This is a genomic window from Paenibacillus sp. FSL W8-0439 (assembly GCF_038008995.1).
GTDB classification, from domain to species: domain Bacteria; phylum Bacillota; class Bacilli; order Paenibacillales; family Paenibacillaceae; genus Paenibacillus; species Paenibacillus polymyxa.
On sequence record NZ_JBBPAK010000001.1, the window covers coordinates 2,400,001 to 2,457,671 of the forward strand.

Annotated in this window: 47 protein-coding genes and 2 rRNA genes (2 of these 49 only partly in view); 37 read left to right on the forward strand and 12 right to left on the reverse strand. The window is 47.0% G+C overall.

Going from position 1 to position 57,671, the window contains the following annotated elements; genetic code table 11:
- A 23S ribosomal RNA gene (locus MKX36_RS10625) occupies window positions 1–1,461 on the forward strand; it begins 1,467 nt to the left of the window's first position.
- A 150-nt stretch (window positions 1,462–1,611) separates the two neighbouring features.
- Window positions 1,612–1,728: ribosomal RNA gene (gene rrf, locus MKX36_RS10630) — 5S ribosomal RNA — on the forward strand.
- A gap of 240 nt (window positions 1,729–1,968) precedes the next feature.
- Here rrf and MKX36_RS10635 read toward each other — a convergent pair.
- The 3 genes from MKX36_RS10635 to MKX36_RS10645 are packed head-to-tail and all read right to left on the reverse strand — an operon-like array spanning window position 1,969 to window position 5,084.
- The gene (locus MKX36_RS10635; RefSeq protein ID WP_107735278.1) at window positions 1,969–3,078 is read right to left on the reverse strand and encodes a CobW family GTP-binding protein; all 1,110 of its coding nucleotides are present in this window, start codon (window positions 3,076–3,078) and stop codon (window positions 1,969–1,971) included.
- 18 nt (window positions 3,079–3,096) lie between these two features.
- Window positions 3,097–4,074, reverse strand: coding sequence for a TIGR03943 family putative permease subunit (locus MKX36_RS10640; RefSeq protein WP_340864632.1), 978 nt, complete (start codon window positions 4,072–4,074; stop codon window positions 3,097–3,099).
- An 8-nt stretch (window positions 4,075–4,082) separates the two neighbouring features.
- Window positions 4,083–5,084, reverse strand: coding sequence for a permease (locus tag MKX36_RS10645; RefSeq protein WP_340864633.1), 1,002 nt, complete (start codon window positions 5,082–5,084; stop codon window positions 4,083–4,085).
- Window positions 5,085–5,315: 231 nt separating this feature from the next.
- Between MKX36_RS10645 and MKX36_RS10650 the strand changes: the two genes are divergently transcribed.
- The 12 genes from MKX36_RS10650 (at window position 5,316) to MKX36_RS10705 (ending at window position 14,534) form a co-directional block, all read left to right on the forward strand.
- On the forward strand, window positions 5,316–6,404 hold the full coding sequence (locus tag MKX36_RS10650; protein ID WP_340864634.1) for a CobW family GTP-binding protein: 1,089 nt from the start codon (window positions 5,316–5,318) through the stop codon (window positions 6,402–6,404).
- On the forward strand, window positions 6,401–7,513 hold the full coding sequence (locus MKX36_RS10655) for a FecCD family ABC transporter permease (protein ID WP_340864635.1): 1,113 nt from the start codon (window positions 6,401–6,403) through the stop codon (window positions 7,511–7,513). The genes MKX36_RS10650 and MKX36_RS10655 overlap by 4 nt, the downstream gene beginning before the upstream one ends.
- Complete coding sequence (locus tag MKX36_RS10660; RefSeq protein WP_031463431.1) at window positions 7,510–8,298, forward strand: ABC transporter ATP-binding protein; 789 nt, start codon at window positions 7,510–7,512, stop codon at window positions 8,296–8,298. The genes MKX36_RS10655 and MKX36_RS10660 overlap by 4 nt, the downstream gene beginning before the upstream one ends.
- Before the next feature lie 68 nt (window positions 8,299–8,366).
- Complete coding sequence (locus MKX36_RS10665; protein ID WP_340864636.1) at window positions 8,367–9,386, forward strand: ABC transporter substrate-binding protein; 1,020 nt, start codon at window positions 8,367–8,369, stop codon at window positions 9,384–9,386.
- 216 nt (window positions 9,387–9,602) lie between these two features.
- Window positions 9,603–10,310 (forward strand): metal ABC transporter ATP-binding protein, encoded by a 708-nt coding sequence (locus tag MKX36_RS10670; protein WP_170973163.1) that lies wholly within the window; start codon window positions 9,603–9,605, stop codon window positions 10,308–10,310.
- Window positions 10,256–11,104: a metal ABC transporter permease gene (locus MKX36_RS10675; protein ID WP_153794958.1), complete on the forward strand. Its 849-nt coding sequence runs from the start codon at window positions 10,256–10,258 to the stop codon at window positions 11,102–11,104. The genes MKX36_RS10670 and MKX36_RS10675 overlap by 55 nt, the downstream gene beginning before the upstream one ends.
- A gap of 35 nt (window positions 11,105–11,139) precedes the next feature.
- Entirely contained in the window at window positions 11,140–12,138 is a 999-nt protein-coding gene (locus MKX36_RS10680; protein ID WP_016818448.1) for a metal ABC transporter substrate-binding protein, read from the forward strand.
- 354 nt (window positions 12,139–12,492) lie between these two features.
- Window positions 12,493–12,855, forward strand: a complete 363-nt coding sequence (locus MKX36_RS10685; RefSeq protein ID WP_014599711.1) for a response regulator — start codon at window positions 12,493–12,495, stop codon at window positions 12,853–12,855.
- Window positions 12,856–12,939: 84 nt separating this feature from the next.
- A complete protein-coding gene (locus MKX36_RS10690; protein ID WP_016818449.1) occupies window positions 12,940–13,428 on the forward strand; it encodes a hypothetical protein in 489 nt (162 codons plus the stop codon).
- 104 nt (window positions 13,429–13,532) lie between these two features.
- Entirely contained in the window at window positions 13,533–13,727 is a 195-nt protein-coding gene (locus MKX36_RS10695; RefSeq protein WP_017428465.1) for a hypothetical protein, read from the forward strand.
- Window positions 13,728–13,739: 12 nt separating this feature from the next.
- The gene (locus MKX36_RS10700; RefSeq protein WP_016818450.1) at window positions 13,740–14,075 is read left to right on the forward strand and encodes a YolD-like family protein; all 336 of its coding nucleotides are present in this window, start codon (window positions 13,740–13,742) and stop codon (window positions 14,073–14,075) included.
- A 114-nt stretch (window positions 14,076–14,189) separates the two neighbouring features.
- Window positions 14,190–14,534: a cupin domain-containing protein gene (locus MKX36_RS10705; protein WP_016818451.1), complete on the forward strand. Its 345-nt coding sequence runs from the start codon at window positions 14,190–14,192 to the stop codon at window positions 14,532–14,534.
- A 103-nt stretch (window positions 14,535–14,637) separates the two neighbouring features.
- Here the strand turns inward: MKX36_RS10705 and MKX36_RS10710 are convergent, their stop codons facing one another.
- A complete protein-coding gene (locus MKX36_RS10710; protein WP_031463435.1) occupies window positions 14,638–15,507 on the reverse strand; it encodes an aminoglycoside 6-adenylyltransferase in 870 nt (289 codons plus the stop codon).
- A 314-nt stretch (window positions 15,508–15,821) separates the two neighbouring features.
- On the opposite strand from MKX36_RS10710, the gene MKX36_RS10715 reads away from it, so the two are divergent.
- Complete coding sequence (locus MKX36_RS10715) at window positions 15,822–19,139, forward strand: S-layer homology domain-containing protein (protein ID WP_340864637.1); 3,318 nt, start codon at window positions 15,822–15,824, stop codon at window positions 19,137–19,139.
- A 1-nt stretch (window position 19,140) separates the two neighbouring features.
- Here MKX36_RS10715 and MKX36_RS10720 read toward each other — a convergent pair whose 3' ends face one another.
- From MKX36_RS10720 to MKX36_RS10730, 3 genes are all read right to left on the reverse strand, one after another.
- Window positions 19,141–20,010 (reverse strand): class I SAM-dependent methyltransferase, encoded by an 870-nt coding sequence (locus MKX36_RS10720; protein ID WP_017428468.1) that lies wholly within the window; start codon window positions 20,008–20,010, stop codon window positions 19,141–19,143.
- Between the two features lie 158 nt (window positions 20,011–20,168).
- Window positions 20,169–21,050: an Hsp33 family molecular chaperone HslO gene (hslO, locus tag MKX36_RS10725; RefSeq protein WP_340864638.1), complete on the reverse strand. Its 882-nt coding sequence runs from the start codon at window positions 21,048–21,050 to the stop codon at window positions 20,169–20,171.
- A 30-nt stretch (window positions 21,051–21,080) separates the two neighbouring features.
- Window positions 21,081–21,557, reverse strand: coding sequence for an RrF2 family transcriptional regulator (locus MKX36_RS10730; protein ID WP_016818455.1), 477 nt, complete (start codon window positions 21,555–21,557; stop codon window positions 21,081–21,083).
- A 245-nt stretch (window positions 21,558–21,802) separates the two neighbouring features.
- Here MKX36_RS10730 and MKX36_RS10735 point away from each other — a divergent pair, with 245 nt between their 5' ends.
- The 8 genes from MKX36_RS10735 to MKX36_RS10770 all read left to right on the forward strand — a co-directional run bounded on the left by MKX36_RS10735 (window position 21,803) and on the right by MKX36_RS10770 (window position 32,055).
- On the forward strand, window positions 21,803–22,816 hold the full coding sequence (locus MKX36_RS10735; RefSeq protein WP_090891571.1) for an LLM class flavin-dependent oxidoreductase: 1,014 nt from the start codon (window positions 21,803–21,805) through the stop codon (window positions 22,814–22,816).
- A 273-nt stretch (window positions 22,817–23,089) separates the two neighbouring features.
- On the forward strand, window positions 23,090–25,159 hold the full coding sequence (locus MKX36_RS10740; protein WP_340864639.1) for a bifunctional aldolase/short-chain dehydrogenase: 2,070 nt from the start codon (window positions 23,090–23,092) through the stop codon (window positions 25,157–25,159).
- Between the two features lie 264 nt (window positions 25,160–25,423).
- Window positions 25,424–26,644, forward strand: coding sequence for an L-rhamnose isomerase (gene rhaI, locus MKX36_RS10745; protein ID WP_340864640.1), 1,221 nt, complete (start codon window positions 25,424–25,426; stop codon window positions 26,642–26,644).
- Window positions 26,641–28,116, forward strand: a complete 1,476-nt coding sequence (locus MKX36_RS10750) for a rhamnulokinase (protein ID WP_340864641.1) — start codon at window positions 26,641–26,643, stop codon at window positions 28,114–28,116. Before rhaI ends, MKX36_RS10750 begins: the two co-directional genes overlap by 4 nt.
- A 20-nt stretch (window positions 28,117–28,136) precedes the next feature.
- Window positions 28,137–28,895: a DeoR/GlpR family DNA-binding transcription regulator gene (locus MKX36_RS10755; protein ID WP_013370978.1), complete on the forward strand. Its 759-nt coding sequence runs from the start codon at window positions 28,137–28,139 to the stop codon at window positions 28,893–28,895.
- Between the two features lie 166 nt (window positions 28,896–29,061).
- Window positions 29,062–29,790 carry a (Fe-S)-binding protein gene (locus MKX36_RS10760; protein ID WP_019687129.1) on the forward strand — a complete coding sequence of 243 codons (729 nt, stop codon included), beginning with the start codon at window positions 29,062–29,064 and terminating at the stop codon, window positions 29,788–29,790.
- Window positions 29,787–31,307 (forward strand): LutB/LldF family L-lactate oxidation iron-sulfur protein, encoded by a 1,521-nt coding sequence (locus MKX36_RS10765; protein WP_340864642.1) that lies wholly within the window; start codon window positions 29,787–29,789, stop codon window positions 31,305–31,307. The genes MKX36_RS10760 and MKX36_RS10765 overlap by 4 nt, the downstream gene beginning before the upstream one ends.
- Window positions 31,300–32,055 carry a LutC/YkgG family protein gene (locus tag MKX36_RS10770; RefSeq protein WP_340864643.1) on the forward strand — a complete coding sequence of 252 codons (756 nt, stop codon included), beginning with the start codon at window positions 31,300–31,302 and terminating at the stop codon, window positions 32,053–32,055. Before MKX36_RS10765 ends, MKX36_RS10770 begins: the two co-directional genes overlap by 8 nt.
- A 15-nt stretch (window positions 32,056–32,070) precedes the next feature.
- On the opposite strand, the gene MKX36_RS10775 is transcribed toward MKX36_RS10770, so the two are convergent.
- The 4 genes from MKX36_RS10775 to MKX36_RS10790 form a co-directional block, all read right to left on the reverse strand.
- The gene (locus tag MKX36_RS10775) at window positions 32,071–33,177 is read right to left on the reverse strand and encodes a sensor histidine kinase (protein ID WP_257127027.1); all 1,107 of its coding nucleotides are present in this window, start codon (window positions 33,175–33,177) and stop codon (window positions 32,071–32,073) included.
- Window positions 33,178–33,192: 15 nt separating this feature from the next.
- Window positions 33,193–33,894, reverse strand: a complete 702-nt coding sequence (locus MKX36_RS10780) for a response regulator transcription factor (RefSeq protein ID WP_026065508.1) — start codon at window positions 33,892–33,894, stop codon at window positions 33,193–33,195.
- A 119-nt stretch (window positions 33,895–34,013) separates the two neighbouring features.
- Window positions 34,014–35,204, reverse strand: coding sequence for an acyltransferase (locus MKX36_RS10785; protein WP_340864644.1), 1,191 nt, complete (start codon window positions 35,202–35,204; stop codon window positions 34,014–34,016).
- A 200-nt stretch (window positions 35,205–35,404) separates the two neighbouring features.
- Window positions 35,405–35,830 (reverse strand): CHRD domain-containing protein, encoded by a 426-nt coding sequence (locus MKX36_RS10790; RefSeq protein WP_016818467.1) that lies wholly within the window; start codon window positions 35,828–35,830, stop codon window positions 35,405–35,407.
- Window positions 35,831–35,998: 168 nt separating this feature from the next.
- On the opposite strand from MKX36_RS10790, the gene MKX36_RS10795 reads away from it, so the two are divergent.
- From MKX36_RS10795 to MKX36_RS10805, 3 genes are all read left to right on the forward strand, one after another.
- Window positions 35,999–36,421, forward strand: coding sequence for a hypothetical protein (locus MKX36_RS10795; protein WP_016818468.1), 423 nt, complete (start codon window positions 35,999–36,001; stop codon window positions 36,419–36,421).
- 267 nt (window positions 36,422–36,688) lie between these two features.
- Window positions 36,689–37,849: a rhamnogalacturonan acetylesterase gene (locus MKX36_RS10800; RefSeq protein ID WP_044786595.1), complete on the forward strand. Its 1,161-nt coding sequence runs from the start codon at window positions 36,689–36,691 to the stop codon at window positions 37,847–37,849.
- Between the two features lie 116 nt (window positions 37,850–37,965).
- Entirely contained in the window at window positions 37,966–38,289 is a 324-nt protein-coding gene (locus MKX36_RS10805) for an MGMT family protein (RefSeq protein WP_016818470.1), read from the forward strand.
- 181 nt (window positions 38,290–38,470) lie between these two features.
- Here MKX36_RS10805 and MKX36_RS10810 read toward each other — a convergent pair whose 3' ends face one another.
- Entirely contained in the window at window positions 38,471–38,659 is a 189-nt protein-coding gene (locus tag MKX36_RS10810) for a hypothetical protein (RefSeq protein WP_013370989.1), read from the reverse strand.
- Window positions 38,660–38,977: 318 nt separating this feature from the next.
- Between MKX36_RS10810 and MKX36_RS10815 the strand changes: the two genes are divergently transcribed.
- The 11 genes from MKX36_RS10815 to MKX36_RS10865 all read left to right on the forward strand — a co-directional run.
- Window positions 38,978–40,141, forward strand: coding sequence for a TolC family protein (locus MKX36_RS10815; protein WP_243537636.1), 1,164 nt, complete (start codon window positions 38,978–38,980; stop codon window positions 40,139–40,141).
- A gap of 13 nt (window positions 40,142–40,154) precedes the next feature.
- Entirely contained in the window at window positions 40,155–41,612 is a 1,458-nt protein-coding gene (locus tag MKX36_RS10820) for an efflux RND transporter periplasmic adaptor subunit (RefSeq protein ID WP_340864645.1), read from the forward strand.
- 6 nt (window positions 41,613–41,618) lie between these two features.
- On the forward strand, window positions 41,619–42,338 hold the full coding sequence (locus MKX36_RS10825; RefSeq protein ID WP_016818473.1) for an ABC transporter ATP-binding protein: 720 nt from the start codon (window positions 41,619–41,621) through the stop codon (window positions 42,336–42,338).
- Window positions 42,335–43,546, forward strand: a complete 1,212-nt coding sequence (locus tag MKX36_RS10830; RefSeq protein ID WP_017428484.1) for an ABC transporter permease — start codon at window positions 42,335–42,337, stop codon at window positions 43,544–43,546. Before MKX36_RS10825 ends, MKX36_RS10830 begins: the two co-directional genes overlap by 4 nt.
- A gap of 239 nt (window positions 43,547–43,785) precedes the next feature.
- Window positions 43,786–44,400, forward strand: a complete 615-nt coding sequence (locus MKX36_RS10835) for a helix-turn-helix transcriptional regulator (protein WP_223822107.1) — start codon at window positions 43,786–43,788, stop codon at window positions 44,398–44,400.
- A 13-nt stretch (window positions 44,401–44,413) separates the two neighbouring features.
- Window positions 44,414–45,217: a pyruvate, water dikinase regulatory protein gene (locus MKX36_RS10840; RefSeq protein ID WP_016818475.1), complete on the forward strand. Its 804-nt coding sequence runs from the start codon at window positions 44,414–44,416 to the stop codon at window positions 45,215–45,217.
- Window positions 45,218–45,434: 217 nt separating this feature from the next.
- Window positions 45,435–46,412 carry a class II fructose-bisphosphatase gene (gene glpX, locus MKX36_RS10845; RefSeq protein WP_016818476.1) on the forward strand — a complete coding sequence of 326 codons (978 nt, stop codon included), beginning with the start codon at window positions 45,435–45,437 and terminating at the stop codon, window positions 46,410–46,412.
- Between the two features lie 813 nt (window positions 46,413–47,225).
- On the forward strand, window positions 47,226–48,050 hold the full coding sequence (locus tag MKX36_RS10850) for a thioesterase II family protein (RefSeq protein WP_340864646.1): 825 nt from the start codon (window positions 47,226–47,228) through the stop codon (window positions 48,048–48,050).
- A gap of 211 nt (window positions 48,051–48,261) precedes the next feature.
- Window positions 48,262–50,091: an ABC transporter ATP-binding protein gene (locus MKX36_RS10855; protein WP_340864647.1), complete on the forward strand. Its 1,830-nt coding sequence runs from the start codon at window positions 48,262–48,264 to the stop codon at window positions 50,089–50,091.
- On the forward strand, window positions 50,066–51,931 hold the full coding sequence (locus MKX36_RS10860) for an ABC transporter ATP-binding protein (protein WP_340864648.1): 1,866 nt from the start codon (window positions 50,066–50,068) through the stop codon (window positions 51,929–51,931). The genes MKX36_RS10855 and MKX36_RS10860 overlap by 26 nt, the downstream gene beginning before the upstream one ends.
- Window positions 51,932–51,982: 51 nt before the next feature.
- Window positions 51,983–57,671 carry the start of a non-ribosomal peptide synthase/polyketide synthase gene (locus tag MKX36_RS10865; RefSeq protein ID WP_340864649.1) on the forward strand. Its footprint extends 36,692 nt past the window's final position, so the window shows 5,689 of its 42,381 coding nt (coding positions 1–5,689); it begins with the start codon at window positions 51,983–51,985; the stop codon falls past the right edge of the window.

Consider the following 57,671-nt stretch of genomic DNA (forward strand, 5'->3'; position numbering starts at 1 on the left):
GCGATGGGGTGACGCAGTAGGGTAGTGACGCGGACTGATGGATGTCCGTCTAAGCAGTGAGGCTGATGTGTAGGCAAATCCGCACATCGTGAAGGCTGGGCTGTGATGGGGAGCGAAAATTATAGTAGCGAAGGTCATGATCTCAGACTGCCAAGAAAAGCCTCTAGCCAGGAGAAGGTGCCCGTACCGCAAACCGACACAGGTAGGCGAGAAGAGAATTCTAAGGCGCGCGGAAGAACTCTCGTTAAGGAACTCGGCAAAATGACCCCGTAACTTCGGGAGAAGGGGTGCCTCGGTAGGGTGAATAGCCCGAGGGGGCCGCAGTGAAAAGGCCCAAGCGACTGTTTAGCAAAAACACAGGTCTGTGCGAAGCCGCAAGGCGAAGTATACGGGCTGACGCCTGCCCGGTGCTGGAAGGTTAAGGGGAGTGGTAAGCCTTCGGGCGAAGCTATGAACCGAAGCCCCAGTAAACGGCGGCCGTAACTATAACGGTCCTAAGGTAGCGAAATTCCTTGTCAGGTAAATTCTGACCCGCACGAATGGCGTAACGACTTGGGCGCTGTCTCAACGAGAGATCCGGTGAAATTTTAATACCTGTGAAGATGCAGGTTACCCGCGACAAGACGGAAAGACCCCATGGAGCTTTACTGCAGCTTGATATTGAATTTGGGTACGATCTGTACAGGATAGGTGGGAGCCGTTGAACCTTGAGCGCCAGCTTGAGGGGAGGCATCCTTGGGATACCACCCTGATCGTATCTAGGTTCTAACTTGGTACCGTAATCCGGTACGAGGACAGTGTCAGGTGGGCAGTTTGACTGGGGCGGTCGCCTCCTAAAGAGTAACGGAGGCGCCCCAAGGTTCCCTCAGAATGGTTGGAAATCATTCGAAGAGTGCAAAGGCAGAAGGGAGCTTGACTGCGAGACCTACAAGTCGAGCAGGGACGAAAGTCGGGCTTAGTGATCCGGTGGTACCGCATGGAAGGGCCATCGCTCAACGGATAAAAGCTACCCTGGGGATAACAGGCTTATCTCCCCCAAGAGTCCACATCGACGGGGAGGTTTGGCACCTCGATGTCGGCTCATCGCATCCTGGGGCTGAAGTAGGTCCCAAGGGTTGGGCTGTTCGCCCATTAAAGCGGTACGCGAGCTGGGTTCAGAACGTCGTGAGACAGTTCGGTCCCTATCTGTCGTGGGCGTAGGAAATTTGAGAGGAGCTGTCCTTAGTACGAGAGGACCGGGATGGACGTACCGCTGGTGTACCAGTTGTTCCGCCAGGAGCACCGCTGGGTAGCTATGTACGGAAGGGATAAGCGCTGAAAGCATCTAAGCGTGAAGCCCCCCTCAAGATGAGATTTCCCAATTAGTAAGACCCCTTGAAGACGACGAGGTAGATAGGTTGGGGGTGGAAGTGCAGTAATGCATGGAGCTGACCAATACTAATCGGTCGAGGGCTTATCCTAAGATAAGACGCAATGAAGTTTCGGATCCAGTTTTCAGGGTGTAACCTTGAAGGTATGTAGAAGTACATACAACAAGCGTATGGCGATTCATTCACAGAATCTGTGATGAACCGAATAACCTTACGAAGGAATTTGCGAGGCAAATTCATGTTTGGTGGCGATAGCGGAGGGGTTCCACACGTACCCATCCCGAACACGACCGTTAAGCCCTCCAGCGCCGATGGTACTTGGACCGCAGGGTCCTGGGAGAGTAGGACGCCGCCAAGCAAATAATAGTATGACTCTGCATAGTCGTACTCAGGTCGTCGAGAATGCCTCGACGGCTTTTTTTTGTTTTCCCATCATTCAACATAACATCCTATAAGGTATATACTGCGTATATGCAAATTTATGATAGTTACAAAAAAAGGCTGTTCCATGACTTTTAAAGGTCAAAGGAACAGCCTTTTATAATTTAATTTCGTAGACATTTTGGAGGGGAATTTCATTTCGAGCCGAATCTGTCGACTACAGCGAAACGAAGCACTGTTCCCATTGCTCGGTAATGGATGCTTTGTCAAGCTGCTCTCCAATGAGTGTGACATATCCCTGGCTCACCGGAAGTGCGGTGGGCTGCCATTCCAAGTGACTTCCTGAGAATTGCAAAAGCATTGTACCCTCATGCGGAAGCACACAATAACCTTTCGCACGAAGCAGCGAGGAACCTAGCCTAGTCAGGAAGTCTTCTAATCGTTGCTTTTCCAATGGCTGAGGAGAATATTGATGCAGTGTTAAGCTCTCCAGACGGGAAAAGGAATGGGGGAGGTCGTGATCGTGACTGTGGTTTTGACGGTGTGCAGAAATTACTTTGAATGCGGTACTTCTGGAGGCACTGCTAGGTCTTTCGTTATCTTTAGCGGGAATTGGTATAGGTGATGCTTCTGCATCGTTGGGCTGCATCTGTGCCGATGTATGTTGAAATACTTGTACAGGTTTCGGGTCAACCCATACGGAGTTCAGGACAGGTTCCAGCAGTGGTTCAAGGTCAATGCGGCTATACTCAGTAGTTTGCAACTTGGCCGTATCGTTGAGCTTGCGGATGTTCTTGACGACCTTAGCCACTTCACGGCTATTTGCGACATCCGTTTTGTTCACAACAATAAAGTCGGCGGAGCGAAGCTGTCCGTGCAGAGTCCGAACCAGCTCCTTGTCTGCAGTGAAGCGGCTGTTGTATTCATGGAACAGCTCAGCATCCACCACACTGATGCCGTGAACCAGATACAGCCGATCTGCCAGCAGTGGGGAGCGAAGTTCCTCCAGCACCTGCTCGGGGTTGGCTACTCCGGTGGTCTCCATGAAGATCACATCCGGCTCTTGGCTGAGCAGGGTGTGCAGTGCGCCAGCCAGCTCATTTCTTTTGCTGCAACAAATGCACCCCTCTAGCAGTCCTTCCACTGTTACGTCAGGCATTTCCTCTGAAATAATAGCGCTGTCTACATCATATTCGCCCATTTCGTTCATTAAAACAGCAGCACGAAGAGGAATCTGACGAGTATAGGCTAACAGCCGCAAAAGTAGTGTCGTTTTGCCGCTTCCAAGAAAACCACTGATTAATATAACAGGAACTTTGTTCATCATTTTTCCTCCTTGGCGGGTTTAGTGTGCCGTATTCAAGCGATCATAGGTTGCTACCGAGTCTGCTTGGGTATAGACATAAGGGGATTCTGGCTGCTTGACAGTCGTTATTTTATCGGATCGAATTTCAAGTACGGGTGCATTATCCTTTTGCGTTGCATGCAGAGTTCCTTCAATAGTCACCCAGGTATCCTTGTCAAAGGACGGAGGGTTCTGGGATTGGACGATAATCCCGAATGGCATGGCATCGGCAGTACAGCACATAACGAGGAACCTTCCTACTGCAAATAGACCTTTACCCGGTAGATTGTCGTCTTTATAGACAAAGCCGGTCACCTGTACTTTTTTTCCTTGAAAAGCGTGTTTATACAGTTCGATCGCTCCTATAGTTTCGGAAAAAATCTCCGGATGGATCTGTATAATGGGTTGCTGATACAGACGTTTCGCCAGCTCGGCGAATTCTACATTGTACTCATCGGGCGGAACGAACAGCTTATCCAGCGCTTCCTGACTCCATTTTCCCTTTAGAGGGAGCGAAGTTGGTGTGAAAGATGGAGTGGATAAAAGGGAGGCTGCGGGTGTATTCGTGGTTTGTATGTCTGTTTTTCGTCGTATATCCGGGTTGGGATAGGTGAAGGACATACCTTTTTTGGCTGCCATATCACTGCCAAGCGCCTGATTGGGCAGCAGTGATCCGAACAGCAACGGAATGAGCAGCATTCCATATACGAGAGTTTTTTTGAACCAGCTTTGCGGTAAAGGATGTTCGCAATCGCATACATCTTCACCATCCCGGCTTCCCACGATTACGTGCCATGCCATCGCCAAAGCGATGAATATGAGTGGCACAGGACAGAGTAAAAGCAGCTTTTGCATGTGCGGAGCCAAGTAGTAATGAAGTGCACTTGTGCGATGTAATGTGATGATGTATACAGCTAATCCGATCATGAGCAAGGAGCGCATGCCATATTGACAGCGGATGCTAAAGGTTGAATTCACGTTTGTATTTACCTCCCCAATAACCATTCAGCAGCTATAGATCCCATCAGGACGAGTAAAATAATGAGTAAGCCCAAGATCACGACAAATTTGGTGCGAAAGGTGCTGAGCAGCATGAGTGTGCCTTTGAAATCAAGCATCGGGCCGAGTACAAGAAAGGCTGCCAGCGGACCCAGTGTAAAGGTATGCGAAAAAGCAGTAGCTACAAAGGCATCAGAGGTGGAACATAGCGATAGCACGTAGGCAAAGCCCATCATAAAGGCGTATGAGCCAGCCGTACCATTACTTAACGAAAGCATTTCATCACGTGGGATAAAGGTTTGGATGCAAGCTGTCAATAATGCGCCGATAACGAGATATTTACTCATGTCCAAAAACTCGTCGCCAGCATGTACAAAAAATCCCCGCCATGTGCGGTTATGCCGATGAGTCTGATTGTTCTGCTTTTGTTGGTTAAAAGAGAGCAAAGACCGTTTGAGCGGATGCACACGCACAAAGGCATATATGATCAATCCGATGGTCGCGGAAACGACAAAGGCCAAACCCATTCGAACGACAGTGACCTCAGGATGGGAAGGGAAAGCCATCATTGTCGCAGCCAGTACTACGGGATTGATAATAGGTCCGCTTAAGATAAAAGTGATACCCATATAGGCAGGCATTCCCTTGAGCATTAATTGGCGAACGACAGGGATCATGCCACACTCACAGATGGGAAACAGCATACCTAGCAAGGAGGCGAGCAGGACACCCGGCACAGGATGGGCAGGCGCTATTTTACGAATCCATGTCTCCGGTACAAGCCACTGTAAAAGGGATGAAACAAGCACACCGATCAGGAGAAACGGAACAGCCTCCAGAAAAATACCCATAAATACCGTCTTTAATGACTGCAGCTGCCCTATGTCTAACAAACGAAGCCACTGAGGAGATAGCGTAATAAGCACAGGGATGAGAAAGGCAAACGGAATCATAAAAGGCAGCATCTTCAACAGCGTACGGTTTTTCATTCCACATCTCCTTGGGAATAAGGGTTCTTATCTACATCCTATGCCTGTGTTGGGACAATCATGCCGCAGGATTATGCTTGAATCACCTCCTATATTGACAATTCAAAGCGTGGTCATATATATTTATGTTCGGTAATAGTAATTATTACGATTAAAATCCGATAAATGATTGCAAGAAGAAAACTTTTACGGTACGATCCATATTAGTGCTGTAAAGACAAGGAGGATTATATGATACCGATTGTTGTTTTATCCGGATTTTTGGGCAGCGGGAAAACAACTCTTCTTCAGCATGCGCTGGCTTACTACAAGGAGCAGGGTCTCAAGCCAGCTATTTTGATGAATGAGTTGGGTGATGTTAATCTGGATGGCAGTTTGGTGAACGACCAAGCCCCCATGAAGGAAATGCTCAGTGGCTGTATATGCTGTACCATTCGCGGAGATTTGGGCGTCGAGCTCGTGAATCTTGCCGAGGAATATAAGCCGGATGTAATTATTGTAGAATGTACCGGAGTGGCTAATCCAATGGAGATTGTAGATGCAGTGACAGATGCTTCCATATATTCTTCTATGGTTTTACAATCTGTTATCACGGTCGTGGATGCGCGTCAATTTCTGGATTTCTCCTTGGGTAGTGAGAGAAGCAAGTCGTTTCGTTTGATGCAGGATCAGCTGCGGTGTGCTTCCAAACTGATTATTAACAAGACTGATTTATTGGCTGCGGGAGAATTGCAAAAAGTACAGGCCCTTGTAAAAGAATTAAATCCTTATGCTTTGACTGTAAGCACGGAGCGTAGTGACGTAGATTTGGGTGCCTTTTTCTCCATTCAAGGAGAGAAACAGATGGATGTTTCGCGGCAAAAGGAGTCCACAGTCGATATCGCGAATGATCATCAGCATGCGGAAGCTCATTTTCACACGTATGGTCATGATGATCATACAGGCCATCATCCTCATGACTATCATGAGCCCGAGCATCACGACCATAAACATGAACACGGAGAGCATTATCATTCCTACGACCATGTAGTTGTTCATACGCATTTTTTTGGACAACCTGTGTCACGCTCCGAGTTTGAACAGTTGTTCCGCAGTTTGCCTGCTGAAATTTACCGGGCCAAAGGAATCGCGCGATTTTTGGAATCGGAGGGCCAGATGATGTTTCAATTTGCCTATCGTGAGCTGGAAATCATCCCGATCCGACCGCAAAAGCCAGTGAACGATGTAGTGGTGATCATGGGCGAGAATTTCTCTGCTTCTGAGATCGGGGAACGATTGAAAAAGCTTGAAGCGGCTGCAAAGCCACTGGCTAGTTCATGATTTCGAGAACAAATAGCGTTTATTCATCCAAGCCTCATTCTCGAGCTGATCTAGCAGGGAAGCCTCCATGGAGATTTACAACAATTCTGCTGCTATTAACTGCGGGACTGGTGCTGTCAGTTACACTTGCGGTCATGCTGGGTCCTGTGGCTGTCGCTCCAGGGACAGTATGGCGAATTGCGCTGTCCCATCTGCCCTGGCTGGATCAGTGGATACCCGTGACATGGACCAAACCGGAGCAATATATCGTGTGGGAAATTCGCTTTCCGCGTGTGCTGCTAGGTGTTGTCGTGGGAGCAGGACTTGCTGTTACCGGAGCGGCTATACAGGCATTAATTCGCAATTCGTTAGCGGACCCCTATATTCTAGGAGTCTCGTCGGGTGCTTCAGTGACTGCGACGTTAGTTATTGTGTTTGGAGCTTTTGGATTTTTGGGACGACTTACACTGCCCATATCTGCTTTTATAGGCTCTCTAGCTGCGATGTTTATGGTGTTTGCGTTAGCTCGTGTGGCCGGACGGATATCGACGACCCGCTTGCTGTTGGCAGGGGTGGCGGTATCTATGATGCTGTCGGCTGTGACTAGCTTTATCGTTACGATGGCCCCGAATGAAAAAGGCATCCGTGACGCGATGTATTGGATGATGGGAAGTCTGGCAGGCGCTCAATGGGATACGCTTTTCATTCCAAGCCTTATTATAGCCGTGGGAACGGCTGTCCTTATGACCCGATGCCGTTCATTGAATGCTTTGCTGACAGGAGAAGAAGCCGCCGTAACGCTCGGTGTGAACGTGCAGGCGTTCCGTATATTATTGGTTGTTGTCGCTTCCCTTTTAACCGGGGCAGTCGTATCCGTGAGTGGCTCGATTGGTTTTGTCGGGCTTATGATTCCACACATCGTTAGGCTAATAGTGGGATCGGATCATCGTCGTGTCCTGCCTGTCAGCCTGCTTTCGGGAGCTATCTTTGTCGTGTGGGCAGACGTATGTGCCCGGCTCGTGCTGGCTCCACAAGAGCTGCCGATTGGTATTGTAACGGCTGTGTGCGGCGGACCCTTTTTTGTGTGGTTACTGCGGCGCAGTTCCTACTCGTTTGGAGGCGGAAAATGAATATAGAAGTCGAATGCGTGACCTTCAGTATTCACGATAAACGATTGATCGACGGTATCAGTCTCCAGGTAAAAACGGGAGAGCTGGTCGGGCTGATCGGTCCGAATGGCAGCGGCAAATCAACGTTGCTTAAGAATATGTATCGGGTGTTAAGGCCTGACAGTGGTTTGGTGACGCTGGATGGCCGGGATTTACTACGGATGAAGTACAAAGAAACAGCACGACAAATGGCAGTGGTAAGTCAGGATGCGCCCCAAACGTTTGATTTTTCAGTACGGGACATCGTCCTGATGGGCCGCCATCCTCATAAGAAACTGCTGGAAGCAGATACTGTCTTCGATCATGAGCTGGTTGAGCAGGCGCTGGAGCGGGTAGGCATGAATGCTCAAGCGGATCAGGGGTTTGCTACCCTGTCGGGCGGTGAAAAGCAACGGGTATTGATCGCCAGGGCTTTGGCCGGACAAGCGAAATTTCTCATTTTGGACGAGCCGACGAATCATCTCGATATCCGGTATCAGCTGCAAATTCTCGATTTGGTCAAAACACTTCAGATCACTGCTTTAGCTGCACTGCATGATTTAAATTTGGCAGCATGTTATTGTGACCGATTGTATGTATTAAAAGAAGGCAAGGTGGTAGCCTCCGGCATAACAGAGAATGTGCTTCAGCCTGACCTGCTACGCAGTGTATTCGGGGTGGAAACAGAAATTCGCATTCATCCGAAAACCGGGAAACCGAGTATTACCTTTTTACCGGATTCTCTTAGAGGTGGAGACCATCTATGACATTAACAGGCAGAATGGTGATTCGATAAGGTAAGATAAAACTGTGAATGAAAGAGGAGACGTTACATATGAATAAATGTAGCAAACCCGCATTACCGCTGGTTATGCTAGCTTTGGCGATGCTGTTATTATCGGCCTGCGCAGCAGGAAACACGGCTCAAACCACAAATTCATCTGCAAACGGGCAGCAATCTGATGCATCGCAATCAACAACCCAAGAGAAGGCAGTAGAGATTGAGAACATGGGTGTAAAAATGGTATTTCCCGAAGCGCCCAAACGTGCGGTTACATTGAACCAGCATGCGACAGAAGTTATGCTGGCCCTTGGACTGGAATCTTCCATGGTAGGAACCGCCTATTTGGATGATCAGATTTTACCGAAATATAAGACTCAATATGATAAAATCCCGGTTCTAGCCAAACAATATCCGTCCAAAGAGGTGTTTATGGCAGCTGCACCGGATTTTGCCTATGCGGGCTGGAAGAGTGCCTTTAATGATAAAAATCTGGGTTCCCGTGAGGAGCTTGCCCAACAGGGCGTGCAAACCTATATACAGGAATCCTCCAATAAGCCGGGTCCTATATTAGAAGATGTATATCGGGATATACTAAATATTGGACGTATTTTCCGGGTTGAGGAGCGTGCAGAAAAACTGGTAAATGACATTCGTGCACAAGTGCAGTCCATTCAGACTCAAATTGGCACGTTTGAACGGGCACCCAAGGTTTTTGTTTATGACAGCGGCGAAGACAAGCCATTTACGGCTGCCAACAATTATCTGACGTCTTTGATTAAAAGTGTGAAGGCGAAAAATATTTTTGATGATATCGATAAAAGTTTTACGGAAGTAAGCTGGGAAGAGGTCGTGAACCGCAACCCTGATGTTATTATTATTCTCGACTACGGAGATACTTCACTGGCGGATAAAGAAAAGCTTCTGTTGAGCAAGCCCGCGCTGGCTGGTGTTGAAGCGATCAAAAACAAACGATTTGTGGTGCTGCCTCTATCCGCAGCGGCTGAAGGTGTGCGAGCACCGATTGCACTGAAAACCTTGGCAGCAGGCTTGTACCCGGGCAAAGTGAAATAAACAAACAAAAGAGTTGCCAAAACATTGACGAACCTTGCCTAAACTGTTAAACTTGCTAATGCGTAAAGGTTACGTTTATCAAGCGCTTATTTTTTTATTACCAAATCGTAATAATTACGGTAGATGGTTTAATGATCATAAACGACCTGGAGAATCTGCGCTATGATGACCGCTCAGATGGCTCCAGGCTTTTTAAAGGAAAAGGAGATTTGCGTCATGTTATTGGCCTCATTGGAACAGGTCACATTTGGCTACGGAGATGTTCCTAACTTGGTGGATGCCAATGTTGAAATTTTTTCCGGAGAATTTGTGGCGATCACTGGACCCAACGGTGCTTCCAAATCGACGATGCTCAAGTTGCTGCTCGGTTTACTTCAGCCTTGGAAGGGCAAAGTGTTTATGTCCGACCGTACAGGTGAAGGTAAAAAGCTCGTTGTCGGATTTGTATCACAACAAATTGCTGCCTTCAATGGAGGATTTCCAAGTACCATCCTGGAATTTGTCCGTTCGGGTAGATATACTCATGGCTCTTGGCTGCGCCGGATGCGGGCTGAGGATCATGATCTGACAGAGCAGGCGCTTCGTCAAGTAGGGATGTGGGATTTACGGCACCGCAAAATCGGCGAATTGTCTGGTGGACAGAAGCAGCGTATTTGTGTGGCAAGGGCACTTGCTCAGGAATCGGATTTGCTCATTTTGGATGAGCCCACGACCGGAATGGATCAGGAAAGCCGACATCACTTCTACGATCTGATGAATCAGCAGGTTAAGGAATATGGAAGAACTGTAGTCATGGTTACCCATGGACTATCGGAAGTACAACATTATCTGGATCGTATTATTGAGCTTGAAAGGAAGGAAGATGGCGGATGGAAATGCTGCACTACGACTTCATGCAGCGGGCATTTTGTGCCGGTGGGGTAATTGCACTGCTGGCCTCGGTGCTTGGAGTATACCTGATGCTACGGCGTCAGGCTCTCATGGCGGACATGCTATCGCATGTATCGCTGGCAGGGGTGGCAGCAGGTGCCTATTTAGGGATTAACCCGACGATAACTGGATTTATTGTTGCGGTGATCGGTGCGATTATTGTTGAATACGTCCGCAGATCTTATAAAACGTATAGTGAGATTTCTGTGGCTATTATTATGGTAGGTGGCCTCTCAACGGCTGTTATTTTAATGAATCTGAATCAGAGCATTAACAAAGGATTTTCCGCTTATTTGTTTGGGTCGGTAGTAGCCGTCAATCAGACAGAGCTGATGTTGATGATCGCTGTGGCTGTCATCGGAGGTATTTTCTTTTTCGTGTTCCGACGGCCTTTGTACCAGATTACCTTTGATGAAGAAACGGCAAAGACCAATGGTCTTCCTGTCAAGTCTATCTCGTTTGCGTTTAGTATTTTGACTGGGATGATTGTAGCCGCAGCCATGCCGATTGTCGGTGTACTGCTTGTCTCCTCACTAATCGTGTTGCCTGCTGCGCTGGCGATTCGAATTGCACCGAGCTTCGCGGCAGCTATCTGGATATCCATGATCACCGCATTAATCGGCGTATTTATGGGATTAACCGCATCATATGAACTCAGTACACCCCCAGGTGGGACGATTGCTATGGTGCTATTATTATTCCTGATCGTAGGAGCTAGTATTCAAAAGCTGGTCCGTAAGCTTGGCAAGCAACAGGCTTCCCGACGTAAGAATGCGGCAGGTCAGTGAGTTTATAAAAAACTAACACATAAGGAGTTATGAATATGAATACATGGTTCAAAAAATCATTTGTATTATCCGCGGGGCTAGCACTTATTTTGGCCGGTTGCGGAGCTAAATCTGATCATGCAGCCACGAATGCATCTCAAACTGAACCTAATCCGGCACAAACAGCGGACAGTGGTAAAAAGCTGAATGTAGTCACCACTTTTTATCCGATGTATGAATTCACCAAGCAAGTTGCCGGAGATCATGCTAACGTAACCGCGTTGATTCCTGCTGGTGCTGAGCCGCATGATTGGGAGCCAAGCGCCAAAGATATGGCACAGGTTAAGGATGCTGACGTATTTGTATATAACGGGATCGTCGAAGGTTGGGCAGAACAGGCTTTGAGCAGCGCATCGAATGATAAGCGTGTAGTAGTTGAAGCAAGCAAAGGGTTGAACCTGATGGAAGGATCTGCCGAGGAGGAAGAAGGAGAAGAAGCACACGCAGAGGAAGGCCATGATCACGATCATGTGCTGGACCCTCATGTATGGCTTGATCCAGTCTTAGCTCAGAAAGAAGTAGAAGCTATAGAAGCAGGGCTTGTAAAAGCCGATCCTACAAACAAAGCGGACTATGAGAAAAACGCTGATGCTTATATTGCTAAGCTGAAAGAGCTGGATACTGAATTCAAAACGGGTCTGAAGAATGTAAAACGTAAAGACTTTATTACGCAGCATGCTGCTTTTAGCTATTTGGCTAAGCAATATGGTCTGACCCAAGTGCCAATTGCCGGATTATCTCCAGAGCAGGAGCCTACGCCGGACAAGTTGGCAGGTATTATCAAGTTTGCTAAAGAAAATAATGTGAAGACGATTTTCTTTGAAACATTGGTTGATCCGAAGGTTGCTGAAACCGTAGCTACTGAAATTGGTTCGAAAACGGATGTGCTGAATCCTCTTGAAGGACTGACGGATGAAGACAAGCAGAAAAACCTGGATTACCTTGGTGTGATGAAAAACAATCTGGAGGCTTTGAAAAAAGCTCTGAATGAATAAGCAAACTTTAAACGAATAGTTTAAAAAAAGATGTCGGTATGATACCGATGTCTTTTTTTATGTCTGTTTAAGGAGTTGACCCAATGATTCTTCTCACTTTAAATTCTCCTGCATAGTGCTAAGGGTTCATTGAATACCTAGTACTTTGTAATCTTCATACTACAGGAATGATTTACGTCATTGCGAAACGTTTTTATTGAAATTAATGCTGTAGTAGCTAGTTTCAAATTTCTTTTATAATTCAATGGTAGCGTTTTTCTTTTTACAGATTCTTTCTATTAATATAACTAGTTTTTTCACCGATATTGAAGTTTGGGCGTGCATATCATATGACAACGGATTGGAGAGGTTAACTTGGCAACAGTTATAATAGTGGATGATTCTTTATTTATGCGTTCTGTGCTTAAGGATATTCTGTTGGATTTAGGTCACTCTGTTATTGCAGAAGCGGAAAATGGATATGATGCAGTTTTGAAATATGCACACTTTCGACCAGATTTAATTACCATGGATATTAATATGCCTAAAATGGATGGGCTTGAGGCTGTTAAAAAGATTGTAGAGCTTGATCCTAAAGCCAACATCTTAATGTGTTCCGCTTTGGGTCAGCAGGAAGCAATTATACAAGCATTTAAGGCAGGGGCAAAAGATTTTATTGTGAAGCCATTTGAGATGGAAAGGGTCGTGAATGCCGTCACAAAAATGCTGGATAATTAATGAATCAAGCTTTTAATACATAATATTGAACATATTGAAGCGGGAGTTTCATGCTTATTTTTCACGAATATGGAGATGAATAGGATGAGCAATCGAGTATTGTCTCAAAAAGTATTTATAGATGAACTGATCGCTACGATCAAGAGTGGGGGGCTTGTTCCTGTAAATTATGAACACCTCATCAGTGAACAAAGGGGAAAAATGGATGCTCTAAACAATGAACTCACCGTTCGTATAGAGGCATTAGAGACAGATTTAATCTCTGCTTCGACATTTTCCATTCCGTTTGCCAATGGTGAAATTATGTTTCTTGCTCGTTATATTGTACTCATTGGGGATTATACCGAGGGTTACTTTGTATTTTATCGAGCAGAAGACTGCGAAAGTCCAGAAGAATATCAATTTTTAACAAGCTCTTATCAACTTCCACATGTATTGCTCGAATTATCTCACACTTTAAAGGAGCATGGTACTAATGAGCCACTTAATATTTTGACTTATTGGAATGGCCCTGTGTATCCGCTGAAAGATTTGAATAAAGAGGATATTAAGCTGTCCACCTATGAGTTTTAAATCCCTTGAGAGAGGCAACTCCCTCAGGGGATTTTTTTACATTGATAATCAAACGCATGTTCGCATATAATACAAACAAACGTTCTGATGAGGAGTGAAGGATGATGCTGGAGAAATATGTGGGACAGATCGTGGAAATCGTGTATATGGACCGAAAGGGCAAACTGTCTCATCGGCAGATAGAGGTGCATCGTGTGCAGAATGGTTTAATCCGGGCCACCTGTTTGCAAACTGGTCAGCCACGTGTTTTTCGATTAGATCATGTATTGGCATGGCATCCGGTAACCAGAACAGCATAGGAGGGGCTTACGATGGGAAAAAAGCTTGAAGGAAATGGCATATGGGAAAGCTCGCGTATGATTTTGCCTGAGCATCGGGAGGCATATGTAAGACTGATGAAGGAGCAGGGAAGACGCGGCAAGCCGACACTGGACGATCAGGAGATACAGCAGATTGAACAGGCCATTATCGTATCCTATAACGAACGGAAGCCTATTACACTAAGAGTGTTTAATCCGTTTGATGATGAGGAGCTGCGCGGACTGGTTACAGTGATTAACACAAGTCGGCGAGAAGTGAAGCTATCTCGTGGGGAAGAGGATTTTAGCTGGATTAAGTTGGAGGAAATTATCGAGGCGGATATCTAAAAATGGTCGGACTCAGAGTTTTTTTACATGGGTTCTATCGTTTTTTATAATTAAGATTGTAGCTCAGTGAATCCAGATTTACAATAAAACTGTAACTACAAAGGGGGAGTCAATTTGAAAATAAGTAAACATAATGCTGAACATTATATATGGGGAGAACAATGTGATGGTTGGCGCTTGGTGAAAAATGATGATTTGAGTATTATTCATGAGCGCATGCCGGGAAATACACATGAAGTCAGACATTATCATCATCATGCGCGCCAATTTTTCTTTATTTTATCAGGTGCAGCGGTACTTGAAGTGGATGGTGAACGCATCCAATTAGGATCTCAGGAAGGGTGTGAGGTTCCTCCTATGGTGCCTCATCAAATGTTTAATGAAACGAGTGAGGATGTTGAATTTTTGGTTATCTCTCAGCCTGCGAGCAGAGGCGACCGGGTGCTGACCGAAAACTAATATTAGGAGACAGCAGATTCCAAACGTATATAGGTCAAATAATGTTAGAGTATAAAAAACCAGGCTAGCACATGTAAATCAAGTGCCCGACTGGTTTTTTTCTTTAATAGATGCCCGTTGCATCTGCAGGGAGAGCTTTTACGTGATAGAGATAGTTTGTTACACGTTGATCGTCCTCAATCGGGTATCTATAACCATAATGGTTCGCCACCTTCTGGGCAACTTCTCTAAATAAATTACCCATGATAAAAAGAGACTGCCACATATGTTCATAATCTGCATCCGCAAACGTTTGGATGTAGGCCGTCCAATGTTCAGGCTCAAGGTGCTTCTCGAAATATTTTCCCTGCTTACCTGGATCTGCCGTGAAGTTAGTTTGTATACCCATATGCCATTCCAGCATGAAGTGAAGCGCATCTCTTACAGGTCGATCCAACATGAATTTGGCATAGGGAAGCTCATGTCGCCATAATCCTTTAGCCACATAAGTACTGACCCACCAGAATTCGTTGCAGGAATCCGCATAGGTTTGGGCGGTTGGAGGGACCGTCTTATAATCCTGAAGACTTGGCGGTGGGAAAGGCTCCACCAGGCCGTCTTTATCCAGCAGCAGTACACTTAAGCTGTCTCGAGGCCAATTGGCGATGTTAGTCACAGGGCAGAGGGTAAGATCAATGCGATTGCCATCCGTAAATAACATGAGAAAAGCAAAGCGATCACGGAACGTCACAGTAGGCTCCACATGCTCATCGGGTGTCTGCATAATGATCAATTCTCCAAAGCGGCGAATCCAGTGACGTTCCTGAATAAAGCTGTCCATGGAAGATACGAGAAAGACGATGTCATAATCCTGAAAAATATCTCGTGGAGCATGTGGATTGGCGCGTGAACCATTCATAATCACGGCACGTACCCGTTCATCTTCTTGAGCAAATTGGAGAATGGTATGCAGCATCTCTTGTTCACTTCTCACTATAGTTGTCTCCACAAGCGGTATCGAAAGGAAAAAAACGTAGATAAGACAGCAGTAGAAATAAAGCCCACCAGTTCAAGGATTATCAAGAAAAACGACCTCCTGTAAGTTCTTCTATCTGGGAAAAGTATCCTATCCTTACAATAGCTTATCCACGGAAGCCATTCAACTGAATAAACAGCGGGCAAATTGCTCGTATTCTTGCTGAGCTGGTTGAATAGAAGGATAAAATGCAATTGTTCAGAATTTGTTCAGTGACGAAATTGTATAATATCAAGCAGCAATCATAGATTTATTTCAACAGGAGGAAAGGTATGCATTTTTGCAAGTCTACTAAACGATTCACATGTGCATTAACAGCAGTATCACTAATCTTTTCATCGGCAATTTTAGTGGCGGATGCTGGTGCGGCACCAACCGAACAGCCCAAATTAATCCAAGATGGAACATGGAGCAAGTCTGCCGACGTTTGGATGGATGCACCAGAAAACTATGTTGGCAGATCTTCGGATGCAGTGTTAGGATATTACAGATCAGCGATTCAGTTTAAAATGCCCGAGCTGACTGGGAAGGTTGTAACGAAGGCAACCTTGCGTATTCATATCTCTTCTATCAGCTACAGCTCTAACCAGAATCCTTTTTTGATCGTGTATGGATCGACTGCTGATGTTTGGAGCAGCGGAGCTTTTCCGCTAAACCCGCTGGATCAGCCTTCGGATACGAAAACAGGTTCAGACCTTCAAGTAGGATGGGTTGATTTTGATGTTACCCATTTTGTACAACAACAGACGGATGGTATGGTCTCATTTGCATTGCTTGCTAATGAAGCAGGGAACCCTGGAGACTATTCGGAAATTACATATTCAGCCGACGACAACGGCGTAGATATTCCCCAGTTGATATTGGAAACATCAGCCCCAGCTGTTTCGTCTAAAATGCCTGAGGTAGCTGCTGTAACCACTGAGGAAGATATCCCAACATCCAATATAACCATTACACCCAACCTGCAAGATTCAACGGTAGTGACACATTATCAAATTACGAACATTATCGGAGGCAGGCTGTATCATAGCGATGGTATCACCGAGATTTCCAACGGAACGTTTATCACAGCAGCAGAAGCTAGGGATGGCGTGAGGTTTGTGCCTATGGCAAACGCCAACAACGCAGCGGGAGATACCTTCTCTTTTGATGTGCAGGCGGCTCAGAGTGCAACGGGTAATGGACTGAGCGATGCCACTAAGGCTGTTGTCCATGTTACGGAAGTAAACGATCCCCCGGCAGCGCAAGACGAAACGCTATCCTCCATTACAGAAGACTCAGGAGAGCGGACAATTCCTTTTGCAGAACTGCTTGCGCATGCGTCTGCCGGTCCGAATGAGAATGGTCAACACCTAACGATATCCTCAGTCAGCAGCATCGCAGGAGGGGCTGTACGTTTAGATGGAACAAATGTAATTTTTACACCTCAGCCGAATTTTAATGGAACCGCTAGCTTCTCTTTTACCGTCACCGATGATGGAACATCGAACGGCGTCTCAGTCCCGCAGTCGGTGGTCAAGCAAGCCTCTTTTACAGTAAATTCTGTCGCTGATGTCCCTAACGTGACTGATGCTTTGACAGAGGAAGACAAACAAAGCTTTGACGGTTTGATCATTACTCGTAATCAAGTGGATGGATCTGACGTGTCGTACTTTAGAATCTCAAACATTATTGGTGGAACCCTCTATAAAAATGATGGGGTAATGGAAATCCGAGATGGTCAATTTATTTCTGTAGCGGATGGCGAAGCAGGGCTTAAATTTACGCCAAATCTTTATGCTAACTCTCCGTCAGGTGATCATTTCAGTTTCGACGTACAATCATCACTAGATATGAGTGGAACAGGGATCAGCGAGCCGAACCAAGCCAAAATCACTGTGAGTGAGGTAAACAACAGTCCGATAGCTGTGAATGATACACTACCATCGTTATCGGCAAGTGCAGGGGCACAATCTATCGCTATTGATGAACTCTTAGCAAACGACACGGCAGGCCCTGTCAACGAGAGCTTACAACATCTGAGCATCGCATCGGTAGAAAATGCACAAGGTGGGACGGTAGTTCTAGACGGAGCGGTTGTACTATTCACTCCGAATTCAGGCTACCAGGGCCCGGCAAGTTTTGATTATACTGTGATTGATGACGGTACAACGAACGGAGCATTAGATGCGAAGAGTTCAACAGCTACCGTTGCATTCACTATCAACCCAGCACCGACACCAGATCCGGTACCAACACCAGATCCGGTACCAACACCAGATCCAGTACCAACACCAGATCCGGTACCAACACCAGATCCGGTACCAACACCAGATCCGGTACCAACGCCGGATCCAGTACCAACGCCGGATCCGGTACCAACACCAGATCCGATACCAACGCCAGATCCAGTACCAACACCAGATCCGGTGCCAACGCCAGATCCGGTGCCAACACCAGATCCGATACCAACAGATGATAGTCACACGGAATTGCGTGTTTCTATCAATAATGGTCAAATGCTGGTAGGGGGTACAGAACAGGCTATAGCAAAAGTTGTAAAATCGGACTCTTCAGAGATTGATGTCAGTGAAGAAGCAACTTGGACTTCCAGCAATGCGAATGTCGCTACGGTTACTCAGGGAGAGATTAGAGCACTTTCAGAAGGGAACACGGTAATTTCCGCCACATACAGCGGATATAGCTTTAATGTTCCAGTTACCGTAACAGCTGTTGCTGCTCCCGCACCCAATAATGCTGGCAGTGATTCCAGTAGTTCCAGTGGCGGCGGGTCTGGGCATCGAAACAGGGACCGTTCTAGCGAAGATTCCAGCAACAATACGGCAACATCAGCTGTATCATCTCCATCGGTGACTGTATCTAAAGAACCAGTAACTGTACCTGTATCTGTATCTGAAGAATTGGTGACTGGGCCAACTGCTCCTGTGCAAGACATATTCAACAGTAACGTAGTGGTTGCAGACAACAAAGTACTGCAGAATATAAAGTCCAAAGCAGAATCTGCTTTAAATTCTTCTACTAGTGTTAAACCTTCAGACCTACAAGGACATTGGGCAGAAAAGACGGTCGACACGTTTTCTAAGCTGGGTATCGTAAATGGATATAAGGATGGCAGTTTCAGACCTGATGGTGAAATTACCCGTGCGGAGTTTTCTGCTATCATTTCTAGAATCTTCGATATTAGTGGTGGAAATCAGCCTGTGGCTTTGAACGATATTGGGGATCACTGGGCGCAGGATGCCATAACAAAATTGACCGCAGCTGGAGTATTAAACGGTTATGAGGATGGTACTTTTAAACCGGATCAAACAATTGTCCGTCAAGAAATGGCTGTCATTTTGGCGCGGATCTTGGATTTAGACCGATTGAAAAAGGACACCTCGAATGAAAAAAGCTTCACCGACTTGTCCGCTTCTTTTGCGGCTGATACGATTAAACAATTAGCACAAGCCGGTGTGCTTTCGGGTATAAGTACGAGTCAGTTTGGACCTAAGTATCATGCGTCACGTGCTGAAGCCTTGACTGCGATTTATAATGCACTTAGTTTGAACAGCGAAATTAAAACCGTATTGGAAAGTTTGGAGCAGTAATCTAGAATGATACAGAGGCGAGCCTGTTTGGCTCGTCTTTTTGCTTGATACCTACCGCAAGCATATGCGGGCTCATGCCGATGACAGAATCCTGCTCTTCAACCTGCTGTGCTATATCCAGCAAACGTCTGCGATGAGAAGGAATGGCCCATTTCTCTTCAAATCCGGGTGCAATCCAGACGGGGCCTTCGACACCCAGTACACGAGGCTCCTGCAATCCAGCCGCCTGCCAGTCTGCACGCAAGGCATCTGGTGTATGAAAGTAGGAGCGTGTGATAAAAGAGGGATAAGCCGCCGGTCGTACATGCTGACCATCTGTTAACTCCTGTCTGACCATATCCATGAACGCATCTTCCTCCACAATGGTATTGCACTCGCCGTACACCGATAGCCCCCACAGTAGCGAGCCAAACCTGGAAATAGCCGAAGTAATCAGCGTTCCCCCCTTCTTTAAGACACGCGCTGCTTCTTGCAGTGCTTTTACTCTTTCCTTCTGTTCTGTTAAATGATATAAAGGTCCCATCAAAAGCACGATGTCCGCGCTTTCATCTTTACGATCAAGATTTCTGGCATCTGCGATTTCCAGCTTGCTGATGATGGGTTTATTCAGTTGCTGCTGACGAGCGAATTCAATGGCTTGCGAAGAGAGATCGAATAGATGAACTTCATATCCCAGTTCTGCCAGCCACGAAGAGTAGACCCCTACACCGCCGCCGATATCATAAATAACATGAGTGGACTTGCTGAGATAACGGGAAATGATTTCTTTTGATCTTTCCAGCTCTATTTTTCCGATGCCTCGCTCTAATCTGCCTATTTCTGCACCGCCATCATAATAAGCCAGAATTTCATGCGTATCTTTTTCGAACATAGTGCATCTCACCTCATGTAATTGGAATAATATAACATTAACACTTGCGTCATAAACAAGTCTACCGTTTTTGGCCAAGGAAACCATCCATCGAAAGCATTGAGAAAGAAAAGAGCTGTTCCCCAGTAGCTAAAACTACTTTTGGGAACAGCCCGTATTTAACTGATGTTTGTTTCCAGCATGTTTTCGAGATCTTCTTTGGTAAGGTGGTAATGTGCGTTACAAAAATGGCAATGGGCTTCAGCTTGTCCATCGGTACGAATCATGTCTTCTATTTCCTGATTCCCTAAGCTGATAATGGCATTGGTAACTCGTTCTTCTGAGCAGGGACAATGAAATTGTACAGGCATGGTTTCCAGTATGTTCATGTTGCCTTCTCCCAAAATCTGGACCAGAATCTGCTCTGGCGTAAGACCTTCCATGACCATTGCGGAGATGCTCGGAATGCTCTCAATCCGTCTCTCGATAAAACTGATAACCTCTTCCGGTGTACCCGGCATCAGCTGAATAATAAAACCTCCAGCCGCCTGAATGGAGTTATCCGGGTTAACAATAACCCCTGCTCCCACAGAAGAAGGAATTTGTTCGGATTGAACGAGATAAGAGGTGAAATCCTCGCCCAGTTCACCCGATATGAGAGGGACTTGTCCAACAAATGGTTGTTTTAGGCCGATATCTTTGGATACAATCAGCGCTCCATCTGTTCCTACGGCTCTGGCGACATCTAATTTCCCGATCTGATTAAGCTCAAAATGGGTTTGCGGATTTTTTACATAACCTCTAACTTCTCCTTTGGCGTTGGTATCGACAAGAATAGTGCCGATGGGCCCTCCACCGTTAATCCGAATCGTCAGTTTATCCTCATGTTTAAGCATAGCTCCCAGCATCACGCCCACCGTCATGGAACGTCCCAATGCAGCCGATGCTGTTGGCCAGGTATAATGACGCTGCTGGGCTTCACTTACCGTTTCCGTTGTTCTCACAGCATAAGCCCGCACCTGGTTATTGTAGGCAAGAGCTTTTACTAAATAATCATTCATGTTCATATCCCTTTCTGTTTTTGAAGTTCTTTACAAGACCATTTTTTCTTGAATCCAGTTCTTCAAAGAAGTAATTTTCGCATCATATCCTTCTTTAAAAAAGTCAGCAGAGAGTGACGCGATGGTTTCTCTTTTCAGAACGGCTTTCCAGGAGGCTTCCGCTTCTTCCATCAAATTTGCCAGTAAACAGCACTGATCGTCTTTCTTTAATTCAAGCATATCGTTGTATATACCGCTGGAAGAATAGAGGGTTTGCTGTCCCTCAATCGCCAGATAAATATCAAATACTCGTATATCCTCAGGTTTTTTCTTTAATTTGAATCCGCCCTTGACACCAGGTACAGAAGTAATCAAATCAGAGCTAACCAATTTTCGTAACAGCTTATGAAAATAAGTAGGTGAAGCGCCTAACTGCTGGCTAATGGCCTCTCCAGGTAAAACGGCTTTGTCCGGTAGCATCGTGAGCAGAAGGAGAGCGTAGACAGATTGTTCGACACCTGTTTTCATATGCACTAGCAATCACCTCAATATGTTATAACCAGGCTAACATGGATAATTATTATCCACATAAGAGCATGATAGACGAGCTAATCGTAAAAGTAAACTATTTTTTGATAAATACTAAAAATTAAAATTATTTGCAATTCATAAGACGACGCATTATTATAGTTGATGCATCAATTGATAGGTCAAAGAATTAAGGCGTTGAAAGAAATACGTAAAATAATAGTTTGACAGGAGGTTTATATAAAATGACCACGCGGAATGTTGCACTGTCTATATTAGATCTTGCACCTGTCATTGAAGGCGGTACTCCTGCCGATTCTTTTCGTGATACGGTGGATCTTGCCCAGCATGCTGAGCAATGGGGGTACCGACGCTATTGGCTAACGGAGCATCATAATATGCAGGCGGTTGCCAGCGCTGCTACTTCTGTGATCATCGGACATGTGGCTGCACATACCCACAAGATTCGGGTCGGTTCAGGTGGTATTATGCTGGCTAACCATGCTCCACTCATAATTGCGGAGCAGTTTGGAACCTTAGAATCGCTTTATCCGGGGCGAATTGATCTGGGACTTGGTCGGGCTCCCGGCACGGATCAACCTGCAATGAGAGCATTGCGGCGAGGGCTGCACACCACAGGGGAAGATTTCCCCGAGCAACTGAATGAGCTGCGCTCTTACCTGAATCCAGCGTTAAACGGAGCCGTGCCGGGGGTGAGAGCGATTCCAGGAGAAGGGATGGATATACCTATCTGGTTGTTGGGCTCAAGCGGATTCAGTGCTCAGCTGGCAGGTCAGCTTGGGCTGCCGTTTGCGTTCGCTAGCCACTTTGCCCCGGCTCATTTGCTACAGGCGCTGGAATTGTACCACCGTAATTTCCGGCCGTCCAAGGCACTGGATCAACCGTATGTGATGGTTGGTGTGAATGTGGTTGCTGCAGATTCTGATGAAGAAGCACAACGGCTTTTTACTTCACAAGAACAACAATTTTTAAATGTGCTGCGCGGACATAGCGGAGGACTAAAACCACCAGTCGATGACATGGATAAGCTTTGGAGTGAGCAGGAGAAGGAGATGGTTCGTGGTAATATGCTGGGGTATTCAGCAATCGGTAGTCCTGACACAGTCAAGCAAAGGCTGGATTTTATAATCAACCAGACGAGAGCCGATGAGTTGATTACCACCGCTCAGGTATATGATCACCAGGCACGTTTGCGTTCGTACGAGCTACTAGCCCAAGTGATGCGCATAGATGAGTAAATAAATGAGTTAAACAAACGAGGCTGTGCCAGAGAGGTTCTTATAACCATTCCTGGCACGGCCTTTATTGTCTGTGTGTGTCTGTGTGGTCATGATTGTTTTACAGATGAATATATTCGTGTTTACATATGGATAAAATCAAAAATTATTTTTGATTATTTTTGTATTTTATATTTTCAAATTTAAACAAAAGTGTTATAGTCTCCGTAAATAAAAATATCCACCTTAATAAAGCCATTCAAAACCAAAACAGAACTTGGAGGTCTTTTTCCTATGGTACAAAGTCTATGGAATTCTTCGCAAGCATCTGAGCAGAAAAGCACACTGGAACAGCTCGTATATCGTTCTAACCTGATTGGCACAGATCGGAGCGTGTGCAACTGGGGAGGCGGCAACACTTCGGCCAAAACGACGATACAAGATTTTCGCGGGCGTGAAGTAGAGGTGATGTATGTTAAGGGTAGCGGTTCCGATCTCGCAACAATGAAAGCGCATAACTTCACAGGGCTTCGTATGGAGGACATTCGTCCACTGTTTGAACGGGAAGAGATGTCTGACGAGGTTATGATCGCATATTTGGCGAACTGTATGATAGATGCCAAGCATCCGCGGGCTTCAATTGAGGCATTGCTACACGCATTTTTGCCTTTTAAGCATGTCGATCATACACATCCGGACGCGATCATCAGTTTATGCTGTGCGCATAACGGCAAGGAAATCGCTAAGGAAATTTTCGGTAACCGTTTTGTATGGGTGCCCTATATCCGTCCAGGCTTTAAGCTGTCGAAAATGATTGCCCAAGGGGTGCTCGATCATCCACAAGCTGAGTTGGTACTGATGGAGAAGCATGGTTTGGTTACGTGGGGAGATACATCTGAAGCGGCTTATGCCAAAACGATCGAAATCATCCAGGAAGCAGAAAGCTATATTAAAGCTCGCCAAGCGGAAAAGCAGGCGTTTGGAGGCGCAAAATATAAAGCGCTTACTTCAGAGGAGCGCCGCAGCATAGTGTCCCAGGTCATGCCACCCGTCAGGGGGGCAGTCAGTGATGAGAAAAAGATGATCCTCACGTTTGATGATGCGGAGGATGTGTTGGAGTTTGTGAACGGCCGAGATTCTGCTGCTTTATCCCAGGTCGGGGCAGCGTGTCCGGATCATCTGGTTCATACCAAAATGAAACCGCTTTATGTAGATTGGACACCGAATGTAGAGGATGTAGAGGGGTTGAAGGTTAGGCTTGCTGAAGGTATAGCAGTCTATAAGGAGCAGTACCAAGCTTATTTCGAGCGCAATCGACATGAAGGAGACGTGAGATTTGAAGCAGCGCCGCGTGTCATCTTAATTCCGGGTATCGGTATGATCAACACAGGCAAAAGCTGGAGCAATGCGCAGGTGAGCGGTGCCTTGTATCATCGTGCCATTGCTGTCATGCGAGGAGCAACGGCGTTAGGAGAGTTTGTTTCACTCAGTGAAAATGAATCATACAACGTAGAGTACTGGCCGCTGGAGCTTTATAAGCTGTCACTTGCGCCAGCAGAAGCAGAATTTTCACGCAAAATTGCATTCATTACGGGTGGTGCAGGCGGAATTGGCAGTGCAACCGCACGTCGTCTTGTGGATGAAGGTGCGCATGTTGTATTGGCAGATCTCAATCTGGAAGGTGCGCAAAAGGTAGCTGCAGACATCAATAACAGTTACGGTGAAAACCGTGCGATTGCCGTGAAAATGGATGTGACGCAGGAGGAGCAGATCCAGGCGGCCTATGCCGAGACGGCGCTAACCTATGGTGGTGTAGATATTATCGTAAACAATGCAGGGCTTGCTACATCCAGTCCGTTCGATGAAACATCATTAAAGGAATGGAATTTAAATGTAAACGTGTTGGGAACAGGTTATTTTTTGGTCGCGCGTGAGGCGTTCAAGCTGATGAAGGAACAGACGCTTGGCGGCAGCATGGTGTTCGTCGGCTCCAAAAACTCAGTCTATGCAGGTAAAAATGTAACGGCCTACAGCTCGGTCAAGGCGCTGGAAGCGCACCTAGCCCGCTGTATTGCCGCAGAAGGCGGCGAGTACGGTATCCGCGTGAATACGATTTTGCCAGATGCGATTTTGCAAGGCTCGGCAATCTGGAACTCCAATTGGCGCAATGAACGCGCCGTCGCCTACGGCATTGAGCCAGACCAGCTGGAGGAGCATTACCGCAAGCGAACGACGCTGCTGGTCAACATTTACCCGCAGGATATCGCAGAAGGTATTGCCTTTTTCGCCTCATCCAAGGCAGAGAAAACAACAGGATGTATGCTGACCATCGACGGCGGCGTCCCAGCAGCCTTTACACGCTAGCCAAATTCAAATGAACCTCTGTAAGCGATAGACTCATTTCTATTTCACTAATCCATTTCATTAATCGAGGGCACAAGCCCATAGTTCCGAAGGGATGTAAAAATACTCTAGGAAACACGTAAATAAGCGACAACACTTATTTGCGTGTTTTCATCCTTTTATTTATACACCAACACTTTAAATTAGAAGTGACTTTATGGGTAGTCAGCAGCGAAGCGGCCTCCCACCTCCATAACTCACTTCATTTTCCAAGGAGGAACCACGATGAGTGACAAAGCGTACGCCTTATTCGAGGAGCAGCAGCAACAACGAGGCATTGACCTAGAGCAAGTAAAGACCAAACTGAGAGCGCTTAGCATAGAAACACCTTCCTGGGGATATGGCGACTCAGGTACACGTTTTAAAGTCTTTCAGAAAACGGGTGTGCCGCGTGATCCGTTCGAAAAGCTGGAGGATGCAGCACAGGTTCATGCCTTGACAGGCTTATGTCCGTCCGTTGCCATTCACATCCCGTGGGATAAAGTTGACAATTACGGCAAGCTTCGCAGTCATGCCGAAAGTCTTGGCCTGCAAATTGGGGCGGTAAATCCCAATCTCTTTCAAGACGAGGACTACATGCTCGGTAGCGTTACTAATGTAGACCCGGCAATCCGTCGCAAGGCTATCAACCATTTGCTGGAATGCGTGGATATTGCAAAGGAAACAGGCTCCAACGACTTTAGCCTATGGTTTGCGGACGGAACGAATTATCCCGGTCAGGGGGACATTCGCAAACGCAAAAATTGGATGCTGGAGGCGCTCCATGAAATGTATAAGGCGCTTACGCCGGATATGCGCATGCTGATTGAATACAAGGCGTTTGAGCCGGCTTTTTACCATACGGATATTGCCGATTGGGGCATGGCGTACCATTACGCGACCAAGTTGGGGCCGCAGGCACAGGTGCTGGTGGATACAGGGCATCATCTGCCGGGAGCCAACGTGGAGCATATTGTTGCGTTTTTAATGGATGAGAAGCGACTGGGTGGCTTTCATTTTAACAGTTATAAATATGCGGATGATGATCTGATCGTGGGTTCCGCCAATCCATATGAGCTGTTTTTAATCTTTTATCAGATTTTGAACGCAGCTCAGGATGTCGATGCAGATATCCGTCATACTGTCGATAAAATTGCTTATTTAATCGATCAGTCGCACAATATCGAACCCAAAATTCCGGCCATGATTCGCTCGGTCCTAAATGTGCAGACTCAATATGCGAAGGCACTTTTGATCAATCATGCAGAGGTGGAGGAAGCGGTGAGCCGTCAGGATGTGCTGGGTGCGGAGGATGCCGTACGCCAAGCATTTGAGTTTGATGTGGCCCCGTTGCTCAAAGCAATTCGTGAAGAGCAAGGATTACCTGCAGATCCAATGAAAGCCTATTTGGCGTCTGAGTATGGTACGCAGATTTTGAAAAGAGGCAAGGGTGGTGCGAGCTGGTGAGCATCCTCGCTTATGATTTGGGGGCAAGCAGCGGCAGGGTTCTACTCGGAAAATTAACCGATTCACGTATCGTGGTGGAGGAACTCCATCGCTTTTCCAATGATCCGGTCAAGGTTGGGGAGCGCCTGCACTGGGATATATTGCGTCTCTATCACGAGGTTCAACAAGGATTGCTCAAAGCCAAGCATATGAGAGTGAATCCATCCAGCCTGGCGATTGACTCCTGGGCGGTCGATTTTGGACTGATTGGAGAAACCGGCGAATTGCTGGGCAACCCTTATCATTATCGGGATTGGCACACCCATGGAGTAATGGAAGAAGTACAGGAACGGCTGGGAAAAGAGTTTATTTTTCAGCGCACAGGCATTCAGTTTTTGACGTTTAATACGTTTTATCAGCTAGCTGCTATGCAAAATGCAAGATCACCCTTGCTGGAGCAGGCAGAACATTTCCTGATGATCCCTGATTTGCTGCGGTATTTTCTGACAGGTGAAATGTATCATGAGTTTTCTAATGCAACCAGCACGCAGTTATATCATCCGTTACAGCAAAAATGGGATGATGAGCTTTTGTCTGGAATCAACATTCCCCGCTCTTGGTTTGGAGAGGTACTGGAGCCGGGAAGTGTTGCAGGTACAATCCGTTCATCGGTTATGACGGATCTGGGCATTGGAGCGATTCCTGTGATTGCAGTAGCAGAGCATGACACAGGATCAGCTGTGGCTGCTGTGCCTGCGCTGGAGCGGTCCTTTGCGTACTTGAGTTGCGGAACATGGTCCCTGATGGGAACGGAGACCGCACAGCCAGTAATTAATGATGATACGCTTCGATTTAATTTTACAAATGAAGGCGGCGTAGGCCGAACCTACAGGCTGCTTAAAAATATCATGGGACTGTGGATTTTACAGGAGGCGCGCAGAGAGTGGGAACGGCAGGGAAACTCCTATTCTTTTCCTGAATTGGTTCATATGGCGGAACAGGCTCCAGCGTTCACTTGTTTGATTGACCCTGATGATGAACTGTTTCTGCATGCCGGGGATATGAAAACACGCATACGCCAATACTGCCGCAATACCGGGCAGCTAATGCCGGAGACGCCGGGAGAGATTACGCGCTGCATTCTGGAAAGTCTGGCGTTAAAGTATCGCTACATTTTGGAGCTTACAGAACGGGTGTCAGGACAGCGTTTTAATGGTTTGCATATGGTCGGCGGAGGGATTCAAAATCGCTTGCTGTGCCAATGGACGGCCAATTCGATTCAAAAACCCGTATGGGCAGGACCCGCAGAAGCGAGCGCAATCGGCAATCTTGCGGTACAATGGATGACACAGGGAAAGTTCGCCGATATATGGGAAGCACGCCGGGTCATTGCGGATTCTATTACCGTAGAGGAATATGAACCTGCCGAGTCAGAAGCGTGGGAGGATGCCTACGGGCGGTTCCGGCGGGTGACAGGACTTTTTGTACATTAAAGATGTGGAGTGAGATTGCCATGCTGGTCGCAGAAAGATATGAGATGATAGTGCAGCTCGTAAATGAAAGAGGAAGCATACGGGTGTCCGAATTGAGTGAGCTATGTAAAGTAACGGAAGAAACGATTCGCCGCGATCTCGATCGTCTGGAGCAGGCGGGACGACTGCGCCGTTCTCATGGGGGAGCGGTTAGTGTCAAAAACGAGCAGCCTGAAACGCCCTATGCGGTACGGGAAATTATGAACGCGGAGGAAAAGCGTCGGATTGCTGAGGAAGCGGTCAAGCAGATTCAGCCGCACGATCGCATTTTGCTGGATGCCAGTACGACTGCCTGGTATATGGCGTCCAGTCTGCCGGATATTCCTTTAACGATACTGACGAATTCGATTCGGGTAGCTACAGAGCTGGCAGGTAAGGAAAAAATCGAGGTCATTTCGACGGGAGGACAGCTGCTTCAACGTTCACTGTCATTCGTGGGCCCGCTCGCAGAGCGTTCATTAGAAACCTATTATGTGGATAAGCTGTTTTTTTCCAGTCAGGGAGTTCATCTGGATCGCGGCATTAGTGAATCAAATGAGCTGCAAGCTCGTTTGAAGCAGAAAATGGTCAGCATTGCGGATCGGGTAATTTTACTGGCAGATGCGAGCAAATTCGGGCAGCAGGCGTTTACCCATGTCGTGAACTTGTCGCAAGTGTCCGAAATTATTACAGATTCGCGGCTGTCGGACCCGATTCGCAGTCAGCTTGCAGAGTTGTCCATTCCGGTTACGATTGTGTAAGCAGGTAGTTTCCGGCGTGAGGTCGCTCTGCGGTTCATTTGATTTACGATCGCTGTTGCAGTGGGATTCTCTGATGAGTAAGATCAACATAGGTGAGAATCCCACTGCAAGCTTATGCTTATGATGAAAGTTTTCCTTTGGAAAATGGACGGAAGGGGTGTGCCGTTTGAAGGTATCTTTATTTATTACCTGTCTAAGTGATGCGATGTATCCCAAGGTAGGGGAAGCGATGGCCCGCTTGCTTGCCAGATATGGTGTCGAGCTGGAATTTCCCAAGGTGCAGACATGCTGCGGGCAGCCGTCCTATAACAGCGGCTATTGGGATGAAACAAGGGCAGCGGCAAAAACGATTTTGAAAGCGTTTAATAACAGTGATTTTGTCGTAGCTCCTTCCGGTTCCTGCACATATATGATTCATCATTACCCGGAGTTGTTCAAGGATGAGCCTGAGTGGCTGGAGTCGGCACGGAGGCTGGAGCAAAAGACGTATGAGTTTACACAATTTATGGTGCAGGTGCTTGGCGTGACCGATGTGGGTGCGTCTTTTCCGCATACGGTAACCTATCATCCGTCTTGTCATGGAACACGTTTGCTCGGCGTAAAGGAGGAACCGATGAAGCTGCTTGGCAGCGTAAAGGGTTTGCAATTAGTGCCGCTTCCTTTTGCGGAGGACTGCTGTGGGTTTGGTGGTACTTTTGCGGTGAAAATGCCCGATATTTCGGGAGCGATGGTGACTGAAAAAGTGGACCATATCAGGGAGACGGAAGCCGAGGTACTGGTCGGACTGGACATGGCCTGCTTGATGAATATCGCCGGTAATCTCAGATATCGGAAAGAGCCAGTTCGGGTGATGCATCTGGCAGAGCTGTTATACGAAGGGGTGAAGCACGCATGACCGCTGTACATACGCACTCTATGAACCAAAAGGTCAAAAAACGTGCAGAGCTGGCTCTGAATGATGATTTTTTGCGGAATGCAGTTCGTTTCACTACCGAGCGACTGCGCAACGGCAAGCGGACAGCTTCAGAGCAGCATGGAAATTGGGAGGAATGGCGTGAGCGGGGGCGTCAAATTCGGCTTCATACTATTGCCCATCTGGACTATTACTTAAATCTGTTTGTAGAAAATGCCCGTGCCAACGGGGTGCATATCCATTTTGCCGACACCGCAGTGGATGCCGTGCGCATTACACTGGACATTGCCGCGCATAATCAAGCCCGTTCTGTCGTCAAATCCAAGTCGATGGTGTCGGAGGAGCTGCATTTGAATCAGGCGCTGGAAGGTGCAGATATCGAGACGATTGAAAGTGACCTCGGTGAGTATATTATTCAACTGGCGGGAGAGGCACCATCTCATATCGTGATCCCTGCGATTCACAAAAATCGTTATCAGATTGCCGAGCTGCTGTCTAAAGAAGCAGGGGAGGAGCTGTCCGCAGATACGACGATTTTGGCGGGCTTTGTCCGCAAAAAGCTGCGTGAAAAGTTTCTAGAAGCGGATATTGGCATGACAGGCTGCAATTTTGCCATTGCCGAGACGGGTTCCATGGTTTTGTTTGAAAATGAAGGCAACGCTCGCATGGTTTCTACTCTGCCCAAAACGCAAATCACACTGATGGGTATGGAGCGAATTATTCCATCCTGGACAGATTTGGAGGTGATGGCTACATTGCTGCCACGCTCCGCTACCGGACAAAAGCTGACGATGTATATGTCCGGTATTTCAGGACCCCGGTGCAGCCAGGATGCCGATGGACCGGAGGAAATGCACATTATCATCGTAGATAACGGGCGTTCGCTTCAGCTAGGCAATCCTGAGTTTCAAGAGCTGTTAAATTGCATCCGCTGCGGCGCTTGCCTGAACGCTTGTCCGGTGTACCGACACATTGGGGGGCACGCGTATGGCGGGACATATAGCGGTCCTATCGGTGCAGTGCTTACGCCTGCCCTTCATGGCAACATTGAAGAGTGGAACGATATTGCGAGTGCGTCCAGTCTGTGTGGAGCGTGTTATGAAGCCTGTCCGGTCAAAATACCACTGCATGATATGCTGGTTTATTTGCGTAGACGCAAGGTGGAGGCAGGACAAGGGGATAAGCTGGAGACGATCGGGATGAAAGGTTTTGCAGCGGTAGTTTCCAGCTCGAAGCGATTCGCTGCGGCGATCAGTCTCGGGCAGATCGCACAGAAAGCGGTGGTTCGTAAGGGAGAAATTACCCTTAAGCTTGGCCCCTTAAAAGGCTGGAATACGTACCGTGTGGCTCCTAGTCTGGCGAATAAGTCCTTCCGTCAGCACTGGAACACACTAGCGCGTGAGCTGGAGCAGGAACGCAAGGTCATGCATCCAGACATTCTCAGCCGAATGGAGACGATCTTGGCGGATAGAAGAACAGGAGGGATGCAGCATGAGTGAACAGCGTAATCCTTCTGCGCAAGCAAAAGCGGAGCATGAAGCATGGCTTCATCACATGCAAGCAGAATCCCGTGCCAAGCAGGCACGCTTTATGGAAGGCATTGCGGCGCGGCTCAAGCGTCCGCGACAGACAGAGCCACCGATACAGCCGTTTCGCGGTGCACCTGCGTTTTGGCACGAATTCGAATGGAGTGCGGAGCAGCGCATCGAGGAGTTCACCGCCAACTTTACAAGTGTTGGCGGACATGTGGTGCGTCTGCCGGATCTGAAGAAGGCGGCAGACTGGATCGCGCACAAGGCGCGCGAGCTGGGAGCAGCCTATATCGTCCGGCAGAATGAGCCGGACCTGGATGCGCTCCAGTTGGAAGCAGCGCTGCCGGAAGTCCGACTGTCGGTGTGGAACACCGATCCAGCCGAAGACTGGAAGGCACGCGCCGCGGAGGCCGATATCGGCATCGTCATGGCCGATGAGGCCGCCGCCTACACCGGCTCGGTAGCAGTGCTATCCTCGCCGGAGAAGGGGCGCTCGGTCAGTCTGCTGCCGACCGTGCTGATCATTCTCCTGCCCGTGGAACGTCTGCGAACACGACTGGGCGAGATTTTAAGCGGTTTTGACGTAGCAGGGCGCGAGCAATTGCCCGCAGGCATTCATTTTATTACTGGACCGAGCCGCTCGTCGGATATTGAAAATGATTTGACGATCGGTGTACACGGACCAGGTATCGTTTATACGTTGTTGATTGGTTAGCGTTATACTGCCCGTCTAACGGGCGCGATAGATCGGAAAACGGGTTTCAAAATCTGTTTGTTTGCGATTACTCCTAACCGAAATGCGGCCATTGTGTAGCTCGGTAATGCTCTTGGTAATAGCAAGGCCCAGCCCGGTACCTCCGGTTTCCTTGGAGCGTGATTTGTCCACTCTGTAAAACCGTTCAAAGAGATGTGGGACATCTTCCGGTGGAATCGGGGTGCCGTAGTTGGTGCAGATCACTATCGCTTCATCGCCTTCACGTCCTATCGTGATATCGAGACGCTTACCATCCTTTCCGTATCGAATCGCATTGGAAAATAAATTTTCATACAGGCGCACCAGCTCGCCCGTGTCGGCCAAAATCCGAACAGGCTCAACGATTCGGACACGATAGGACATGTCCGCCTGTTCCAGTGAGGGTACAAATTCCTCAGCAAGTTGAGTGAGCAATTTGCCGAGGTCTACAGGCTCCAGCTCCAGTGGCAGGCTACCACCACTCACACGCGTGTATTCAAATAACTCGTCGATCAGCTTTTTAAGCGTCAGCGATTTTTCATAAGCAATGTTTACATAATAGCGTAGCTCAATTTCATCCCGGTAACGGTCGGTTTCAATATACTCCAAAAAGCCAATCACCGATGTTAGCGGGGTGCGAAGATCGTGGGATACACCAGTGATCAGGTCGTTTTTCGCTTTGGCGGAAGCCCGTTCTTCTTCTATTGAAAGACGGAGCTTGTCTGCCATGGTGTTCATATTTTTTGCCAAGGTTGCCAGTTCATCTGCGGAAGATACCGGAATCGAATAGGATAAATTTCCGTCCGCGAAATTCTGCATCCCTGTCGTAATCTCGCGTAGATAGCCAATCGTATTTTTGGTAAAAAGGAAAAAGAAATAAATATATAAAGGCAGCCCACACACCAGCAAGATCAGTGAGGAACCAATGTGATTGACGGTCCAGCGGATCAGCCGAGTGCCAAAAAAAGAACGCGAGGGATTCAGCCATAACAGCAAAGACGCTCCATAATAAAACACCATTAAAATTAGTCCAGTTAAAGTGAAGGCGGCAAGGCTAAGGGCTGCCAGCTTCCATCCCAGCGTATCGTATCGTTTTGCCTTCAAGACGCAAGTCCTCCATTAATCGAATTTTTCCATTTTATAGCCGATGCCCCACACCGTTTTCAGGTATTTGGGCTTTCGCGGATCAGTCTCAATTTTCTCGCGAATTTTACGCACATGAACCATTAGCGTGTTGTTGGATTCCAGATATTGCTCCTTCCAGACCTTCTCATAAATCTGCTCCATGCTCAGCACTTGACCCCGGTGTCGAGCCAAAAGCTCAACAATAGCGAATTCACGCGGAGTCAGCTTAACGGATTCTCCAGCGAGAGTGACCTCATGTGTAACAGTGTTAATGGAGAGTTCATCCAGAACCATTTCATGCTCCAATATAGGAGAGGAGTGGGTATATTTCCGTACTCTACGTAGCTGGGATTTGATGCGTGCCACTAGCTCCAGCGGGCTGAACGGCTTGGTGACATAATCATCGGCCCCAACGCTAAGCCCTGTAATTTTGTCCATATCTTGTCCCTTCGCAGACAACATAATGATCGGAAAATGCTCGGTTTCCCTGATTTTCATGCAGGCTTCAATCCCGTCCATGTTGGGCATCATCACATCCAGCACCATTACATCTATCTGTTCCCGATTAACCTGCTCCAGCGCTTCCAGTCCGTCCCGTGCCATGAGCAAGCGATATCCTTCATTTTCTAAATATATTTGCATGAGCTTAATAATTTCAGGTTCATCGTCTACTAATAAAATGGTTCCGTTATGCATGTTATGCATGGTTGTGCACCCTTTCTGTTCTTTCCAGCAGTATACAATATGGGCGTATTATATACCTTTTTGACGATGGAGGCTATGGACACTCATCTCAGGTCGTTTGTTGGGGATCATCAGCTTTTGAATAATAGCGTTTCGGGCGAAGACATACGCTCGTCTCGCTGGGATTTCCTTTTTCCTATGCCCGGTAGCTGACCAAACAAAATCCAAGCACATGGCAGGAAGCGGGCGATGACCGACACGACGAGCCAAGAGCAAAGAAGTGCACACAAAAAACCTCCAGTGTACCACACATGAATAAGCTGCGGTGAGCCAATGTGTGGTGAAAACTGCCGATACAAGAGTAGGAAAAATGGATGTATGAGATACACACCAAAGGACAGTGTGCCCAGACGTTCCAGCTTGCGAATGACAAAGGAATGTTGTCTTCTATACATTAAAAAGGAAATCTGTAGTAATACCAGCGTACTAGACAGGCTGTACATGTTATACATAAGTTCAAAAACTAGCGAATTGTACGAGGTTCCGTACAATCTATTTTCGTACCACATATAGACATGAATGGTGGCTGAAATCAGCCATAAAGCCCAAATTGCGATCCATGTCAGCACGCTTGTAAAACTTCGTTCTTCCTTACGTATCAGAAACCAAGTTCGAAGCTGGGGATAGTAATAGCCGAGAGCTGCGCCCAGCATGTAGCAGGCCACATAGGACAGCGCCCAGCTGCCTTTATTTTGAACCTGAAAGAGAAATTTGTTGCTAATTATAAATGACCACTGTAGCAGCAGCCCAATGACAATAGACCATTGCGGAAATTGCCGATAACGCTGGAACAGCCATAGTATGCATGGAAATGCAAGATAAAATTGCATCATGATAAAAATATAATATAAATGGGTGTACGCTTTGCCCGTAACCAGTTTCAGAGCAAAGTTTTCCGCAAGTGTAATTATACTCCATGGTTCGGTACTACCAGCCATAAGGGACAGGATGAAATAAAACAGAGAAAACATGACATAAGGTAAGAGGATGTACAGCAATCTCTGCTTATAAAAGCGCCTCAAGAGCTGTCGTCCCAGCGGACGATCCTTATAGTTATAGAACAGCACCATACTGCTAAGCGCGATAAATACAGGGGTACCGTACTTCATCAACACATTGAGCGCATTATATACAACATAAAGGTTGGAATTTGTAAGTTGGACCGTTGCATAGGAAGTGGCATGTACCATTAAGACGGCTAAAATCGCCATGGCTCTGACCAACTGTAATTCAGGAATTTTTTCTTTGGTCGTAGGCTTCATAAGCTTCATTTCCTTTCAGTAGTGAACTGTATCTTGTTGAACTCTTTCTATTAAAAGATAAAGTTCTTAACAACCTGAAAGGGAGCGGCTTAAGAATCGCTTATGAACTTCTTAACTTTTGTTAAGAATTAAAAAAAAAGAACTTCCATAGGCTCAAAATGAGCAGTATGGAAGTTCTTTTTAGTACTCATGTTCATTCGTTATTTGCAACGTTTGATAGGTGCGCGTCTGATTTGCCCACGAATGGCACCGTTCGGATGACGGATCGTGTGGACGTTGACGTAGGCATTGCCCTCTCTAATTTGGCATACCAAATCATTAATGGTTCTGCCTCTGAGTGGACCGGTAAGATCAATTGCACGCAGCACGCCGGTAACGACACCTCTTCTTACGGTAATCCCAAACTTCGAAGGGCCAAACAGTGTAGCAACAACAGGACCATTTTCACCTCTTCGTCCCAGATGAATGTGCGCTTCAGTTACCCGTGAAATATTGCGAACCGTCAGTTCAAAGCTTAATTGCTGGCTCGCTGGACGGTAACGAAATTCCGCAGTTCCTGTCGCATTCGTTCTGACAGGAGGCACTTCATTAGCCCCCCTCAACGTGGCTCTAAACTTATTGGACATTACGTCCCTCCTTTCCCAGTGTTGGTTTAGTGTATTCACAGGATCAGAGAAGGGGCTGTACATTCGCCTATTCATCAGAAGTTGTGTGTTTTACAAGTTATTCAGTCCAAGCACAAAACTGATTTTTTCATAGACTATGAGTATCTGATAGAGAGAGGAGGAGAAACTATGGGAACATTTATTGATGGAAGAACATCCCAAAATGCTTCGACAGCCAACTCTATTGCCATCCCAATCACTCTTTTAAATACGCCGCAATTGTTCGGACAGATCGGATTAAACACCCAAGGAGCTACAGGTACACCACGGGTTCTGCTTAAAGGAACTATATCTCTTCAAATTCCACTTGCTTTAGTAGGGATTACAATTACTATTGTGAGAGGTACGCAGATAACAGACCCTGTTGTTTATTCGGCTACGTCAACTTTTAATTTAAGTTTATTAGCTCCACAGGTTATTGCGTTCTCAGCAGATGATTTTAACCCACCGATTACGCCACAATTGGTGTATACAGCCTTTGTATCAGCTAACCTGCTGGGTACAATACGAGTAGGTCCAGAGAGCTTCGACGGGATTTTGGTTTCGGATTAATGCAGTAGTTTTGAACTAACGGAATTTTGCTTCAGGGAGCTTCGCAGTTGGATCTGCGAAGCTTTTTTGTGTACAGGCATATAATATACTGGATCATACTCACTATGCAGGCTGACAAGTACAAGTTCAGCTTAACGAATAAGCTATTTTTCAATTGCATAAGAATGACATAGGTACAACCCTGCAACCATGGGTAGAATTTTATGTATACGCTTACAAAAATATTCTTTGCTTCATGCAATTAAAAATCTGGAGGAGGAATGAAGAATGAAGTGGAAAAAAGGATTGACTGGTATGCTTTTAGCAGCCTTTTTATGCGGTGCGCCGGGGCTAGGGATAGCTACCCCGGCACATGCATCAACTGGCGAGTACAAGTTTGATTTTGGCGGGGGTACGGTCGAAACGGGGTATACCGGAGTGAGCGCTTCGCTGTCCTATGACTCAGCACGTGGCTATGGCTTTCGTACCCCTGAGAATATGCGTAATGTCAGTGCATCGGGAACTGGGGTGGCAAGTGATGCGGTACAATTCTTGGCTACAGGTACGAAAAGCGAGAATACTTTCGACGTCGATCTTCCTCCAGGTTTGTATGAGGTGTCGGTTACTTTAGGAAATACTTCTCGTTCGAGTGTTGCGGCCGAAGGGGTGTACCAGGTCATAAATATGACGGGAAATGGGGCCAAGGATCGTTTTCAAATTCCAGTGACAGACGGGCAATTAAATCTGCTAGTTACTGAAGGCAAAGAGGGCGCAGTCTTCACACTCAGTGCACTGGAAATCAGGCAATTGTCTAGCAATCCAGTTACGAATCGCACGATTTATATCGGCGGGGATTCTACGGTATGTAACTATTATCCGCTAGATAGCAGTGTGCAGGCAGGATGGGGTCAACTGCTTCCAGAGTTTGTAAACACGAATACTTTTCAAATTCGCAATATGGCGTCAGGGGGCCAGATTGCTAGAGGCTTCCATCACGATGGTCAGTTAGAGGCGATCGTTCAATATATCAAGCCAGGGGATTATTTTATTCTCCAATTAGGCATTAATGACACCAATCCAAAGCATAACGAAAGCGAAGCGGAGTTTAAGGATTGGATGCGGGATATGATTCGGCAGGTGAAGGCTAAGGGGGCGACGGTAATTCTGTCAACACCGCAAGGCCGAGCCACTGACTTTAATGCTAACAATGTACACAACGCTGAAAACAGATGGTATAGAAGCGCTATTTTGGCGCTGGCTCAAGAGGAACAAACGCCTTTAGTCGATCTGAATGTTCTCAGTTCAGCTTATTTCACCTCTATTGGCAAAGAAGCTACGCTAGCTTTGTATATGAACGGTGATACACTACATCCAAACTTTGCGGGTGCAAGGGAACTGGCGCGATTAGTAGCACAGGATTTGAAGAAGCAGGGTCTGAGTGGATTCTAAATTTCAATGATGGTTTTACCCCTGCTTCTTACAATTGTAGGAGCAGGGGTTTTTGGCCTCTGTTCAGGGTGCTATAATAATGGAAAAAAGCAATAGTAACGCGGAGGAATTAGAACATGCAGCCTTTCACTGCCCGAGTGCTTCAAATTATATTGCTGATCCCTGAGGGAAAAGTAATGACTTATGGTCAAATTGCGGCAGAGGCCGGAAGCCCAAGAGGTGCTAGACAGGTGGTACGAATTTTGCATACACTGAGCCAAAAACATCGACTTCCATGGCATAGAGTAGTCAACCGCTTGGGAGAGATTGCTTTGCAGGAGGATGAGTCCGCATCCCTGCAGCGCCTGTACTTGGAAGAAGAGGGCATACAGTTTAATGCAAACGGACGTATCCCGCTGGATCAATATCTATATCATCCGCAGACGGAGATGGAAGAATAGGCGAGGAACGAGCAAAGGTGGCATTGTTTTTGAGACACAATATAACACTAGTCTGAATCCTCGCCAAAAAGAGACGGGACAAATCATAGTTTTGATTTGTCCCGTCTCTTTTTAAACTGGCGTATCATGTAGATTAACGAAGGGTGGTATTCATATATAGCACTAGATTTCCCAGTTAAGCTTATCCAATCAGATGCTGCTGGTCACGCTGGGCAAGGTGAAAAGAAATACTGTTCATTAGCGGTATATCATTATTTTTTCGGGCTTCCCGAATGAGTTGTTTCTTTTTTTGTTCTGATTCGCGTAGAAAGCGAGTCATCCATAAATCAGACGGTTCGTTAGTAGTTGTCATGCGAGATTCTTTTATCATCTATTAACCCTCCTAGTGAGCGGCTGTTATTCTTTCTTTAGTATATGTTCCAAACCTTAATAGATGCTGTTAGTTTCCTTAAAATTAGCTGAAATTTAGGTAAAGTTCAGGTAAAAACAGATTAAATCTATGTCTGGTGGGGTGTAAAGTAGTTTACAACGAGTAATCTGGCAGTAAAGGTTACAAAAATGTATTGTTTTGACACCTTGTACCAACATAAACCTGAAAGTACAATTAGAATGCGAAGAATTCGTGGAAATTTATGTCGAAAAGAATGGAAAAGATTCGAAGATGCACCGAAAGGGGAGAAATTCATTTATGAAGCAAAAAGCGGCTGCCGTGCTGCTTGTATTGTCCTTTTCTACAGGCTTGGTCACCACTGTACAGGCTGACAGTCCATCAGGAAGCATGTCAGCAAATATGTCAGTTAATTCATCTGCTGCAGCTACGTCAAAGACATCATCCGTAACGGGACAGGCTCTACCTCCATTAACGCTTAAGCAGGCAGTGGAATGGGCACAGACGAACAGCTACAATACGCGTACCGCCGAGCGGGATGTAGAGCGCCGTAGACTTGAACTGAAAAATGCCGAAAAGGAGCTGGGTAATTCACCTATCGATTATATAGACAATGAGTATGTTGATAATGAAACGTCCTGGAGGAATTACAGTTCCTCGACACTATCCTATCTAGCCAGCAAAAAGCAAGCGCAATATGCCAAAGACCAGATTTATTTTAATGTAATGAAAAGCTACCAAAGTGTGTTTGTAGCAGAGAATCAGGTGAAAAATGATCTGGAGGCGCTTGAAATCGCCCAAGCGGAGGAAAAGATTGCACTTGCCAAATTTGCGCGAGGCAAGCTGTCTGAATATGCGAAAAACGAGAGTACACAGGCCAGAGTCCAGGCGGAGCAAGCGGTCGAGCAGGGAAAAATTGCGTTGCAAAAATCCAGGGATGCTCTGAACTTCCTCATGGGACAGCCTAACGGAACAGCCTATGAAATGGTGGATCGACCCGTGTACAAGGAACCGAAGAAGCTGGATATTGAATTACATATACAACAGCTGACAGACATGAATCCGAATTTATGGAAGCTGGAGGATAGTATCAAAACTTCGGAACTCAATGTGAGATATTTTGATTTTAATAACGGTGCAGGTGCTTACGATCTAGCTAAAATGGATGTTGATACAGCTAAGGAGGAGCTCGCCAAAGGTCAAAAGGATTTTGCTGAATCACTCCGCAATTTGTATGCCACGGTTAAGGAAAACCAAAAGAAATACGTGCAACTGGAAGAAAGCTTGCGTACAGCAAAAGAAGCCTTGGAGTTATCACACAAAAAGTGGGCCAGAGGTCTAATTATTGAGATGGAATTGAAAAACAACCAGTTGAAAGTAAACCAGATTGAACGGCAAATGGAAGAGCTGGCGATCGAGTTGGATCAAAATGAGTATACGTTGAACAAGCCATGGAGCACATAGGGAGGAAAAGGCGTTGGCAGAAACGGTTTTAAATGATGCTTTAATCAAGCTACGGAGAAAACGGAGAAAAAAGTGGATCTGGACTGCGATTTTTTTGCTGGTTGTAGGCGGAGGCGGAGCAGCAGTATATCTGAATATGCCCAAAGAGCAGGCAGCACCTGTAGTTCAGGACGAGACGTTTAAAGTACAGCGCGGCGATGTGAGCGAGAAGCTGGACACGTCCGGCACCGTGCAAGCATCCAAGGAAGTGAAGCTGAACTTTACGAGTGCAGGCGATAACAAGCTGGCTGCGGTGAACGTGAAAGCCGGGGACAAGGTCAAAAAAGGGCAAGTGCTGGCGCTTCTGGACAGTTCAGAAATTAAAATGCAAATACAAAGTGCGTCTGATTCTTTGGAAATATCCAAATCCAAACTGGCTGAATTGGAGAAGGGTCCGAAGGCGGAGGATATTGAAATTCAGAAAACAAATGTACTTCGGGCCAAAATGGCTGTCGATACAGCGCAAGAATCATTTGAGCTGGAAGAAGCCGAAAGTCAGAAGAAAGCTTCCAAAAAGCAGTTGGAGCAGGCACGGAAGGCATATGAAGACCAAAAGTTTTTACACGATGCCGGGGCAGTATCCAATAGTGAATTGGAGCAGGCTGAGCAAGCATTGGATAAAGCACAAACGGACTATGATAATCTAGATTTACAGTTCCGCAAAATTATGTCGCAAAAACGTCGCACCATTTCAGAGGCTGAAATTGGCTACCGTGCTGCAATGGCTGAGCTTCACAAGACTCAGGTTCCGGCTGATGCATCGAGTATTCAATCCTCACGGATAGAGGTTCGAAGACTGGCAACTGAGTTGGAGCAGAAAAAAAATGAGTTAAACAAGCTTCAGGTCACGGCGCCGTGGGACGGAGTGATTTTAAAGGTGAACGGGGATGTAGGGACCAGTCCGACGGCTCCATTTATTGTAATGAATAACTCGGATTCCAACGACCTTAAGGTAGTTGTGAAGGTAAGTCAGACCGACATTGTCAAGGTCAAAAAGGGGCTTACGGCTGTGTTGACGACCAATGCATATCCGGGTGAATCGTTTCCAGGCAAGGTGCAATTTGTCTCACCGGAAGCCTCTACGGATGAAGGGATGACGACGTATTTGATGGAGATGTCTGTACATGACCCGAAAGGTAAGCTAAAAACAGGCATGATTATGAATGTGGCCGTTATTTTGGGAGTACACAAAAATGTACTGTTCGTTCCTGCGACTGCACTGAGATCCGAAGGAGGCCAGGATGGCGTGTATGTTTCTGCTAACGCTGCGAATCCCGGGGCACGCACATTTAAGCCCGTAGAGCTCGGATTTTACACGCCAGACCGAGTAGAGCTTAAATCCGGTGTAAAGGAGGGGGACACGATTGTTGTGCCTGCTCCTGAACCTCCGCCAGATCCTTCCGCAATGGGCGGCATGCAGGGGGGCTTTTAAACGGGCATGAGATATGTTATTCAGATTGAGGGTTTGAAAAAAGTGTACCATGTCGGAGATCAGGAAATTCATGCTCTGCGTGAGGTCCAGCTTGATATTGCTGACGGTGATTTTGTTGCGATTATGGGACCGTCTGGTTCAGGCAAGTCCACGATGATGAATGTTATCGGCTGTCTGGATTTACCTACGTCAGGACAATTTTATTTGGATGGATATTCGATCTTAGATGCCCGCGAGGATGAACTGGCTATTATACGTAATCAGAAAATCGGATTTGTATTTCAAAAATTCCATTTGCTCCCGCGATCAACAGCTTTGGAGAATGTGGAACTGCCTATGATCTATGCGGGAGTTTCTGCCAAGGAGCGTCGTTTGCGGGCCATGGATGCCCTCACAAGTGTAGGTCTAGGCGACCGGATGAACAACAGGCCAAACGAATTGTCAGGCGGTCAACAGCAACGGGTATCCATTGCGCGTGCACTTGTGAACAATCCGGTTATTCTCTTGGCGGATGAACCGACAGGAGCTTTGGACTCCAAAACAAGTGTGGAAATCATGGGGATTTTTCAGCGTCTGAACGATCAGGGGAAAACGGTTGTACTGGTTACTCATGATCAGGAGGTTGCGGAATACGCCAAGCGTCTGATTCATTTTCGAGATGGGCGGATTGAAAAGGATCAGCCTGTTGAGAAACGAAGAATGGCGGCAGAGGAAGTGAAGGCATGAAATTTCAGGAAATTATTCGTGTATCGCTCAATAGTTTGCGAACCAATATGCTGCGATCCTTGCTGACCATGGTGGGCATTATTATCGGAGTGGCCGCCGTGATTGCGATTGTAGCCATCGGTAAAGGATCAACCGCTACAATTACATCGCAGATCAATAGTATGGGAAATAATCTGCTGATGATCTATCCTTATGCTCCATATGATGGGTCCAGCTCCATGTCGTTCAATCAGACGAAAGGGATATCTCTGGAGGATATCGAGGCGCTAGAGCAGCAAAAAGCAGTCGCAGAGGTAGCACCAAGTGCGATGACCAGTGCAGATATTACGTGGAGTCGCAATAAGGTCAGCGGGCAAATTGAGGGGACTTCGCTGGCATTTGTCCATGTGAGAAAGCTGTCGCTAGCTCAGGGCAGGTCGTTTACTCACTATGAAGTGGATAAACGGATGAATGTGGCTGTGCTGGGGAGTGATGCAGCCCGTAATATTTTTGGCCCGGATGCCTCCAGGGCAGTCGGTGAGACCATCATGATCAAGCAGTTGCCTTTTAAGGTGGTTGGTGTGCTGACCAATTCCAATTCCAATATGAGCAACAGCGGGCAGCAGGTATATGTACCGATTACAACTGGAATGGAACGGCTGGGCAATATGAGCATTCAGCAGGTGAATGCCTCTGCAACAACGGAGGACAGGATTGATCAGGCAAGTGCTGAAATCCGGCAGGTGCTGCGTGCCAGACATGAGCTAAAGCCATCAGAGGGCGATGATTTTCAAATCATGACCCAGACGGAAATCTTAAAAACAGTGTCTGGGGTTGACCGGGTTATGAATATGCTGCTGATCGGTGTAGCTGCAATTGCGCTCGGTGTTGGCGGTGTTGGTATTATGAATATTATGCTGGTGTCCGTCACGGAGCGTACGAGGGAGATCGGAATTCGCAAAGCGATTGGTGCGCAGCGCAGTGATATTATGCTGCAGTTTGTGGCTGAGGCTGTTTTTCTTAGTCTAATGGGTGGACTAGTCGGTGTAATGGTGGGTCTTGGGGGTGCAAAGCTGCTTGAGAAATTCGTCCAAATGCCGATTGTGTATTCGATAGAGCCAGTGTTGTACTCTTTTCTGTGCTGCATGGGAGTCGGCGTACTGTTTGGAGTATATCCGGCGCGCAAGGCTTCGAAGCTGCGTCCGATTGATGCTTTAAGATACGAATAGGAAAGCGGGTGCTTTGCCTTACTCGAAAGAGGGGGGATAAAGCACCCGTTTTTTGTATGGAATAAGTGTTTTAAATGATAAAAAAACATGAATAACCACTTTAATTTTATATATGTGATGTTTTATATGCTTTTTTTAGGTTGATTTATTATTATATATGACGTATTATATTCAATATCAGATCGCAAGCAAAAAAAGGAGGGGCGTTCATCATCGACCTTACGGCAAGACAAGTAGAAATTTTAAACATCGTACAAAAGCATGCCCCGATAACGGGTGACCAGATTGCGGAAATGCTTAATCTCAGTAAGGCGACCATTCGGACCGACCTATCCAAATTGGGCATTCTGAATTACATAGATGCTAAGCCCAAGGTCGGTTATTTTGTTGGAAAGCGGGGCACGCCGAACCGGGAGGAAAAATTCCGGCTTTTGCAAATGAAAGTCGGTGATCTTCACGGGGTTCCAGTCATCGTACGTGAAACAACCACAATTCAGGAAGCTGTCGTAGCTCTATTTTTGGAAAATGTGAGCAATTTGATTGTCACCGATGAAGACGGAGATTTGGCAGGGGTGGCTTCCCGCAAGGATTTACTCAAGGTAACGTTAGGCAATCCCAATGCAGCAACCATTCCTGTCAGTCTTGTGATGACCCGGCAGGCGAATGTGGTCACTGTTTCCCCAGAGGATACCGTACTAGAGGCAGCACGCAAAATTATTGCTCGTCAAATCGACAGCCTGCCTGTCGTCGTCCCTTCGGATTCTGACAAACCAGGAGAGCACTGGAAAGTCGTGGGACGTATTACAAAAACAAATATTATTAAAATGTTGCTCGATATGGTAGCAGAGGATTAATGGGAGGAATCGAATGGTTCAGGCGAGCAGTCATTTTATAGCGATCTGTTCAGACTCGATTGGCGAGACGGCAGAAGCTGTCGTACAGGCGACCATGCGCCAATTTGAGTTACCAGACACAGAGATCAAAAGATTTATGAACGTGAGGGATGAAGACGAGCTGAGTCGGGTAATGGAGGAAGTTGCCGAGCGTAAAGGCTTTGTAGCTTATACGCTGGTACAGCCGGAATTGAGAGAGGCGATGAAAGAAGAGGCTGTTCGGCTGAATGTGCGGGCTGTCGATATTATGGGACCGATGATGCAGGCGTTCGCCGATACGTTTCATAACGATCCCAAAGAGAAGCCTGGTCTACTGCACCGACTGGACGACAACTATTTTCGGCGTGTAGAGGCACTGGATTTTGCAGTTCAATACGATGATGGCAAAGATGTGAGCGCCATTCTCAAAGCAGATATAGTATTGCTTGGAGTGTCACGTATTTCCAAAACTCCTTTATCCATGTTTCTCGCACATAAAGGTTATAAAACAGTCAACATTCCGGTTGTACCGGAGCTTACACCGCCTGTTCAGTTGAAGGATGTTCAGCATGGCCGAGTATTCGGATTGACGATCCAGCCGGAGCTGCTGTTGAAAATACGCAGTGAACGACTAAAGGTTATGGGGCTTCCTAATAATGTGCAATATGCCACAGCGACAAGGGTGGAAGAGGAAATCGCGTATGCGCAGTCTTTGTTTAAAGAGCTGAATTGTCCGGTCATTGATGTTACAGATAAAGCCATTGAAGAGACAGCAGGCTTGATTATCAGAATGTTATAGAAGCGAAACAACTTAGAAGCAGCGCTTATAAAGAAAATATAATTACGGGATACAGGAGTGTAAATATAAAAGGCAGCAAAGCTGCTCTAAAGATAAGGATCGGCCGTAGGATATAGGAGATTATATAAAGATATAAATAAAATGGCAGCAAAGCTGCCCTGAAAATATTTATTTGCCTGTAGGTAATATCATTTTTAGGAGAGGTGGAGGGATAGGTATGGAGAGTCAAATGGCATTGGAATTCGTTCGGGTAACAGAGGCAGCGGCACTGCAATCGGCACAATGGACAGGGCGTGGAGATAAGAATAGCGCGGACGAGGCGGCAACAGTAGCCATTCGTACTCATTTTAATGCGGTATCCATGGACGGCACGGTCGTGATTGGCGAAGGCGAAATGGATGAGGCTCCCATGCTGTATATCGGGGAGAGAGTAGGCAATCGCAGAGGGCCAGCCATGGACATAGCTGTTGATCCTCTCGAAGGGACGGAAACGGTGGCGAACGGTTTGAATAACGCACTGTCGGTCATTGCTGCTGCACCTCGTGGTAGTCTACTACACGCTCCGGATATGTACATGCAAAAATTAGCTGTTGGTCCGGCATTGGCTGGAAAGCTGTCACTAGAGGACACGATCCCGACTACATTGTCAAAAGCAGCGCGCATACTGGGGAAATCCTTGTCCGATCTTACGGTGTCCATTCTGGATCGTGCACGGCATGCCGGGATCATTCAGCTTCTGCGGGAAAGCGGCGTTCGGATCAAGCTGCTTGGTCATGGGGATGTGATGGGTGCAATTGAAACCTGCCTGGACAGCGGTGTAGATTTGCATATCGGCTCTGGCGGCGCTCCTGAGGGTGTATTGGCAGCGGCCGCGCTGAAATGCATGGGCGGAGAAATACAGGGCCGCTTGCTGCCTCATGGAGAAGAAGAGATTGCACGTTGCAAACGCATGGGTATTACTGATCCAGGGGCGTTGCTGTCGATGGAGGACATGGTCGGACGCCAAGGCGTGATGTTTGTCGCTACAGGCGTGACGCCTGGTGAGTGGTTGCAGGGGGTTCGTTCTCTGCCTGGTCACAGAGCTGAAACCCATTCAGTTGTAATGCATTCAGATACAAAAACGATTCGTTTCGTGCGAAGTATTCATCATACTGCTGATTCTTCCGGTACGCTCGCGGCAGCGGCATCCTCTTGAAATTTGAAGTCAAAACTTCCCTCGCTGGTGAATTCAATCATAATAAACTTATAAAACAGCAAGTCTCTGACTAAAGGGAGACTTGCTGTTTGCTGTTACTGTTTTTGGGGGATGAAAGAGTAAAATCAAGGATATAAATTTCTAAAAAACAGGTACTTATGAAGTAAAATTGAAAAGTTTCTATTAGGATTGAAAAGAAAAAAACATAGCTTTAGAAGCGAAAAAATCAATTAGAACTAATTTTTTTAGACGAAGAGTCAAAAAAAATTATGCATAATATAGTTCTTTAGAACTACTTAAAAACCCGGTTTATTAAAAATTTAAAGAGTTATTAATTTTGGTTTGTGTGTGCTTGTTTTAAATTAGTTCCATTATATAGGAGGTTGAAAGTGGGCGCGGAAAAAGGCGGAATTTGTCGGATGATATCAGGTTGAATTTGTTACATTTATGTTAATGGCATGTAAAGATAAAATTGTTATAGGATAAGGGGTTTGGGCGTAATTGTAAATCATAATGATTTTAGTTTTACAATGTTCGTGAAAATGTGAAATTATGTTTTAGGCTAGATTTACAGATCATGATGGGCAGATAATGAGCGAAAAAGTCAAATTGTTGTTTTTGTAGTTTGGAAACAAATAGCATAATATGGATTTTGTTTTATTTTTATGAAGTCTAGTAATTTAGCCCTTTTGTCCCGTGTCAAGCCGTTTTAAAGTTTGTATATTTAAAAAAGCTAGAAAGTGTTGGAAGAAAAAAAGAGATATAAGGATTTACTGTAAAATTATGAACTGCGTAGAGGATGGAGGAATTCATATGACGACTCGATCACAATCTTGGTTCGCTAAAACAGAGGCCCAACCGGCTGCGAAGCTCCAACTATTCTGCTTCCCCTACGCCGGTGGTGGTGCTTACATATTTAACTCTTGGAAGTCCAGACTCGCGCCTGATATTACTGTGTTGCCAATACAACTCCCTGGACGTGAGAGCCGCTCCATTGAAGCTCCAATGGAAACCCTTCAAGACATCGTCCAATCGTTGGTTCCCGCTATGGCTCCATACATACATAAGCCATTTGCCTTTTTTGGGCACAGTATGGGGGCACTGATCGCATTTGAAACAGCGCGGCAGTTGTACAGCAAAGCTGGAAAACTACCTGTGCATATCATCGTATCTGGTAAATCCGCTCCTCAACTTCCATACTCCAAGAAACGGCTCCATAATTTAGCAGACGATTCTTTCACCGAAGAGCTTCGTTTGATGCAGGGCACCCCCGAAGAGGTGCTGCAAAATGCAGAATTGATGCAAATTATTATGCCTCGTCTGCGTGCAGATTTTAAGGTATGTGAAACTTATGTTTATCAGCCGGGAGATCCACTGGCATGCCCGATGACGGTTTTAGGGGGAACGAGGGATTTTGAGGTTAGCACAGATTCACTTCGTGCCTGGCAGCAGCATACGATGTCACCTATGGATGTCCGGATGTTCGAAGGCAATCACTTTTTCATCCATGAACAAGAGCAAGAGGTTATGAGCGCAGTCGAGGACATTCTCTCCGTATCCTCGCCGATGGCCCACGCTGCGGCAGCTCATACAACTTACAACACAAGCACTCCACAACCACGATTCAGGCAGAGTTGAATGTCCCACACATCACGATACACTTCGTTATCACCATCTCAGCAATAACCGATAAAACCACCCACCATGATGCATTTTCCAGCGTAGATTAAATTCAATTTTTCTGTACAGGCCCTCATCATTTCAGACACAGAGTTTACTTCAATAACGTCCATCGCCAATCTAAAAAGTTCGCACTGCTAAAGTGTGGCAATGAAAAAGAGGGATGCCTTTGTTTCGATCAAATTCTGCTTTTCGGAGACTCACACGCTATATAAAGCCTTATAATCTTTGGGTTTTTATAGCCGTGATTTCCTCCTTGTGTTTGGCAGCTATTGACATTATTTTGGGTAAGGCCATAGAGCAAATGGCACAGGGAACATTCTCCTCCACCCAGAACATGATCTATCTAGTTGTTGGTATGACGGTAATTGGAATGCCTTGTAAGTTTGTGATGAGGTACGCTTCGGCACGATTTAGTGTTAGTGCCCTGCGCGACTTGAGAGGCGATCTCGTACATAAGTTTTATGATTTACCTGTTTCCAGCGTGGAGAGCAAGTTCACCGGAGATTTGGTATCCCGTCTAACAAACAATACGGCGCTGTTGCAGAACTTTTTTATCCAGCAGTTTGCTAATCTGTTTTATTTGCCACTTGTGTTTACGGCATCCTTAACGTTGCTTTTACTGACAAGCTGGAAACTGGTTTTGGCAAGTCTTGCGCTTATGCCTGTAGGAATGATCATAACCTCACTGATGAGCAAGCCAATTGAGAAATACTCCAAGGAGCTTCAGGAGAAAATTGCTCATTTGAACGCGGTGGGACAGGATGCGATCGGAGGAATTCCTATCGTCAAGGCATTTAATATGCAGGCTGTGCTGTTGAAGAAGTATATGGTGATTACGGAGGAGGTCATCAAGCGCGGATTGCGGCTAGAAAAACGCTATGCGTTCATAACTCCAGTAGGTGTGATGATGCTGGCAACACCGATTATTTTGGTCATTGTGTACGGTGGATATTTGATTCAACAAGGTGAGTTGAATGCTGGTGGCATTGTCCTTTTTTTATATCTTATTTCGTTCATATTGCAGCCTGTTGCCATGCTGCCGACGATCATTTCGCAAATGAAGGAAGCGGGGGGAGCAGCGAAGCATTTGTTTGAGGTGCTGGATTGGCCAGATGAGCGGCAAGACGGGAAAATCACTTCAATAAGCCAAGATCTCGAGGAAGACGATGCAGAAAGCAAGGACGACATTCCTGTAGTCAGCTTTGAGCATTTAACCTTTGGCTACAACGAAGAGAACACGGTGCTGAAGGAGATTAGCTTCCAGGTAGGACAAGGAGAAACGGTAGCGATTGTTGGGGCCAGCGGTGGCGGTAAAAGCACAATCTTCAAGCTGCTTTGCGGATTTAATGAACCTGGAGAGCATGCCGGAACCGTTCAATTGTTTGGTAAGAATTTAACAGATTGGAACCTAACAAGCCTGCGTAGCCATATTTCGATGGTATCTCAGGAACCGTCGCTTTTTCCGGCCACTATTGCAGAAAATATCGGATATGGACGTCTGGAGGCGACCCGGAAAGAAATTGTCGAGGCGGCGAAAGCGGCACATGCGCATGACTTTATTGTTCAGCTACCCGAGGGCTATGAAACTCTGTTGAGCGAACGGGGAGGCGGATTGTCTGGAGGACAAAAGCAGCGTATTTCTATAGCAAGAGCATTGCTGAAAAATGCTCCGCTGCTTCTACTGGACGAGCCGACTTCAGCACTCGATAGCCAGTCGGAGGCTCAGGTACAGATTGCAATGAATGCAGCAATGCAAAACCGGACGGTACTGGTCATAGCTCATCGACTGTCAACTGTACGCCAGGCGAACCGCATTATCGTACTTGATCAGGGGAGCATTGTGGAATCGGGTACACATGAGGAATTACTAGGCCGTGAAGGTGTGTACCGAAAGCTGTATTTGCAAAATTTTGAAGGACAGCAAACGGAGGAAAACGGGTATTCACTGCCTGAGGAAAGGAGTGAGCGTCGTGACCTTCAAGCAGGGGTTTTATGAATTTAAGCAATTGATGTCCCTGATGAAGCCGCATCGAAAATGGTATTTTACGGGGTTGGTTGGCAACAGTCTGACCAATGCCAGCATCACAATTTTGCTTTCTTTTGTGGTGCATTATTTGCTGAATTTTGCGGTTAATGGCGATGTACAGGAGCTGTACCGAGCGGTCTATTTGGTCAGCGGCACATTTTTGGCGTTAAGTCTTATTTCCCCCGTGTGCAGCTATATGTATAAACGATGTGTCAAGCTCGCAATTGCCGATGTACGAATGAAACTATTCGGTCATGTTGTCAAGCTATCGTATGAAAAAGCCGAAAAACACCATTCGGGTAATCTTGTTTCCCGCATGACAAACGATGTCCAAACGCTGGAGCAGGCTTACACCGTTCATATTCGCTCGATTATACTGGAAACTTCGCTTTTCTTAGGCTCACTAGTCATTCTGATGGTGCTGGATTGGCGATTTGGGATTATGGCGGTTCTACTAGGACTGGCTTCAGCCTGGATAAATGCTCATTTTGCGAAGAAAATGCGACAGACGAGTGAAGAATTACAGGGACGGATGAGCAGGTTCACGGAACGATTGAGTGATTTGCTTTCTGGTTTACAGACGGTGAAGTTATTTGGGTTAAGGACAAAAGTGGGTGGACTTTGCAACGATGCAAGCGAGGACATAAATCGCATCAGTATCCGACAGGGACGTCATATGGGACTGCAGGATATGTGTAATTTTGTTATTGAATTTATTACGCTGGGCGGTGTGCTTGTTGCTGGATTGATCTTGGTTTCGCAGAAGCAAATGGAGCTCGGAGTTTTGGGACAGATTGTGCAGCTGCAAACGGGTATTTCAACGGTATTTTTGGAGCTGGGGGCAGCTGTATCCCTGTTACAAAACTCTTTGGCAGGCTTGGCGCGTATCCGCGAAATCTTGAATGAGTCGAAGGAAGAGGAACAGTTCCCCGCGGCGAAACAGAAGGAATCAGTAACCGGGCTTATCGATCCAGAGGTGTCAGCTTCATCAGCCCGTGAACCTAAGGAATCCTATGACGGTGTCGAGACTGTGGATTCAGACATCTCTATTGAACAGACTGCTGCTGCGCTGGAGCTGCACAATATCAGCTTTGGCTATCAGCCAGACCGTCCAACGCTGCGAAGATTGAACTTGGTCGTGCCAGAAGGGCAGGTAACCGCGATTGTCGGTCCGAGTGGTGGTGGGAAAAGCACCGTGATGAAGTTGTTGCTGGGATTTTACCCACCGGATGAAGGTGTGCTGCGGGTTCGCGGCCGCTTGGCAGAAGAATTTCGGTTGGATGAGGTTAGGGATTTAATGGCCTATGTACCACAGGAGGCTACACTGTTCCACGGTACAGTAGCAGACAATATCCGCTTCGGCTCACCGGATGCCACGGATGAGGAAGTAGAGGCTGCGGCCAAAACAGCCTATGCCAGCGGCTTCATAGCTGAGCTTCCGGAGGGTTATGACACGATTGTCGGTGAACGCGGAGCCAATTTGTCCGGGGGTCAAAGACAGCGAATCGCGATTGCCCGTGCTCTGCTCAAAAATGCGCCGATTTTGCTGCTGGATGAAGCCACCTCGGCCCTGGATGCAGAGTCGGAATATGAAGTTCAGCAGGGCTTAGATGAGCTGATGAAGGATCGTACGACATTAGTTATTGCCCATCGATTGTCTACGATTGAGAGGGCGGATACGATCTGTGTTCTTGCCGATGGCGAGCTCAAAGAACAGGGAACTCATGACCAGCTCCTTGCTGAGGGTGGTCATTATGCGGAGCTGTATGAGCTTCAGTTTCGAAAGCATCCAGAGGAACAAACCGCATAAATATGCGAATTTTCTTTTTACCAAATATCTATTTTGCGAGGAGAGAGACGGATGACACAGCAAGATGTTCAATTGTTTTCCTTAAGCCAGCCACAGCAACGTATTTGGTATACGGAGCTTTTGTATCCTCATCGGAACACTTCAACCATTATCGGTACTGTAAAAATCAGAGGAACTGTTCGTATAGAGGCATTGCAGCAAGCAATGAACCGAGTGATTGCCCAAAACGATTCTTTCCGTATCAAAATCACTGCTCAGGATGGAATCCCATATCAATATGTAGAGCCGTTTACAGCGGAAAATATTGAAACGCTTCAAGTAACCCCGGAAGAAGCGAATGAATGGTTAAAGCGCCATAATCCACAACCGTTCTCATTGTTGGATTCGCAGCTGTACCGATTTGTTATTTTACAGCTAGGGGCAGAAGAAACCTGGTTCAATTTTAAAATGCATCATATAATTTCGGACGGCGTGTCCATGAATCAGGCCATTAATGAAATCACTGGACATTATATGGATATTGTGCATGGTACAGGTCAGGATGCACCGACCAAAGGCAATCCTTATCTAGAGTTTATTCAGGTAGAGCAAAGTTATGAGCAGTCTGATCGCTATCAAAAGGACAAGACGTATTGGACGGAAAAGTTTGCTGATTTGCCAGAGATGACAGGCTTAAAATCATATAACCCGCTGACACTGAGCACAGCTGCACGCCGGGAGAGTTTTATACTGAAGCATGAATTGTATCGTGGTGTTACGGCTTTTTGCGAGGAACATAAAATCAGTATTTTCACGTTCTTCCTGGCGGCTCTGTATATTTATTTGCATAAAGTGACGGGTGAGCAGGACTTAACCGTAGGGACTCTCTATGCCAACCGTACGTCTAAGAAAGAAAAGGATACCATCGGCATGTTCGTCAGCACCGTGGCTACTCGTCTGTTGGTCGAACCGGAATCCGAACTGCTGGCCTTCTTGCAGGGTGTAGGGAAGGAGCAGGCGTCCATTTTGCGGCATCAGCGTTACCCGTACAACAAAATTATTCAAGATTTACGCGAACAGCAAAGTAGTCTGGACATCCAGCGTCTATTTGGGGCATCTATTCAGTACCGTACCTTGAGCTTCTCCCGTTTTGATGAAGCGATTCAGCAGGTGGATAACGATTTCTGCGGAGATACAGTGAATGACTTCGATATTCACATGGTTGAAATGCTGGATGACGATAGACTCGTATTATACCTGGATTATCGTACCGAGCTGTTTAGTGAGCAGGAAATTGCTCGAATTATTCAACAATTTTTGAGTGTGGCGGAGCATATGGTACAGGGCCCACACAAGCGGATAGAGGAATTGTCGCTGATCAGTGAGGAAGAACGGGTGGAAATCGTCGACGTATTCAATGCTACAGCAGTGGAATACCCACACGAAGCAGGCATTCATGAGCTGTTTGAGGAACAGGCGGCACGTACACCGAATCAGACAGCAGTTGTGTCTGACAACGCCCATTTAACTTATGGCGAATTGAATGTAAAAGCCAATCGGCTGGCTCACACGCTGCGCGGGAACGGTGTTACCGCTGAGCGAACTGTAGGTATCGTTGCTGAGCGTTCCGTAGATATGATCGTCGGCATGCTGGCGATTCTCAAAGCGGGCGGCGCATATGTGCCGATTGACCCTGATTATCCGGCTGAACGTGTGCGCTACCTATTGGAAGATTCGGGAGCGGAGTTGCTGCTGGTGCAGCATGCGAAACAGCAACCGGAGGATTACACCGGAATTGTGCTGGATCTGAGCGATGCCGCTGTGTACGGGGCAGAGAATAATCAAGATGCAAATAACATACATGGGGAACAAAACGAAGCTAGTCATGCAGATTTTACCTATTATTCGAATCTGAAAAATGACCTTTTAAAGGAATCTTCTTCGTCTGTCGTAGACAGTACTACTGGAGCACATCCATTTGGTAATCGACTTGCCTATCTTATGTACACTTCGGGTACGACCGGACAGCCTAAAGGGGTTATGGTAGAACACCGCAATGTTGTGCGCTTGGTGAAAAATACAAACTATGCGCAACTGGGTGCTGACACGCGCATTTTGCAAACCGGCGCCGTTGTCTTTGACGCGTCCACCTTCGAAATTTGGGGTGCGTTGCTGAATGGAGGACAGCTTGTACTGGTAAGTCAGGATGTTATTTTGGACGCTCCGAAGCTCAAGGAAGCTGTCCGCAGCCATGGTATTACAACAATGTGGCTGACTGCGCCACTCTTTAACCAGCTATCCCAGCAGGATCTGGAGTTGTTTGAGGGGGTACAAGAACTGTTGGTCGGCGGTGATGTGCTGTCTGTACCGCACATTAACCGGGTGCTTGAGGCTCATCCGTCCCTACGGATTATCAATGGCTATGGCCCGACGGAAAATACAACTTTTTCTACAACTCATGCGATTGCTGGCGTGCAATCGGAAGCAGTGCCGATCGGGCGTCCGATCCACAACTCCACAGCGTATGTCGTAGACCGTTCCATGCAACTTCAGCCTGTGGGGGCATGGGGTGAACTGATCGTCGGCGGCGACGGGGTGGCACGTGGCTACCGGAATCGTCCTGATTTAACAGCTGAAAAGTTCATAGATAGTCCGTTCCGCAGTGGAGAGCGTTGCTACCGTACAGGCGATTTGGTTCGCTGGAATGAGGACGGGACGCTGGAATACAAAGGACGGATCGACGCGCAAGTGAAAATCCGGGGCTACCGGATTGAATTGGGCGAGGTGGAAGCGCAGCTGTTGAAGCTGGAGGCGGTGCAAGAAGCCGTCGTCATTGCACGTGAGGATGAGCAGGGACAAAAACAGCTTTGCGCATATGTGGTCACCCTTGCGGATATTACGGCAAGTGAGCTACGAAGCGCCTTGAGCCAGGAATTGCCAGGTTACATGGTGCCGTCGTATTTTGTACAGATGGAGCAATTGCCGTTGACACCGAATGGCAAGGTGGATCGGCGGGCGTTGCCACAGCCGGAGGGAAGCGTGGATTCCGGCGAGGAGTATGTAGCCGCCCGTAATGAGGTAGAGCGGACATTGGTATCGGTATGGCAATCTGTACTGGGTATCGAACAGATTGGTGTACTGGATAACTTCTTCCATTTGGGAGGCGACTCGATTAAGGCCATCCAGGTGTCTTCGAGATTGCTGCAAAATGGTTACAAGCTGGAAATGAGAGAACTGTTCCAGTATCCAACGATTGCTGAGCTGAACGGACGGGTGCAGCGGGTGACCCGCGTGTCCGATCAAGGAGAAGTCAGAGGAAACGTGGCCTTGACACCGATTCAGCACTGGTTTATTGAACAGCAGCCATCTAATCCTGAGCACTATAACCAGGCTCTGATGCTGCACCGTGAGGATCGTTTGGACGAAACGGCGCTTCATCAAACATTGCAACGCATTGTCGAGCATCATGATGCTTTGCGCATCGTATTCCGCCAAAATGCAGAGGGTGGTTATGAAGCATGGAACCGTGGCGTGCAAGAAGGAGAGCTGTATAACCTCGAAGTGGTGGATTATACCCAGGAGTCTGACTTTGCCCATTTGCTGGAGAGCAAAGCTAGCGAAATTCAAAGTAGCATCCATCTACATGAAGGACCGCTGGTGAAGCTGGGTCTGTTCCGTTGCACCGATGGAGACCATTTGTTGGTAGCGATCCACCATTTGGTGGTCGACGGCGTGTCTTGGCGTATTTTGCTGGAGGATTTGGCATCCGGCTATGAGCAGGCTTTACAGGGCGAGTCTGTCCGTTTGCCGAATAAGACGGATTCCTTCCGCCTGTGGGCAGATCAGCTGTCAGCTTATGCGAACAGCACTGCGTTGGAGAAGGAACGGGCATATTGGGAGCAGGTGGAGCGAGCTGGTGCTGCACAAGAGGCATTGCCTAAGGATTACACTCGTAAATCTCAGGCCAAGCCACAGCTTCGCGATGATCGGACACTGACCGTAGCGTGGACGGTCGAAGAAACGGAACAATTTTTGAAACAAGCCCATCGGGCCTACAATACAGAAGCAAACGACCTGCTGCTCACAGCTCTGGGTACGGCCGTTCAGGAGTGGGCAGGCATCGGTCAGGTGCTTGTGAATCTGGAGGGGCATGGACGGGAAGCCATTTTGCCGGATATGGATATTACGCGCACCGTCGGTTGGTTTACCAGCCAATTTCCAGTGGTCCTGGATATGGGCGAGGACCGGAATGTGGGACAGCGTGTCAAGAACGTCAAGGAAGGGCTACGCCGTTTGCCGCATAAAGGGATTGGATACGGAATTTTGAGATATCTTGCTGACAGGGCAGAAGAAGCCACTTTTGTGGCCGAGCCGGAAATCAGCTTTAACTATCTCGGCCAATTCGATCAGGATTTGAAGCAGAATGCATTCCGCATGTCTCCTTATTCCGTCGGAGCTTCCATGAGTGACACGTTGACCAAGCGGTACGCTCTGGATATCAACGGCATGATCACGGACGGTGCCCTGGAACTGACGATCAGCTACAGCAACAAAATGTTTATGAAAAAATCGATTAAAAAACTGGCTGATCTGCTGCAGGAGAGCTTGCGTGAGGTGTTGGCTCACTGTGTGGCTAAAGAGTTGCCGGAGCTGACCCCAAGCGACTTGTCCTTCCAAGGACTGACGGCTGTAGAGCTGGATCATATTGTAGAGCAGACGGCTGCTGCGGGAGAACTGGAAAACATTTATTCGTTAACCCCTATGCAAAAAGGCATCCTGTTCCACGGCTTCATGGAGCCGCAATCCGGGGCGTACTTTGAGCAGGCGACATTTGATCTGCAAGGCAGCTTCCAAGTGGAGGCTTTTGCTGAAAGCCTCAATCAGCTGGTGGATCGCCATCAAATATTCAGAACAAATTTTTATAGTGGCTGGAATGAGCAGCCTTTACAGGTAGTGTACCGCCATAAAGCGGCTGGATTCCGGTTTGAAGATGTGCGTTCGATGGAACCAGGAGAGCAGGCCGCATACCTTGCTGATTTTGCGGAACGTGACAAAGCGGCAGGCTTTCATTTCAGCTCCGGCGAGCTGATGCGGGTGTCTATTTTACGTACAGGTGAGGAGTCGTACCGTTTTGTGTGGAGCTTCCATCATATTTTGATGGACGGCTGGTGCTTGTTCCTGGTTGTCGGGGAAGCGTTTCATACGTACTTTGCCATCCTTGAAGACCGCAAGCCGGAGCTTGCTCCGGTAACGCCATACAGTGAATATATTGAATGGCTGGATCGACAGGACAACGCGGAGGCAGAACGGTTCTGGAGCGATTATTTTGCGGGCTTTGAGCAGCAGACCGTATTGCCGCAGGTCAAACAGCTGGACGGTCACGCTAAAGCATATGAAGCGGACAAGCTTTCATTTACACTGGGCCGTGAAGTGACGGAGCGGATGAACAAGCTGGTTAAGCAGAAGCAAGTGACAGTCAATACATTCCTGCAAGCAGCGTGGGGCGTTGTGTTACAGCGGTATAACAATAGTCGGGATGTGGTATTTGGCAGTGTCGTATCCGGCAGATCAGCGGATATTCCGGGCATCGACAAAATGATTGGGTTGTTCATTAACACCGTTCCTGTACGGATTCACAGTGAGAAAGAGATGACGTTTGCTGGGCTAATGAAGCAGATTCAGGAGCAGGCACTGGCTTCCCGTGCCTATGAAACCTATCCGTTGTATGAAATTCAGGCCCTGACCGAGCAGAAGCAGGACC

Excerpts from the sequence above, each read along its gene's own strand:
- MKX36_RS10635 (WP_107735278.1), bottom strand. The coding sequence starts at position 3,078 with ATGATGAACAAAGTTCCTGTTATATTAATCAGTGGTTTTCTTGGAAGC.
- MKX36_RS10645 (WP_340864633.1), bottom strand. The coding sequence starts at position 5,084 with ATGAAAAACCGTACGCTGTTGAAGATGCTGCCTTTTATGATTCCGTTT.
- MKX36_RS10650 (WP_340864634.1), top strand. The coding sequence starts at position 5,316 with ATGATACCGATTGTTGTTTTATCCGGATTTTTGGGCAGCGGGAAAACA.
- MKX36_RS10655 (WP_340864635.1), top strand. The coding sequence starts at position 6,401 with ATGATTTCGAGAACAAATAGCGTTTATTCATCCAAGCCTCATTCTCGA.
- MKX36_RS10660 (WP_031463431.1), top strand. The coding sequence starts at position 7,510 with ATGAATATAGAAGTCGAATGCGTGACCTTCAGTATTCACGATAAACGA.
- MKX36_RS10665 (WP_340864636.1), top strand. The coding sequence starts at position 8,367 with ATGAATAAATGTAGCAAACCCGCATTACCGCTGGTTATGCTAGCTTTG.
- MKX36_RS10670 (WP_170973163.1), top strand. The coding sequence starts at position 9,603 with ATGTTATTGGCCTCATTGGAACAGGTCACATTTGGCTACGGAGATGTT.
- MKX36_RS10675 (WP_153794958.1), top strand. The coding sequence starts at position 10,256 with ATGGAAATGCTGCACTACGACTTCATGCAGCGGGCATTTTGTGCCGGT.
- MKX36_RS10680 (WP_016818448.1), top strand. The coding sequence starts at position 11,140 with ATGAATACATGGTTCAAAAAATCATTTGTATTATCCGCGGGGCTAGCA.
- MKX36_RS10690 (WP_016818449.1), top strand. The coding sequence starts at position 12,940 with ATGAGCAATCGAGTATTGTCTCAAAAAGTATTTATAGATGAACTGATC.
- MKX36_RS10695 (WP_017428465.1), top strand. The coding sequence starts at position 13,533 with ATGCTGGAGAAATATGTGGGACAGATCGTGGAAATCGTGTATATGGAC.
- MKX36_RS10700 (WP_016818450.1), top strand. The coding sequence starts at position 13,740 with ATGGGAAAAAAGCTTGAAGGAAATGGCATATGGGAAAGCTCGCGTATG.
- MKX36_RS10715 (WP_340864637.1), top strand. The coding sequence starts at position 15,822 with ATGCATTTTTGCAAGTCTACTAAACGATTCACATGTGCATTAACAGCA.
- MKX36_RS10720 (WP_017428468.1), bottom strand. The coding sequence starts at position 20,010 with ATGTTCGAAAAAGATACGCATGAAATTCTGGCTTATTATGATGGCGGT.
- hslO (WP_340864638.1), bottom strand. The coding sequence starts at position 21,050 with ATGAATGATTATTTAGTAAAAGCTCTTGCCTACAATAACCAGGTGCGG.
- MKX36_RS10730 (WP_016818455.1), bottom strand. The coding sequence starts at position 21,557 with ATGAAAACAGGTGTCGAACAATCTGTCTACGCTCTCCTTCTGCTCACG.
- MKX36_RS10735 (WP_090891571.1), top strand. The coding sequence starts at position 21,803 with ATGACCACGCGGAATGTTGCACTGTCTATATTAGATCTTGCACCTGTC.
- MKX36_RS10740 (WP_340864639.1), top strand. The coding sequence starts at position 23,090 with ATGGTACAAAGTCTATGGAATTCTTCGCAAGCATCTGAGCAGAAAAGC.
- rhaI (WP_340864640.1), top strand. The coding sequence starts at position 25,424 with ATGAGTGACAAAGCGTACGCCTTATTCGAGGAGCAGCAGCAACAACGA.
- MKX36_RS10755 (WP_013370978.1), top strand. The coding sequence starts at position 28,137 with ATGCTGGTCGCAGAAAGATATGAGATGATAGTGCAGCTCGTAAATGAA.
- MKX36_RS10765 (WP_340864642.1), top strand. The coding sequence starts at position 29,787 with ATGACCGCTGTACATACGCACTCTATGAACCAAAAGGTCAAAAAACGT.
- MKX36_RS10770 (WP_340864643.1), top strand. The coding sequence starts at position 31,300 with ATGAGTGAACAGCGTAATCCTTCTGCGCAAGCAAAAGCGGAGCATGAA.
- MKX36_RS10780 (WP_026065508.1), bottom strand. The coding sequence starts at position 33,894 with ATGCATAACGGAACCATTTTATTAGTAGACGATGAACCTGAAATTATT.
- MKX36_RS10785 (WP_340864644.1), bottom strand. The coding sequence starts at position 35,204 with ATGAAGCCTACGACCAAAGAAAAAATTCCTGAATTACAGTTGGTCAGA.
- MKX36_RS10790 (WP_016818467.1), bottom strand. The coding sequence starts at position 35,830 with ATGTCCAATAAGTTTAGAGCCACGTTGAGGGGGGCTAATGAAGTGCCT.
- MKX36_RS10795 (WP_016818468.1), top strand. The coding sequence starts at position 35,999 with ATGGGAACATTTATTGATGGAAGAACATCCCAAAATGCTTCGACAGCC.
- MKX36_RS10800 (WP_044786595.1), top strand. The coding sequence starts at position 36,689 with ATGAAGTGGAAAAAAGGATTGACTGGTATGCTTTTAGCAGCCTTTTTA.
- MKX36_RS10805 (WP_016818470.1), top strand. The coding sequence starts at position 37,966 with ATGCAGCCTTTCACTGCCCGAGTGCTTCAAATTATATTGCTGATCCCT.
- MKX36_RS10810 (WP_013370989.1), bottom strand. The coding sequence starts at position 38,659 with ATGATAAAAGAATCTCGCATGACAACTACTAACGAACCGTCTGATTTA.
- MKX36_RS10815 (WP_243537636.1), top strand. The coding sequence starts at position 38,978 with ATGAAGCAAAAAGCGGCTGCCGTGCTGCTTGTATTGTCCTTTTCTACA.
- MKX36_RS10825 (WP_016818473.1), top strand. The coding sequence starts at position 41,619 with ATGAGATATGTTATTCAGATTGAGGGTTTGAAAAAAGTGTACCATGTC.
- MKX36_RS10830 (WP_017428484.1), top strand. The coding sequence starts at position 42,335 with ATGAAATTTCAGGAAATTATTCGTGTATCGCTCAATAGTTTGCGAACC.
- MKX36_RS10840 (WP_016818475.1), top strand. The coding sequence starts at position 44,414 with ATGGTTCAGGCGAGCAGTCATTTTATAGCGATCTGTTCAGACTCGATT.
- glpX (WP_016818476.1), top strand. The coding sequence starts at position 45,435 with ATGGAGAGTCAAATGGCATTGGAATTCGTTCGGGTAACAGAGGCAGCG.
- MKX36_RS10850 (WP_340864646.1), top strand. The coding sequence starts at position 47,226 with ATGACGACTCGATCACAATCTTGGTTCGCTAAAACAGAGGCCCAACCG.